The following is a 57671-nucleotide window of genomic DNA, read 5'->3' as shown; positions in this document are numbered from 1 at the left end:
AGTCGCTCGGCGCCGCGTACGAGGAACTGGAGGACTGGCAGCGCGCCGCCGACTGGTACGGCCGGGCGCTGTCCCTGCGGCTCTCCCGCGGGGACCTGGCAGCGGAGACGCGGCTCTACGGGCGTCTGGGCACGGTGCACGGACGCGCCGGTGACTGGGAGGAGTCGCTGCGCGACTGGCGGGCGGCGGCGGCCGGTTGCCGCAGGCTGCGGGACGACGCGGGGCACGCCCGCGCGCTGGGCGAGCTGGCGTGGACGCAGGAGCGGGCGGGCCGGCCCGAGGAGTCGCTGCGGACCGGGGCCGAGGCGCTGGCCGCGGCCCGGCGGGCGGGCGACCGCCGGCTCGCGGCGGGGATCCAGTTGCGGACGGCGGACACCCTGGACCGGCTCGGCGATCCGGTGGCCGCCGGGGTCCAGCGGGCCGCGGCGCAACGGCTGTTGAGCGAAACCCCGGAGCCAGCCTAAGAAACATGTGGCACATCCAGAAGAAATTTGAGGTTTGCAAGGCTAGACAGGGGAACCTCCTTCATTAGACTGGCTGCGCCGCGGAAAGAAGTGTGTGCATCCTGGATGTACCGGTATGTCCCGGCTTGCTGGAAGACCCCCTCATCCAAGGACTGTGATCCCCGTGAAGGTCGGCATCCCCCGCGAGGTCAAGAACAACGAGTACCGGGTGGCGATAACCCCCGCCGGTGTGCACGAACTGGTGCGTGACGGACACCAGGTCTTCGTCGAACGGGAGGCCGGCCACGGCTCCTCCATCCCGGACGAGGAGTACACGGCCGCCGGCGCCACCGTCCTGCAGACGGCCGACGAGGTGTGGGCCGCCGCCGACCTGCTGCTCAAGGTGAAGGAGCCGGTCGCCGAGGAGTACCACCGGCTCCGCAAGGACCAGGTGCTCTTCACCTATCTGCACCTGGCCGCCTCCCGGGAGTGCACCGAGGCGCTCCTGGAGTCCGGCACCACCGCCATCGCCTACGAGACGGTGGAGACCGCCGACCGCCGGCTGCCGCTGCTGGCCCCGATGTCCGAGGTCGCCGGCCGGATCGCGCCCCAGGTGGGCGCCTATCACCTGATGCGCTCGGCCGGCGGGCGCGGAGTGCTGCCCGGTGGGGTGCCGGGCGTGCCGGCGGGCCGGGCCGTGATCATCGGCGCCGGCGTCTCCGGCTGGAACGCCGCCCAGATCGCCATCGGCATGGGCTTCCACGTGACCCTGCTCGACAAGGACGTCAACAAACTGCGCGAGGCGGACAAGGTCTTCGGGACCCGCGTGCAGACCGTGACCTCCAACGCCTTCGAACTGGAGCGGGCCGTGCTCGCCGCCGACCTCGTGATCGGTGCCGTCCTGATCCCCGGCGCCAGGGCGCCCAAGCTGGTGACCAACGAGCTGGTCTCCCGGATGAAGCCGGGAAGTGTCCTTGTCGACATCGCCATCGACCAGGGCGGCTGCTTCGAGGACTCCCGGCCGACCACCCACGCCGAACCGGCCTTCACCGTCCACGACTCGGTCTTCTACTGCGTGGCCAACATGCCCGGGGCGGTGCCGAACACGTCCACCCACGCGCTGACCAACGTCACCCTGCCGTACATCACCGAACTCGCGGGCCGGGGCTGGCGGGAGGCGCTGCGCCGGGACCCCGCGCTGGCCAGGGGCCTCAACACGCATGAGGGACAGGTCGTCTACGGGCCCGTGGCGGAAGCGCACGGCATGGCCGCGGCCGACCCCGGGGCCCTGCTCGGCTGACGTGTCCGGCAACTCCCCGGGGTGTGGCCCCTCTACCCCATGACCGCGCGTCAACCATGCGATTCCGGCCGGACCTCGAAGGGTGAGGTCCGGCCGGACGTGTGTCCGGCTTCTCCCGCGACGGGGTCAACACGCCTCGAACGTCAGTGTTCGACCGGTTTCGTTCCTGCCGGAATGTGCCGTCCGGGGGCGTAAACGCCCTTGACAGCGGGCAGTTCCGCCTTCGACACAGGGTGCCGGGTGCGGCGGATTGTGTTGCTGTGAGGCGTCGACACGCCATAGAGTCGCCAACCGTCGGCATAGCGCCACGCTGACCTGTCGATAAAGTTTTCTGGTCACATCCAAGGAGGTAAGACGACTTGTGAATGAGTCGACATTTACTCCCGGAGGTGGCCGGCCGGATGCGGCTGCGCAGGGCCGGAGCCTTTCGGGGCTCGAATCTGCCGGATCCATAGCTGTCCACACCTTCGCAGCCCAGCAGAGCACGACAGCCCACATGAGCATGGACGGCCATCACGTGAACGACACGGCCGGCGGCCAGGGTGGCGGCGAGCCCGCCCGTTTCGCCGACTACGAGGACCTGCCCGACGGGCACTTCTACGACCCGGACGCGGAGTACGAGCCCGATCCGGAGTACGCGGCCACCCTCGCCCCGGACGCGGCCCGCCAGCGCCGGGAACGGGTCGGTCCCACCGGGCGCCCGCTGCCGTACTTCCCCATCCCGGGCCCGCTCACCGACCACGGCCCCGCCAAGGTCATCGCGATGTGCAACCAGAAGGGCGGGGTCGGCAAGACCACCTCGACCATCAACCTGGGCGCCGCGCTGGCCGAGTACGGGCGCCGGGTGCTGCTGGTCGACTTCGACCCGCAGGGCGCGCTCTCCGTCGGGCTCGGCGTCAACCCGATGGAGCTCGACCTCACCGTCTACAACCTGCTCATGGAGCGGGGCATGGCGGCGGACGAGGTGCTCCTCAAGACCGCGGTCCCCAACATGGACCTGCTGCCGAGCAACATCGACCTGTCGGCCGCCGAGGTCCAGCTCGTCAGCGAGGTCGCCCGCGAGTCGACGCTCCAGCGCGCCCTGAAGCCGCTGCTGGCCGACTACGACTACATCGTCATCGACTGCCAGCCGTCCCTCGGCCTGCTGACCGTCAACGCGCTCACCGCGGCACACAAGGTGATCGTGCCGCTGGAGTGCGAGTTCTTCGCGCTGCGCGGGGTCGCCCTGCTCACCGAGACCATCGAGAAGGTCCAGGAGCGGCTCAACCCCGACCTCGAACTGGACGGCATCCTCGCCACCATGTACGACTCCCGGACCGTCCACAGCCGTGAAGTGCTCGCCCGCGTGGTGGAGGCCTTCGACGACCACGTCTACCACACGGTCATCGGCCGCACGGTCCGCTTCCCGGAGACCACGGTCGCCGGTGAACCGATCACCACCTACGCCTCCAACTCCGTGGGCGCCGCCGCCTACCGTCAGCTCGCCAGGGAGGTGCTCGCCCGGTGCCACGCCGAGTGAGTCTTCCCGGCGCCGACGAACTGTTCCGCACCACCGGGGGGACCGCGCTCCAGGCATCCTCACCGGCCTCCGCCCGCGAGCACGCGGGCGGGGAGCCCTCCGCGGAGACGCCGCGGGTCCCTGCCCCGGCGGCCTCCGGAGAGGGAGGCGAGGGCGCGGCCGGCGGCGACGCCGCCCGGACCGAGGCAGCCCCGGAACACGGGGGCCGGGGAGCCCCGTCGGCCCGTGCCGAGGCGGCGGAGCGGTCCGCGCCGTCCGTCCCGCCGGTCCCGCCCGTACGGCCGGCCGCCGGCCGGCAGCCGGAGACGGGGCCGCTGTCCCGTACCCCCGCCGCCGGCGGAGCGGCCCGCCGCCGCACCCGGGGGACCGGCCGCCGCCCCAGCGGCCGGGAGCGTCACGACGAGAAGATCACGGTCTATGTCTCCGCCGAGGAGCTCATGGACCTCGAACACGCCCGTCTGGTGCTCCGCGGCGAGCACGGGCTGGCCGTCGACCGCGGCCGGATCGTGCGGGAGGCCGTCGCGGTCGTCCTCGCCGACCTGGAGTCCCGGGGGGACGCGAGCATCCTCGTACGGCGCCTGCGCGGCAGCTGAGAGGTAACCTGCCGGTTCCACGGGCGGCATCCCGCCCGGCCCTCCGCACCATGGACCGCGATGCCGCCGACCGACGACCGAGACCCGCCGCCCCGCCGCCCGGGCCGCCGCCCGCTGGGCAACGGGCCGGGAGCGCGCAAGCCCGTCCGCCCGGCGTCGGCTCCCGGCACGGCCGGCGCGCCCCGGGACGCGCCTCCGGCCGCCGCAGCGCCCCTGGACGCCGAGCCCCTCCGGGGCACCGCGCCGCTCCCGGACGCCCCGCCGCGCACCGCGCCGCCGCCGGACGGCCCGCGACCGCGGGACACGCGGCGGCCGGCCGCCGAAGCCACCGCCGCTGCCGCGGACGCCCCGGCACGAACGGGCCCGCCGGCGGCGTCTGTTCCGGAGGAGGAGCGGGCCCGGCCGGCGCGCCGGGAGCCCGCCGGGCAGGACGACGGGGGAGCGGGCCCCGGACCGGCCCGGGCCGCACCGGGGCGGGGCGACGACGGCGGCGGCCCGGCCGCCGGGAACGCCGCCGCGGGGCCCGCCCGGTCCGCGGAGCCCGCCCGGCCCGCAGCGTCCGCGGGGTCCTCCCGGCCCGGCGAACCGGCCGAGCCCACGATGCCCGCAGGCGTTCCCCGGGCCGGGGAGCCCGTCCGGCCCGAGGAGCCCGTCCCGCCCGGGGAGCCCGTCCGGCCCGAGGAGCCGGACCGGTCCCCGGCGTCGGCCGGGCCCGCGGGGCCCGCCCTGAGCCCGCAGGCCGCACCGGCCGCACCGGCCGACGAGGCGGGCGTCGCCGATGAGACCGGCGGGGCCGCCGGTGAAGGTGCTGAGAGCGACGGCCGGTTCACCGTGCGGCTGGCGAACTTCGAGGGCCCCTTCGACCTGCTGCTGCAACTGATCGCCAAGCACAAGCTGGATGTGACCGAGGTCGCCCTCTCCCGGGTCACCGACGAGTTCATGGCGCACATCCGGGCCATGGGCCCGGACTGGGACCTCGACCAGACCACCGAGTTCCTGGTCGTCGCCGCGACCCTCCTCGACCTCAAGGCCGCCCGGCTGCTCCCGGCCGCCGAGGTCGAGGACGAGGCCGACCTCGCGCTGCTGGAGGCCCGCGATCTGCTCTTCGCCCGGCTGCTGCAGTACCGCGCGTACAAGCGGATCGCGGACATCTTCGGCGACCGGCTGGTCACCGAGGCCCGCCGGCACCCGCGTACGGTCGGCCTGGAGCCGCACCACGCCGAGCTGCTGCCCGATGTCGTCATCAGCATCGGAGCCGAAGGGTTCGCCCGGCTCGCGGTCAAGGCCATGCAGCCCCGGGCGAAGCCGCAGGTGTACGTGGACCACATCCACGCCCCGCTGGTCAGCGTGCGCGAGCAGGCGGGGATCGTGATCGCCCGGCTGCGCGCCGCCGGTGCCGCGACGTTCCTGGAGCTGACCGAGGACACCGATGACACCCTCACCGTCGTCGCCCGCTTCCTCGCGCTGCTGGAGCTCTACCGGGAACGCGCGGTGGAACTCGACCAGGAGGAGGCGCTCGGCTCGCTCCTCGTCCGCTGGACCGGCGCGCGGGACGGGGACGGCGAGCGGCCCCTCGTCACGGACGAGTTCGACCAGGAGCCGGGGACACCGGCGGACGAGAAGACCGGCGCGGCCGGGCAGAAGGAGACGGCGTGAGCACGGTGCACGGGACCGGCGGGGCGGACGAGGCGTATGACATCCGGGAGTTGACGGCGGACGGGCCCGGAGCGGAGGAAGGACTCCCGGCCGGGGCCCGGGACGTCGCCGGACTCGACCTCAAACCCGCCCTGGAGGCGGTCCTGATGGTCGTCGACGAGCCCGCGACCGTCGAGCACCTGGCCAAGGTGCTGGAGCGTCCGCGCCGCGCCGTCTCCGACGCCCTGCGCGAACTGGCGGACGAGTACGCGGCGCAGGGCCGCGGCTTCGAGCTGCGCCTGGTCGCCGGCGGCTGGCGCTTCTACACCCGGCCCGAGTACGCCGACGCCGTCGAGTCGTTCGTCCTGGACGGCCGGCAGGCACGGCTCACCCAGGCCGCTCTGGAGACACTGGCCGTGGTCGCGTACCGGCAGCCGGTGAGCAGGTCCCGCGTCTCCGCCGTACGAGGGGTCAACTGTGACGGTGTGATGCGCACCCTCCTCCAGCGGGGTCTGGTGGAGGAGGGGGGCACGGAACCCGAGACAGGTGCGATCCTGTACAGGACGACGCACTACTTCCTGGAGCGGATGGGCCTGCGCGGCCTGGACGAACTGCCGGAGCTCGCCCCCTTCCTCCCGGAGGCGGAGGCGGTCGAGCCGGAATCGCAGGAAGGAGTGCCGTCGTTCGATCCGGACGCTCCGGACACAGACGACAGCGGCCACTCTCAGACGGAACTTTGATGCGAAGCAGCGGCAGGAACAGCAGGGACACCGGTAGGCAGAACTACCGGGGCACGGGAGGGGACTCCCGGCGGCAGGCCGGGGGAGGCCGCGACGAGCGGCCGCGGCGCGACGGCCGCCCCCGTCCCGAGGAGCGCCGCTACGACGTGGGCTTCGACCGGGACCGGGACCGGGACCGGGACCGCGGCCGCGAGAGCGGCCGGGGCCGGGACGAACGCCGTCCCGGCGACCGCGACAGCCGGGGCCGCGGCGAGCGGGGCCGCGACGACCGGCGTCCCGCCGACCGCGACCGGGACAACCGAGGCCGCGCCGGACGGGACGACCGCGACCGCGACCGCGGCGCCCGCACCACCGACCGCGACGGCCGTCCCGGCCGGGGCCCGGCCGGATCCTCCGGCGGCAGCCGGGGCGCGGCGGCCCGCGGCGGGGCCAAGGGCGGCCCGAAGAGCCCGGCGGGAGCCCGTGGCGGCGGCCCGGCCCGTGGCGCGGGCCCGCGCGCGGGCGGCCCGTCCCGCGGCGGCCGTCCGCAGCCCCCGGCCCGCCCCCGCGAGTACGAGGCGCAGATCGAGGAGCGCAACCGCGCCCGGCACCGCACGGACCGGCCCAAGCCGCCGACGACCTTCGGCGAGCCGGAGGGCGAGCGGCTGCAGAAAGTGCTGGCGCGGGCCGGCATGGGCTCCCGGCGGGCCTGCGAAGAGCTGATCGACCAGCGGCGCGTGGAGGTCAACGGCCGCGTCGTCACCGAGCAGGGCCTCCGGGTCGACCCGGAGAAGGACGAGGTCAAGGTCGACGGCCTGACCGTCGCCACCCAGTCGTACCTCTTCTTCGCGCTGAACAAGCCCGCCGGCGTCGTGTCCACCATGGAGGACCCGGACGGCCGCCAGTGCCTCGGCGACTACGTCACCAACCGGGAGACCCGGCTCTTCCACGTCGGCCGGCTCGACACCGAGACGGAGGGCATCATCCTGCTCACCAACCACGGTGAACTGGCCCACCGCCTCACCCACCCCCGCTACGGCGTGCGGAAGACCTACCTCGCCGCGATCCAGGGCCCCATCCCGCGCGACCTGGGCAAGCGCCTCAAGGACGGCATCCAGCTGGAGGACGGCTACGCCCGCGCCGACCACTTCCGGGTGGTGGAGAACACCGGCAAGAACTACCTGGTGGAGGTCAGCCTCCACGAGGGCCGCAAGCACATCGTCCGCCGGATGCTCGCCGAGGCGGGCTTCCCGGTCGACCGGCTCGTCCGCACCGGCTTCGGCCCGATCGCCCTCGGCGACCAGAAGTCCGGCTGGCTGCGGCGCCTCACCAACACCGAGGTCGGCATGCTGATGCGCGAGGTGGAGCTCTAGTCCCGCAACAGGCGGCGTTCGCCCCGTCGCGACGCCCGGCACTCCCCCGAGCTCTCCGAGCAGGGGGCACCCCCACCCCAAGCTCTCCGAGCAGGGGGCACCCCCACCCCAAGCTCTCCGAGCAGGGGGCACCCCCACCCCAAGCTCTCCGAGCAGGGGGCACCCCCACCCCAAGCTCTGCGAGCAGGGGGCACCCCCACCCCAAGCTCTGCGAGCAGGGGGCACCCCCACCCCGAGCTCTCCGAGCAGGGGGCACCCCCACCCCGAGCTCTCCGAGCAGGGGGCACCCCCACCCCGAGCTCTCCGAGCAGGGGGCACCCCCACCCCGAGCTCTGCGAGCAGGGGGCGCCCCCACGCGCCGCACCGGCCGAAAGCCCCCGTGCGATCCGGTACGAAGACCCCCGGCCGGCACGCCGGGAGCACGCACCGGACGCCGCGTCTCAACGGGCGAACGCTGCCTGCTGCGGCACCGGCGGCCGTCCCCGGTGCGCTGCGGCGCACCCCGGTCACGGCCCGCGCCGGTCCAGTGCGGGACCGGGACCGGGGCCGGGGCCGGGGCCGGGGCCCGGCGCGTTCCGGGCCCCGCCGTCTCGCAGGGCGGTCGGTGCCCGGGCCCCGCCGCCCGCGATCGTTACGCTGGACCCGAGCCGGGACGGCGCGGCCCGCCCGCGCGGTCCGGCGGCCGCCGGAGGGCGGCCGCCGCCCGTACCGGCGCCGCAGCCGCACTCCGCAAGGACGTCACCCACGTGAGAACCGCCCTCGTCATCGGGACCGGACTGATCGGCACCTCCGCCGCGCTCGCCCTCTCCGGCCGCGGCGTACGGGTCCATCTCACCGACCACGACCCCTCCCGGGCCCACACCGCGGCCGCGCTCGGCGCCGGCACGGAGGAGGCCCCCGGCGGCCCCGTGGACCTGGCGGTCGTCGCCGTACCGCCCGCCCGGGTCGCGGAGGCGGTCGCCGGCGCCCAGCGCAGCGGCGTGGCCCGCGGCTATCTGGACGTCGCCAGCGTCAAGGGCGGTCCGCGCCGTGAGCTGGAGGCCCTCGGCGGCGACCTCACGTCCTACCTGGGCACCCATCCGATGGCGGGCCGGGAGCGGTCCGGCCCGATGGCGGCCACCGCCGATCTCTTCGAGGGACGGCCCTGGGTTCTCACGCCCACCGCCGCGACCGACACCGAGGTGCTGAACCTGGCCCTGGAGCTGGTCTCGCTCTGCCGCGCCGTGCCCGTCGTCATGGACGCCGATGCCCACGACCGCGCCGTGGCGCTCGTCTCGCACACCCCGCAACTGCTGTCCAGCCTGGTCGCGGCCCGGCTGGAGGACGCCGACGAGACGGCGGTGCGGCTCTGCGGCCAGGGCATCCGGGACGTCACCAGGATCGCCGCCTCCGACCCGGCCATGTGGACCGACATCCTGTCCGCCAACCCCGGCCCGGTCGCCGAGATCCTCTCCGCGGTCGCCTCCGACCTGGAGGAGACGGTGCGGGCCCTGCGCGCCCTGGAGTCGGCCGACGAGGAGAAGCGGCACGGCGGCGCGGCGGGTATCGAGGACGTGCTTCGGCGGGGGAACACCGGCCGTGAGCGGGTACCCGGGAAGCACGGCGCGGCCCCGGCGGCGTACGAGAGCGTGACGGTGCTCATCGGCGACCAGCCCGGGCAGCTGGCGAAGATCTTCGCCGACGCGGGCCGGGCCGGGGTCAACATCGAGGACGTCCGGATCGAGCACGCCACCGGGCAGCAGGCCGGCCTCATCCAGCTCATGGTGGAACCGGCGGCGGCACCGGGCCTCACCGCCGCCCTGCGCGAGAAGGGCTGGTCGATCCGGCAGTAGCCGCGCGGCACCACCCGGGCCGTCCCGCCCCGTGGCCCCTGGGGCCGCCGGGACGCCCGGGGCTGTACGGGGCGCTCCGGGGGGCCGGTAACCTTGTCCGAAGGTTCTCCGGCAGCCTCTCCTGCCGGTCCGCTCCCGCCCGTGCCCACAAGGAAGGTGTTCACCACCGTGGAAACCGCCGCCCGGACCGCTCCGGCAGCAGTGATCGTCGCCATCGACGGCCCCTCCGGCACGGGCAAGTCCAGCACGTCCAAGGCCGTGGCCGCCAAGCTCGGCCTGCGGTACCTGGACACCGGAGCGCAGTACCGCGCGATCACCTGGTGGATGCTGAGCAACGGCGTGGACGTGAACGACGCCGCGGCCGTGGCGACCGCCGCCGCCAAGCCCACGATCGTCTCCGGCACCGACCCGGGCTGCCCGGCCATCACGGTCGACGGCGCCGACGCCACCGGGCCGATCCGCACCCGGGAGGTCACCGCCGCGGTCAGCGCCGTGAGCGCCGTCCCGGAGGTGCGGGCCCGGCTGACGGAACTCCAGCGGCAGATCGCCCGGAGCACCCGGAGCGGCATCGTGGTCGAGGGCCGGGACATCGGCACCACCGTCCTCCCCGACGCCGACCTCAAGGTCTTCCTGACCGCTTCGCCGGAGGCCCGCGCCGCCCGCCGCAGCGGGGAGCTCAAGGGCAAGGAGGCCGCCGGCCTCGCCGCCACGCGGGAAGCACTGATCAAGCGGGACGCCGCCGACTCCGGCCGCAAGGTCTCCCCGCTGGCCAAGGCGGAGGACGCCCACGAGGTGGACACCACCGAACTGACGCTGGAGCAGGTCATCGAGTGCGTGGTCACCCTCGTCGAGAACGCCGCTGCCCAGCACCCCTCCGCCGGGAACACCGCGGACCGTGCGGGGCAGTCGGCGTGAGGACGGCGCGCGCGCAGGCCGGGGCCACGGCCGCCGCGGCCGCGGGCAAGGGCTCGGAGAGCGGTGCGGCGGTCGGCCGCCGCATCGGGGTCGGCCTGATGTACGGGCTGTGGAAACCGCGGGTCCTGGGCGCCTGGAAGATGCCCGCCGCCGGACCGGTGATCCTCGCGGTGAACCACTCCCACCTCATCGACGGCCCGATGCTGATGGGCACCGCGCCCCGGCCGGTGCACTTCTTGATCAAGAAGGAGGCGTTCATCGGTCCGCTGGACCCGTTCCTGCGCGGGATCGGGCAGCTGAAGGTGGACCGTTCGGGCGCCGACCGGGCCGCGATCAGCGGAGCCCTCGGGGTGCTGGAACGCGGCGGTGTCCTCGGGATCTTTCCCGAGGGCACCCGCGGCGAGGGCGACTTCGCCTCCCTGCGCGCCGGGCTGGCCTACTTCGCGGTGCGCTCCGGGGCGCCGATCGTCCCGGTCGCCGTCCTGGGGTCCAACGACCGGCGCGGCCGGGTGATATCCGGCCTGCCGCCGCTGCGCAGCCGGGTCGACGTGGTCTTCGGCGACCCCTTCGACGCGGGGGACGGCACGGGCCGGCGCACCCGCGCCGCCCTGGACGCGGCGACCGAGCGCATCCAGCGGCGGCTGGGCGCCCACCTGTCCGAGGCCCGGCGTATCACCGGCCGCTGAACGACACTGACGGGCGGACCACGTTGGGCCCGCCGACGATGAACGATGAACGAGGAACCCACTTCATGAACGACCAGAACCACGCCGCCGACGAGCACGGTGCGCTCGGCGACGCCGAGTACACGGAGTTCATGGAGCTCGCCGCGGAGGAGGGCTTCGACCCGGAGGAGGTCGAGGGCGATCTCGCCGCGGCCGGCCACGGCCCGCTCCCCGTCCTCGCCGTCGTCGGCCGCCCCAACGTCGGCAAGTCGACTCTGGTGAACCGGATCATCGGCCGCCGCGAGGCGGTCGTCGAGGACAAGCCCGGCGTCACCCGCGACCGCGTCACCTACGAGGCCGAGTGGGCCGGCCGCCGCTTCAAGGTCGTCGACACCGGTGGCTGGGAGCAGGACGTGCTCGGCATCGACGCCGCCGTGGCCGCCCAGGCCGAGTTCGCCATCGACGCCGCCGACGCGGTCGTCTTCGTCGTGGACTCCAAGGTGGGCGCGACCGACACCGACGAGGCCGTGGTCAAGCTGCTGCGCCGGGCGGGCAAGCCCGTCGTGCTCTGCGCCAACAAGGTTGACGGCCCCAGTGGCGAGGCGGACGCCGCCGCGCTCTGGAACCTCGGCCTGGGCGAGCCGTACCCGGTCTCCTCGCTGCACGGCCGCGGCACCGGCGATCTGCTCGACGCGGTGCTGGAGGCGCTGCCGGAGGCGCCGCGGCAGACCTTCGGCGGCGGACTCGGCGGGCCGCGCCGGGTCGCCCTGATCGGCCGCCCCAACGTCGGCAAGTCCTCCCTGCTCAACAAGGTGGCCGGCGAGGAGCGGGTGGTCGTCAACGAGATGGCCGGCACCACCCGTGACCCGGTCGACGAACTGATCGAACTGGGCGGCGTCACCTGGAAGTTCGTGGACACCGCGGGCATCCGCCGCCGGGTCCACCTGCAGGAGGGCGCGGACTACTACGCCTCGCTGCGCACCGCCGCCGCCCTGGAGAAGGCGGAGGTCGCGGTCGTCCTCATCGACGCCAGCGAATCCATCAGCGTCCAGGACACCCGCATCATCAGCATGGCCGTCGACGCGGGCCGCGCCCTGGTGATCGCGTACAACAAGTGGGACACCCTGGACGAGGAGCGCCGCTACTACCTGGAACGGGAGATCGAGCAGGACCTGGTGCAGGTCCAGTGGGCCCCGCGGGTCAACGTCTCCGCGCGCACCGGCCGGCACATGGAGAAGCTCGTCCCGGCGATCGAGACCGCCCTGGAGGGCTGGGAGACCCGGGTGCCGACGGGCCGGCTCAACGCCTTCCTCGGCGAGATCGTGGCCGCGCACCCGCACCCCATCCGGGGCGGCAAGCAGCCGCGGATCCTCTTCGGCACGCAGGCCGGCGTCCGGCCGCCGCGGTTCGTGCTCTTCGCCTCCGGCTTCCTGGAGGCGGGCTACCGCCGGTTCGTGGAGCGGCGGCTGCGCGAGGAGTTCGGCTTCGAGGGCACCCCGATCCACATCTCGGTCCGGGTGCGCGAGAAGCGGGGCCGCAAGAAGTGATCCCGGAGGCGGGGGAGCGGCGGGCGGAGGCCCGGGGCCTCACCCGCCGCTCGGCTCGGCGCCGGTGCCGTGCCGGGTGTCGTGAGCCGGTGAACCTCCCCGGCTACGGCACTTGGCGCGTGCGATTGTCCCGCAGGGCGGGCGGCAGGGCCCGCGGCACGGCCCTCCGGTGCCGCCGCAGCGGTTCGGGGGGCCGTACCCGCTCCCAGGTGTTCTGGGACTCGCGAAGGCCGATGCCGAACGGTTTGAAGCCGAGGTCCTCCTCGCCCAGGCGGTCACCCGGGAGGGCCCGGAACTGGCGCCGGTACTCGGCGTAGAGGGAGTCGTAGATCGGGGTCGGCGACTGCTGGCCGGCCGGGAAGGGCTCGTGCGCCGGGCGCATTCCCGGGATGGGGTGGGGGTACGGCAGCCGGGCCGGCGGTTCGTATGAGTGCACGTACCTGCCAACGACCCGGCCGCCCGGTGGATGCGGTTCCGTGGGGAAAAGCCCGTTTCCGGCGGTGTGTGCCCGGCCGGCGCCCGCCGCCCGGACGGAGGGTGCGGGGCGCCCGCCCCCGGCGGAGGCCGGGCACCCGGAGCCGGTGGAGGTCATGTGCCCGCCAGCGGCAGGACCGCGGCGACGAGCACACCGGCCGCGGCGGCCCGGTCCAGGGCCTCGCGCAGCACGTCCTCGTGGGACTGCCGGCCGATCGCGCCCGCGGGGGCGGCGAAGACCAGGACCTTCGAGGTCCGGGCGGCCGCGGTCCGCCAGCCGTCGGTCACCGTCAGCGGTTCGTGGGCCTGCCACCATGCGACCTGCGGGCCGCCGTTGCCCGGCTGGAGGACCGCGTGCAGCCGCCCCTCCGCCAGCAGCACGGACCAGCCGGCGAGCAGCGGCGGCTTCTGCTCCACGTGGTTCACGGCCTGGAAGCCCTGGTCGAGGAGGATCGGCAGGAACTCGTCCCCGGGGCCGTCGGAGCCGGGCCGGGCGATCGGGCCCGTGGGTTCCACGACCAGCCCCGGCCACAGGGCGCCGTCGGCCAGGACCAGTCCGCTGGTGACACCGATCACCGCCTGCCGGGGCTCCGGCCGGGCGACGGCTCCGGGGGCGTCGGCGAGGGGGGCGGGCGGCACGGCCCGGAGACCGTGCGGAGCCGGGTCGTACAGCGGGTCGCGCGGCGCGGAGCCGCGCGGCGGGCCGAGGTCCGGAGCCGCCGGCGGACCCGGTACGCCGGCGCCGGCCGGCACCGGCGGAGCGGCCGCCGTCTCCCGGCCCTCCCCGCCCGTGATGCTGCGCACGGCGCCCTGCAACTGCTCCTCCGCGACCGGCACCACCTGGGACGGGACGCACGTGGCGTGGGCGAAGGCGAGTACGGCGGTTTCGTCGCCGACGAACAGCACGGTGCTGGTCCGCTCCTGCCCGGTGTCCCCGGGGGTCCGGCAGGAGGTGCAGTCGTAGCTGCCGGGTGCGTTCTCGCCGGTGAGCAACCGGTCGGCTTCTTCATCGCCGATCTCGGCGCGCACGTCATCGCTGACGTCGAGCAAACGCGGCACGGGAGGCTCCTCGGTCTCGGGGCGGGGCCGGGCGTTCCGGCCCACACGGGGGACAACGGGTGACGCGCGGCCGGGGTCACGCCCCGGCCCGGTCGCGGACCGTGGCGGGGAGAGGAAGTGAACTCCTGTACGGGCGCGAGCGGTTGACGGGCTGCCGCGAAGGCCGGGCGTCCCTCGCCGGCCGGGGCCTGCCGGAGCCGGAGGGACCTGCGGGGAAGGACGCCCGGGGGCCGGTGCGGCCCGGCGCCGGTGCTCCGGCACGGGGACCGGGTGTTTCACCCGCGCGAACACGGACAGTCGGGAAATGCCGGGCACCGCGTCCGCCCGCCGGAGGCCCGCCGGGGCCCCGGCACCGCATCGCTCCAGGGGGTGAATCATGTGGTCGACACACCGTCAAACCGTGACGGCAGTACGCGCGATGACGTTTTCCCGGTTCGGATGGTTGCCCGCGCCGGCTACCGATGTCGCATCCCTTGTGCAACAGGATCGTCATGGAGGCCAACCCGAGGCGCCCGGGACGGGTCCAACCATTCGGTAGGCGGAGAACGCGGGACCAGCCGGGCTCTCCGCAGGAACCGTGGAATACGGGGACGCATGCAGATTTCCTTCCTGATTCACAACGCGTACGGCATCGGGGGAACGATCCGTACCACCTACAATCTCGCCCGCTCGCTGGCCGAGCAGCACGACGTGGAGATCGTCTCCGTCTTCCGCCACCGCGACGCGCCGGTCTTCGACCACGGACCGCGCGTCCGGCTGCGGCACCTCGTGGACCTCCGCAAGGACAGCCCGGACTACGAGGGGGACAGTCCCGAACACGCGGCGTCCGCAAAGGTGTTCCCCGCGGCGGAGGGCCGCTACAAGCAGTACAGCCGGCTCACCGACCGCCGGATCGCCGAGCACCTGCGCACCGTCGAGGCGGACGTCGTCGTCGGCACGCGGCCCGGGCTCAACGCGCACATCGCCCGGGAGACCCGGCGCGGCCCGGTCCTCGTGGGCCAGGAGCATCTGACGCTGGACAGCCACTCGGCGGCGCTGCGCGCGCAGTTGGGGCGGCTCTACCCCCGGCTCGACGCGGTCACCACCGTCACCGAGGCCGACGCCGTCTCGTACCGGCGCCGGCTCAAGCTGCCCGGTGTCCATGTGGAGGCGGTGCCGAACAGCGTTCCCGAGCCGCGGGTCGCGCCCGCCGACGGCTCCGGCAAGTGGGTGGTCGCGGCCGGCCGGCTGGCCCGGGTCAAGCGGTACGACCTGCTGATCCGCGCCTTCGGGAAGGTGGTCGCGGTCCGGCCCGACTGGCGGCTGCGGATCTACGGCGGCGGTGCGGAGAAGGAGAAACTGCGGCGCCTGATCGACAAGCTCGGGCTCTACAACCATGTCTATCTGATGGGGCCCGCCAACCCGCTGGACCCCGAGTGGACCAAGGGATCGATCGCCGCGGTCACCTCCAGCCTGGAGTCCTTCGGGATGACCATCGTGGAGGCCATGCGCTGCGGACTCCCGGTGGTCTCCACCGACTGCCCGCACGGTCCCGGCGAGATCATCGACAACGGCGTCGACGGGCGGCTCGTGCCCACCGGCAGCACCGACGCGATCGCCGCCGCCCTTCTCGAACTCATCAACGACGACCCCTTAAGGCACAGGATGGGCCGCGCCGCACTGAACGATTCCGCCCGTTTCGACCCCTCCCGGGTCGCCTGCCGTTACGAGACGCTCTTCCAGGAGCTCGTGGACCGCGGTGGCAGCGGTGCCCGCGGCAGGCTGCGCAGCTCGCTGCACCGCACCCGCGGCGCGCTGCTCGGCGGGGCGTACGCCGCCCGTGCCCACGCCGGTGCCGTACTGAGAGGGGGCCGCACCGCATGACCACCTCCGCCGATCTTCCCCTCCGTCCCGGCATTCCCCGGCCGCTCCCCGCGCCGGACGGTGCGGGGCGTCCGGAAGAGCCCGCCGCCCCCCGCGCGGACTGCATAGCGGACTCCGCCGGAGGTCTCACCTTCGACATCGAGGCCCCGGGGCGCGCCGAGTCCTGGGACGCGGCCCTGCTGCTCCGCCGCCGCGGCGTGGACGGCGACGGCCCGGCCGGTGAACTGCGGCTGCCCCTGGTGCCCGCGGGCGACGGCCGGCTGCGTGCCGTCCTGCCGAGTACCGTGGCGCTGCCGGAGGGGCGCTGGGACGCCTATGAGGCGGCCCCCGGCGCCGAGCCGGTACGGCTGGTACCCGGCGTCAACGATCTGCGCACGATCGTCGAGCGCCACCCGGCCCCGGGCCGCGGCTCGGTGGCCGTCCGCATCCCGTACACCACCAAGCACGGCAACCTCTCGGTCCGCAGCTGGCTGCGGGCACCGCACGCGGAGGCGGGCGACCTCCATGTACGGGACGGCGGACTGGCCGTGGAGGGAAGGCTGTACGGGGCGGTGCCGGGGCCGGGCGCCGTCGTCGAGGCGCGCTGCCGGCGCGATCCGTCCGAGGTCCGCACGGTGCCCGTGGCCGCCGACGGCACCCGTTTCTCCTGCACCCTGCCGTACCCGGAGTTCGCCGGTCCCTGGCAGGGCGGTGACGAGCCGTGGGACCTGTGGCTGCGGCCGTCCGCCGGGGCCGGGGCGGTGCGGATCGCCCGGATCCTGGACGACGTCGCGGACAAGAAGGCGGTCTTCGGCTATCCCGCGCGGCCGCTGTCCACACCACGCGGCCCGGCGCTGATCGGCCCGTACTGCACGGTGGACAACGACCTGTCGGTACGGGTCACGGAGCCGGCGGCCGGAAAGAGCTGAACCGGCGGGCCGGGCCGGCCGTCGCGGACCGCGGTTGTCCGCGACGGCTGGAAGACTTCCCCGCATGCCGGCCACCTCCTCGCGCCTCCTCCGTCTGCTCTCCCTGCTGCAAGCCCACCGTGACTGGTCCGGTGCGGACCTCGCCGACCGCCTCGGCGTCACCCCGCGCACCGTCCGGCGGGACGTCGACCGGCTGCGTGAGCTGGGCTACCCCGTGCACGCGAGCCCCGGCACCGGCGGCGGCTACCGGCTGGGCGCGGGGGCCGCGCTGCCGCCGTTGCTGCTCGACGACGAGGAGGCGGTCGCGGTGGCGGTCGTGCTGCGCACGGCGGCCGGCGGCGGTGTCGAGGGCATCGAGGAGACCTCCGTCCGGGCGCTCGCCAAGCTGGAGCAGGTGCTGCCGGCCCGGCTGCGCCGGCGCGTCGAGGCGTTCACCTCCTTCACCGTGCCGGTGCCGGGCCGGCGGGGCGGCCCGACCGTCGGGGCCGCCGTGCTGACCGAACTGGCCTTCGCGTGCCGGGACCGGGAGCGGGTGCGCTTCGACTACCGCGACCACGCGGGCCGGGAGGGCCGGCGGACCGTGGAGCCGCACCGGCTGGTCTTCACCGAGCGCCGCTGGTACCTCGTCGCCTGGGACGTGGACCGGCGGGACTGGCGGACGTTCCGGGCGGACCGGCTCACCCCCCGGCCGCCGCACGGCCCGCGGTTCGAACCCCGCCGCCCGCCGGCCGAGGACCTCGCCGCCTACGTCGCCCGGGGTGTCTCCACCGCGGCGTACGCCGTCCGGGCCGTCGTCCTGCTGCACGCCCCGCTGGAGGAGGCCGCCGCGCGCGTCACACCCGCGACCGGCACGCTGGAGGCGGTCGACGAGCACCGCTGCCTGCTCCGGACCGGAGCGCCCGGCCCGGAGGCGATGGTGGCCCACCTGGCCATGCTCGGCTTCGACTTCGAAATCCGGGAGCCGGCCGGGCTGAGGGAGCGCCTGGCGCCGATAGCCGCTCGGCTGAACAGGTCATTCGGCGTTTCACCGGACTGAGCGGGGCAACCCGGCGGATTCCCGACGGCAGGGGCGGACGCGCACCGGACACGCAAGGAGAGCTTCGCCATGGCAGCAGAGCAGGACCGGCCCGGGGACCCCAAGCAGCGGCAGCGGGAGGCGTACCGGGCCCCCGATCCCGCGGGCGGGCCGCTCACCACCGACCAGGGCGTCGTCGTCGACCACACCGACGACTCGCTGTCCGCCGGGGAGCGCGGGCCCACGCTGCTGGAGGACTTCCATTTCCGGGAGAAGATCACCCGCTTCGACCACGAGCGGATCCCGGAGCGGGTGGTGCACGCCCGGGGCGCGGGCGCGTACGGCTGGTTCGAGCCGTACCACTCCTGCGCGGAGTTCACGAAGGCGGCCTTCCTCCAGGACCCCTCGGTGCGCACTCCGGTCTTCGTGCGCTTCTCCACCGTCCAGGGGCCGCGGGGGTCCGCCGACACGGTGCGCGACGTGCGGGGCTTCGCCGTGAAGTTCTACACCCCGGAGGGGAACTACGACCTGGTGGGGAACAACTTCCCGGTCTTCTTCATCCAGGACGGCATCAAGTTCCCCGACTTCGTGCACGCGGTGAAGCCGGAGCCGCACCACGACATCCCCACCGGCGCCTCCGCGCACGACACCTTCTGGGACTTCGTCTCGCTGCAGCCGGAGACGCTGCACGCCGTCTTCTGGCTGATGTCGGACCGGGCCATCCCGCGCAGCTACCGCATGATGCAGGGCTTCGGGGTGCACACCTTCCGCTTCGTCGACGCGCGGGGCCGGGGCACGTTCGTGAAGTTCCACTGGAAACCGAAGCTGGGCGTGCACTCGCTGGTCTGGGACGAGGCCCAGGAGATCCAGGGCCGCGACCCGGACTACAACCGCCGCGACCTGTGGGACATGATCGAGGCCGGCCACTACCCGGAGTACGAGCTGGGCGTCCAGCTCGTACCGGAAGAGGACGAACACGCCTTCGACTTCGACCTGCTCGACGCCACGAAGATCATCCCCGAGGAACTGGTGCCCGTACGGCCCATCGGCCGGATGGTGCTGGACCGCAACCCGGACAACTTCTTCGCCGAGACCGAGCAGGTGGCCTTCCACACGGCCAACGTGGTGCCCGGGATCGACTTCACCAACGACCCGCTGCTCCAGGCGCGCAACTTCTCCTACCTGGACACCCAGCTGATCCGGCTGGGCGGGCCCAACTTCGCGCAGATCCCCGTCAACCAGCCCGTCGTGCCGGTGCGCAACCACCAGCGCGACGGCTACCACCAGGGACGCATCCACACCGGGGCGAACTACGGCAAGAACTCCCTGGGCGGCGGCTGCCCCGGCATCGCGGACGCCACGGACCCGCGGGCCTACAGCCATCTCCAGGAACGGGTGGACGGGCGCAAGATCCGCAAGCGCAGTCTCAGCTTCGAGGACTTCTACAGCCAGCCGGCCCTCTTCTGGCACTCGATGGCCGACTGGGAGAAGCGGCACATGGTCGAGGCGTTCCGCTTCGAACTGGGCAAGGTGAACTCGGTGCGGGTCCGCGGCCGCACCGTCGACCAGCTGGCCCTGGTGGACCACGAACTGGCGTCCGCGGTCGCCGAGGGCGTCGGTGTGCCGCTGCCGGAGCAGCCGGCGGGGACCCCGGAGCCCGTGCCCTCCCCGGCGCTCAGCATCGAGAGCCTGCGGGGGCCCGGCACGATCGCCACCCGGCGGATCGCGGTGCTCGTCGCGGACGGGGTGGACGGCGCCCAGCTGGACGCGGTGCGGGACATGCTGGAGGACGCGGGCGGAGCGGTCGTCGAGGAACTGGCGGCGCGCGACGGCACGGTGCGCGCCGCGGAAGGCGACGCGCGGCCCGTCACCCGCGCCCTGCCCACCGTCGCCTCGGTGCTGTACGACGCGGTGCTGGTCCCCGGCGGTCCGGACAGCGCCCTGGCGATCGGGGCGGACCCGGCCGCGGTGCGGTTCGTCCGGGACGCCTTCCGGCACGGCAAGCCCGTCGGGGGACTGGGCGCGGGGGTGGGCGTGCTCGGCGCGCTGGGCCTCGGCGGGGTGGAGCTCGCGCGGAACGGCGGCGGGATGGTCGCCGACCGGGGCGTCGTCACCGATCCCGTGACGGGGCCCCCGGGCGATGACTTCGGCCGCGCCTTCACCGAGGCGGTCGCGGCCCACCGGCACTGGGGGCGCGCTCCGGCGGCGCACTGAGGCCCCCGGGCGCGCGGGCGCCCGGGGGGCGGGTGCGGTCGCGGTCGTGCCGGTCGCGGTCGTGCCGGCACGGAGAAGGGCGCCGCCACCGGACCGGTGTCCGGCGGCGGCGCCCTTCGCGTGGATGCCCCGTGCGGCGTGCGGCCCCGGGGCGGGGCCTTGCCGCGGTGGTCCGGCGGCGAGCGGGCCGGGCGGGGCGGGGCCGGCCTCAGCGGCGGTGGCCGGCGGGCTCGGGTTCCTCGTCCTCGGCGTACTCGGCGTCCTCCCCGGGATCGCCGTCCTCGCCGTCCTCCCCGGGATCGCCGTCCTCGCCGTCCTCGGCGTACTCGGCGTCCTCCTCGCCGTCGTCCGCGTACGCGGCCTCCTCGCCCTCGGTGGTCCCGTCCTCGTCCTCGTCCTCGTCGTAGGCGTCCTCGGGGAGTTCCTCGTCATCGGAGGTCTCCTCGGGGGCCTCCTCGGGGGTCCCGTCCCGCTCCCCGGAGTCGCCGGGGTCTTCGGGAGACGCCCCGCCCCCACCGGACGGCTCTTCGTCCTCGTAGCCTCCGTCCGGCAGCTCCTCGTCCTCCGCCTCGGCCTCCAGGACCTCCTCGTGGCCGCGGACGACTTCCCCGTCGCGGATCTCGCCGCGCCACTCGCCCGTCGCCTCGCCGCGCATCATCACGAACCGGCGGAAGTTCTTGAGGTCCAGGCGGGCCCGGCGGCCCTGGGCGCGCCAGATGTTCCCGGTCTTCTCGAACAGGCCCTTCGGGTAGTACTCGAGGACCATCAGGATCCGGCTGAGGCCGTGGTCCAGCGCGTGGAAGGTCACCACGCCCTTGAGGGTGCCCTTGGCCCCCTCGGAGGTCCAGGCGATCCGCTCGTCGGGTATCTGCTCGGTGGTGCTGGCCTTCCAGCTGCGGGAGGACCAGAAGATCTTCGCTCGCCAGTTGGATGTGGTGTCGTCGGCGGACTCCACGCCCTGCACGCCCTTGGCGAAGGACGAGAACTCCTGGAACTGGGTCCACTGGTTGTACGCCTCGCGCAGCGGGACCCCGACGTCGATGTCCTCGCTGATGGTGACGTACTTGCCCTTGCCACCACCGCCCTTGCGCTTGCCGCCCATGGTGGTGAATGCCTCCTTGACCTTGTCCTTGAGGCCGGAGGCGCCGATCTCCACCGCGGAGCGCACGGGGCCCTTGCCCTCGGCGGACTTCCTGCCGCTCTCGCCGGCCAGCTTGACCAGGCCGGATCCCCCGGAGGCGCGGCCCTCGGCCACATCGGTGAGTCTGGCCGTCGCGCCGCCGAGCTTCTCCCCGGCGGACACCAGCAGACGCTGGGCCTGGGCCGCGGCGAAGGCGGACGCCTCCTGCTTCAGCCGGTCGAGGGCCGGGTTCTCCTTGAGGGACGGCACGGGGCCGCCGCCGTGCTCAGCCACGGTCCTCACCTCCCGCGGTACGCCGCCGGGCCGGGGTCTTCTTCGCGGCCCCTCCGGCCTTGCCCGCCGCCGAAGCCGTCTTCTTCGCCCCGCGCCCGGCGGTGCCGGAGGCCGGGGCCTTCTTCGCGGCGCGCGCGGGCCTGCGTGCGGGGCGGCTCGTCCTTTCCGCGCCGCCCTCCTTTCCGCCGTCGTCCTTTCCGGTGCCGTGCTCCGCGTCCGGCTCGCCGGTGCTCCGCGCCGTGCCGTCCTCGTCCCGCGCCGTGCCGTCCTCGTCCCGGTCCCCGGCGGAGTCCTCCCCGGGACCGCCGGGGACCTTCCCGCCGACCGCGCCGAGCTTGTCCTGCACCCCGAGGGTGCGGTCGTGCAGGCGGTCGGAGAGGGCGTCGAGCCGGCGGGTGACCACGGCGGTCGCCGCGGCCCGGCCCACGCCCTGCAGATCGTTCCGGAGCTGGTCCCGCACCTCGGCGAGCTGCGGGTTGTTCCGGAGCTGCTCGGTGAGCAGCCCGGTGAGCTGCTGCGGGTTCAGATTGAGCCGTTTGCCGAGCACCATGCCGCCGACGCCGAGGGCGAGTTTCGCCTTCTTCGTACGTCCCAGCAGGTAGCCCGCGCCGACGGCCAGCGTCATGGCCAGCCGGTTGTTCATGCGCTCATCTCCTCGTCATCGGGGCGGCGGGGGAGGCCCGCCGCCCGGCGCCGCCCGGCGGCGCTGCACCTCTTCGAGCCGGTCCAGCAGTTCGTCCTCGCGGCGGTCGAACTCGGCCTCGTCGATCAGACCGTTGTCGAGCTGCTCCGCCAGGGCGCTCAGCTCCCGCTGGACGGCCGAGGGGTCGTAGTACTGCCGCTCCGCCTCCGCCACCACCTGCCGCAGGACCCAGCCCGTGCCCCGGACCGGGGCCAGCGGCAGGAGGAGGAGCTCGCCGAGCAGTCCCATCAGGCGTGTGCCGGGACGGCCCGTACGAAGCTGTACGGAGGCAGCGGACCGGTCACCTGGATGTCCAGGTGGGGGTGGTTCCGGCGGAGTTCCTCCACGGACTCCAGGAAGGACGCGGCCCCGTCGCGCTCCATCAGGAAGGACAGGTTGACCAGCCGGCCCGAGGAGTCGGGGCCCGGGCTCTGCTGCTCGGCGGCGGGCGCCAGCGCGGCCTCCACCGCCTTGGCGTCCTGGGCCTCCCGGGCCCGCACGGCGCCCGCGACCAGCTCGCCCAGGCGCAGCCGGTCCTCGTGCGAGCCGCCGCCGGACGCGCGGTTGGACTCCGTGAGGGCCCGGATCTCCGGGTCCTCGGAGACCACCAGCCGGAGCACGTCCTCCTCGCGGTGCACGGCCTTGACGTTGTACTCGACGCGGCCGTCCAGCTCGGCGAGCTGGGCCCGGTAGTGCCCGGCGTGCTCGGCGAGCACGGCGAGGACGGCGTCGTCGTCCGGGGACAGGCTGCCGAACCGCAGCGGCAGCACGGCGCCGCCGGCACCGGCCTCCGCCAGGACGTGCTGGTGGGCCAGCAGGTCGCGGCGCTTGGGCCGGAGTTGCCCGGGACAGTCGCTGACGACGGCGGCCAGCCCGCCCGCGCGGAGTACCCGCACCGGGTGCGGCGGTTCACCGACACCGGTGAGGCCCTCGGGGAGATCCGGGCGGTCGCCGTCCATGACGCCGTAGACGTAGGTGCTCACTCGGTTCCCTCCTTCCTGCGGGGGGCGGTGCGGCGGGGCTTCGGGGCCGGCTCGGCCTGGCGGTCACCGGACGCGCGGTCCTGGCCCTGCTGGAAGGCCTCGGACAGCGTCTCGGCGGCGCCGGACAGGGCGCCCTTGGACTTGCCCCTGGCGCCGGACTCGGTCATCTCGCCGACGAGGTCCGGCAGGCCCGGGTCCTTGCGCGGGCCGGATTCGAGGTCGAGACGGTTGCACGCCTCGGCGAAACGCAGGTAGGTGTCGACGCTCGCGACGACCACCCGGACATCGATCTTGAGAATCTCGATGCCGACGAGGGAGACGCGTACGAAGGCGTCGATCACCAGCCCGCGGTCGAGTATCAGTTCCAGGACGTCGTAGAGGCCGCTGCTGCCGCCGCCCGAACCGCCCTGCTGCTGTGCCGGTACAACCGTCATACCGGGATACACATCCCTTCGTGCCGATGGTGTGGGGTGCGCGGTGGTGTCAGCGGCGGTCCGCCCGGCCGCGCTCGTAGCGCCGGGTGCGCCGGTAACCGGTGAGCTGCCCGTCCCGGTCGGTGCTGACCTCGTAGGACGCCATCAGGCTCATCGTCTCGGGCACCCGCGGGAGTTCGAGGACCTCGATCTCGATCAGCCAGCCCTCACCGGTGCGTTCGAACCGGGTCACCGTCTCCGCGCGCAGGCCGGTCAGCTCGGCGAGCTGAGCACCCGCGGTGCGCAGGACCTCCAGAGCCGCTCGGCTGCCGCTGCGGCTGTCCGCCGCGCTCTTGTCACTGTTCTCGGATTTGTCTGCCATGGCTCCCCTCGGCCAGCGCATACCTCGCCCGGCTCTCCGCAAACGGCAATGCGGAGAGCCGGAGGGAATACGTGTCCGAAGGCCGGTGCGGCCGAATACCCGCCGAATTTCCGGGCAGCCGCGAGAAGTTGTGGAGCGGAAAAATCCCGGGGACTTTGCCGGGGCGGGCAGGGGGTGCGCCGGAACGCGGCGGCGGCGGACGCCCGGCCGCGGCGCTCACGATGCGTCATCCTCACAGACCGGTGACGGCCCCGGCCTGTGCCTGCGGCCCGCCCCGCGCCGGCCCCGGGCACGCGGCCGGGGCGTACGGTGGCCGCCATGAGCGACTCACCGAACCTCCCCCATCCGGAGGACGACGACTGCGACGCCTATGTGGGCCTCGGCACGGCGGAAGCGGAGGAGCGAGCCCGGCAGCGCGGCTGGACCACCGTACGGACCCTGCCGCCCGACGCCATCATCACCATGGAGTACGTGGTGGGGCGGATCAACTTCGCGGTGAAGGACGGCGAGGTGGTCCGCTGCTGGAAGGGGTGAACCGCCCCGGAACGGGTCCGGCGCGACGGGCCGCGGGTGCGCGGGCACGGCAGGGCGAGGGCCCGGTACCCGGCCGGGCACCGGGCCCTCGCCGCGGTGTGGGACGGGGGATGGCGTATGCGTACCGTCCCCGCCGGGTCCTCAGCCGGACGCGTGCCCGCGGCGCCCTCCCGGGGTCACGGGCGCGGGCCGCGGCGGGCGTTCGGCCGGCGGCTGTGGGCGCCGGCTCCCCGTCGGAGTGACCGGGGTCCGTTCCGAGCGGGTGAGGTGGGGCCGCGCCGCGTGGTACGGCCGCGGCTGCTCGGCGTTCCGCCCGGCCGCGGGAGGGCGGCCTCCGGTGCCGGCCGGCACCGGCTCGCGCACCGGGGCGGGATGGGCGGCCGGCACCGGTTCACGGGCGGGCTGCCCCGGTTCACGGGCCCCGGCGGCGCGTCCGGCGCCGGCCGCGGCCCGGGCGGCGGAGGCCCCGGGACTCACCGCGGCCGGCGGGAGGGGGGGTACGGGGAACGGCAGCGGGGCGAGCCCCCGGCCCTCCTTCAGCCGGTCGCGGGAGTCGAGCAGCCAGGCGTTGGCGGCGGCGATCAGCGGTTCGCACCACGGCAGGGCCAGGAGCACCAGCAGGCCGGCGATCCAGCCCAGCAGGACGTCGCTCACCCAGTGGGTTCCCAGGTAGACGGTGGTCGCCCCGACGCCGAGCGCGAAGCCGGCCGCCACCACCGACAGCACCCGGCGTGCCCGCGGCGTGGTCGCCAGATAGGCCAGGATGCCCCAGGTCACCACCGCGTTGGCGGTGTGACCGGAGGGGAATATGTCGCCGCCGGCGAACATCTCGTCCGCCCCGACGGTCGTGGCGTAGTGCGGCCCCAGCCGGCCCAGGCCGTACTTCACCGCGCCGACCGTGCTGTTGAGCAGCAGCAGGGCCGCGCCGAGCGCCAGCAGCGGGCGCAGGGTCCGCTGCCGCCAGGAGCGCCAGCCGAGCCAGGCCGCGACCAGTACGGCCGTCGGTCCACGCTGCCCGAGCACGACGAAGTAGTCGAGTGCGGCGTGCAGCTCCGGCCACTGCTTGTAGGGCCGGAACAGCATGACCTGCCAGTCGAGCAGAATCAGACGGTCACTCACGAATACGGCCAGCACGACGGCCGCGTAACATCCGGCGGCCGAGCCGAACAGCACCTTGCGTGTTCGGCTCATCCGCGGGACATCGCGGTTGCTCGCTCGCTCGGGCTCCTGCTCGAGCCGGGCGAGGATTCGGTCGGTACGCACTCAACGGACGTTACAGGGGGTGAGCGCCCGAACCGCCGCTACGGGCGGGTTCGTGATGACGATGTGATGTGGACTTGCTCTCATTGAGAAGTTTATTCATGGCGTTCCCTCAAAAGCATTACCGGCCTCAAAGAATTCATGAGGCGCCGTTAATCCGAGGATCTTTCAGGGGGCGCGAAAAGTTCACCTGGAAGTGGTCCGGTCTTTTCCGCGGGCCCGGATCCGGGGAGGCCCGGAGAGGCGGGCGGAGCCCCGGGAGCCGACCCGCCGACGGCGATGACCTGCGGTTCCGCGGCACGCCGGGGGAGCCGGGCGGCCGGGCACGCCGATGGGCGGGGGCGGCGGGGCGGACCCGCGGTGGCCGCCGTTCCGGACGGCGGTCCTCCGCCGCACCCCGGAATTCGGCCTTCCGGGCCGCGGGCCGCCCGCCCCGCGCTTGCTGGCCCCCGCGGCCCGCTCCGCGCGGCATGTCGGATTGACAGGAGTGAGCCCGGACACATGGTCCCCCTCCGGGCTCGCGTACCCTGTCGTCTCACTCACTTCTCGGTGCCGGGCACGCCCGGGCCGGAGCCGCCCGTCCGGAGCCCGCCGGGAGCGAGAGCAACACGCGGAGGTGCGCATGTCCGGAACGACCACGGCCCGCGGACGACGGGCGGCGGACGTTCCCCGGCACCGCCGGCAGGCCGGCGGCGGCAGCCGCTGGTCCGTGCTCGTGGTGCTCTGCGTCAGCCTGCTGCTGGTCGCCCTCGACGCCACCGTCCTCCACGTCGCCGTGCCGGCCGTCACCGAGGACCTCCGCCCCGGCGCGGTGGAACTGCTCTGGATCGTCGACGCCTACCCGCTGGTCGCCGCCTCGCTGCTGATCCTCTTCGGCACCCTCGGCGACCGCATCGGCCGCCGCAGGGTGCTGCTGCTGGGGTACGGCATCTTCGGCCTGGCGTCGGCCGTCGCCGCGACGGCGGACGACCCGCAGGTCCTCATCGCCGGCCGCGCCCTGCTCGGCGTCGGCGGCGCCATGATCATGCCCGCCACGCTGTCGATCCTGCGCCAGGTCTTCCCCGACCGCCGGGAACGGGCCCTGGCCATCGGCATCTGGAGCGCGGTCGCGGCGGTCGGGGCGGCCGTCGGCCCGCTGCTCGGGGGGCTGCTGCTGGAGCACTACTGGTGGGGCTCCGTCTTCCTGATCAACATCCCGCTGATGGCCGTCTGCCTGCCGGTCGGCCGCTGGATCCTCCCCGAGTCCACCGGCGACGGCCGGGGCCCCTGGGACGTGCTCGGCGCTCTCATGGCCGCCTTCGGGCTCGCGGGCACCGTCCTCGGGGTGAAGCGGATCGGCGGCGGCGAGGACCCGCTCCATCCGCTCAGCGTCGTCCCCCTGGTGGCGGGTCTCCTGCTGCTCGTGCTCTTCGTCCGCCGGCAGCGGCGGCTCGAGCATCCGCTCATCGATCTGCGGATGTTCTCCCGCCCGGCGTTCGGCACCTCCGTCGGCTGCATCGTGCTGGCGATGCTCGCGCTCGTCGGCCTCCAGCTCATCGCCACCCAGTACCTCCAGCTCGTCCTCGGTCTCAGCCCGCTGCAGACCGGGCTGCGGATGGTGCCGCTGACCTGCGCCGCCATGGCCGCCGGACTGCTGGGCTCCCGGATGCTCCTGTGGCTGGGCCCGCGCACCATGGTGGCGACCGGATTCCTGCTGACCGCGGCGGCCGTCTGTTCGCTGACCGCCATGGGCCAGCAGGACCGGCCCGCCCTGCTCGTCACCGGATTCCTCCTGCTCGGGTTCGGTCTGGAGACCACGCTCTTCGGCGCGTACGAGTCGATGCTCAGCGAGGCGCCCGCCGAGCAGGCCGGGGGCGCCGCGGCCATCGGCGAGACCTCCTACCAGCTCGGCGCCGGCATCGGCATCGCCCTGCTCGGCACCGTGATGAACGCCGTCTACGCGCCCGGGGTCACCCGCCTCCCCGGAGTGCCGGCCGCGGCGGAGCAGGCCGCCGGGCACTCGCTGGGCGAGGCCCGGGAGGTGGCGCGCGGACTCGGCGGCCCGGCGGCGGACGTGCTGCGCACGGCGGCCCGGGAGGCGTTCGTCCGGGGGCTGCACGTCACGCTCGCGGTCAGCGCGGCGCTGCTGCTGCTGGGAGCCGTCGCGGCGCTGCGGCTGCCCCGCCGGATGGAGTGCGCCCGGCCGGACGGGGAGAACCCGGGCGGCGGGGCGGACGGTGCCGGGCGCGGTTCCGCGGACGGTTCCGTCTCCGGCGACGCGGCGGCCGGAGCCGCCCGGGCCGGCGGTGCCGGCCGGAGCTCCCGGGCGGCTGCCACGGCGGCCGGAGGGGGGCGGGGCGGGTCCCCGGGCGGTGCCGCCCCGGCCGCCGGGCGGGCGCCGCGCGGCCGGGACCGGGCCGGGGCGAGTGCCGTCCGCTGAGCCGCCCCGGTGTGGCACGGAGTGCCGTGAACGGGTCTGGACAGGGCGGATGTCCCCGCCGTAGCGTCGATCGATCACCCGGCCGGGCCGGGAACCGCAGCCGTATGGAGGCCGAGACATGTCCGCAGCCGCAGCCGCAGCACCGTCCTTTGACCCGCAGGACCCGCTGGGCATCGACGATCTGCTGAGCGACGAGGAGCGCGCGGTGCGCGACACCGTGCGCCGGTGGGCGGCGGACCGGGTGCTGCCGGAGATCGCGGGCTGGTACGAGCGCGGCGAGCTGCCGGTCATCCGCGAACTCGCCCGGGAGCTCGGGGCCCTGGGGGCGCTCGGCATGTCCCTGGAGGGCTACGGCTGCGCGGGGGCGAGCGCCGTCCAGTACGGCCTCGCCTGCCTCGAACTGGAGGCCGCCGACTCGGGCATCCGCTCCCTGGTGTCCGTCCAGGGTTCGCTGGCGATGTACGCGATCCACCGCTTCGGATCCGAGGAGCAGAAGCGGGAGTGGCTGCCGCGCATGGCGGCGGGCGAGGTCATCGGCTGTTTCGGGCTCACCGAACCGGACGTCGGCTCCGACCCGGCGGGCATGCGGACCCGGGCCAAGCGCGAGGCCGGCGGCGACTGGGTGCTCGACGGCCGCAAGATGTGGATCACCAACGGCTCGGTGGCCGGGGTCGCCGTCGTCTGGGCGCGGACCGACGACGGCGTCCGCGGCTTCGTCGTCCCGACGGACACCCCCGGCTTCTCCGCGCCCGAGATCACGCACAAGTGGTCGCTGCGCGCCTCCGTGACCAGCGAACTCGTCCTGGACGGGGTCCGGCTGCCGGCCGGTGCGGTGCTTCCGGGGACCACCGGGCTGAAGGGCCCGCTCAGCTGCCTCAACCACGCCCGGTACGGGATCGTGTGGGGCGCGATGGGCGCCGCCCGCTCGTCCTTCGAATCGGCGCTCGGCTATGCGAGGACCCGTGAGCAGTTCGGCCGGCCCATCGGCGGCTTCCAGCTCACCCAGGCCAAGCTGGCCGACATGGCCGTCGAACTCCACAAGGGCGTGCTGCTCGCCCACCACCTGGGGCGGAGGATGGACGCCGGGCGGCTCCGCCCGGAGCAGGTCAGCTTCGGCAAGCTCAACAACGTGCGGGAGGCGATCGAGATCTGCCGTACCTCCCGGACGATCCTGGGGGCCAACGGGATCTCGCTGGAGTACCCGGTGATGCGGCACGCCACGAATCTGGAGTCGGTGCTCACCTACGAGGGCACCGTCGAGATGCACCAGCTGGTGCTGGGCAAGGCGCTCACCGGGATCGACGCGTTCCGGTGACCGGCCCGGCCGGTCCCGGCCGGGTGCCCGATCAGCTCTGGTTGAAGAAGCCGTCCGCCGCGCGGCCGGCCGTCTCGCCGGGCATGATCCGGTAATCGGCCGGCGTGAGCAGGAAGACCCGGGTGGCGACGCGCTCGATGCTGCCGCGCAGTCCGAAGACGAGTCCCGCGGCGAAATCGACCACCCGTTTGGCGTCGGAGGGCTCCATGGTCGTAAGGTTCACGATCACCGGGATGCCGTCCCGGAACAGCTCACCGATGGCGCGTGCGTCACGGAAGCCGGTCGGGGTGATCGTGGCGATCCGGTGGCCCTGGTCCTGGGCCGCCTCGTCGGCCACCCGGACCCGCGGGTCGGTCACCCAGGCGTCCGCGTCCCGGGGGTCCTCGGCATAGTCGTCGTCGTAGTAGCGCTCGTCGCTGTCATCGACGAGACCCAGCCATGCGCTCGCCTTGCGCACCGATCCCATGGACGCCTCCTCTCTACCCGCGGTCGCTGCCGTCCGCCCTCCTATGGTCGTCCATGATGCGGATGATGCGCCAAACGGATAGCCCCCGCACGCGCTTTTCGTGACGGTACTGGTGCAGAACGCTAAAAAGACCATCAGTTTTTCCTAACGACCGGCGCAATGACGGACCGTCGGCCCGATCCGCAGCGGTCACCGGATCCATTCGGGTGAACCGGGCGTCCTGATGACGAGAATGATCCTGAAGCGATCGCATCGCGGCATCGGCGGGCCCGGCGGACCGGGCCCGCCGGCAACAGTACGGGGGAACCGTGTTCGGAATCATCAGGCCGTGCCCGCACCGGCTGTCGGGGGAACTGCGCGCGCAGTGGACGGCCCATCTCTGCGGGCTGTGCCTCGCGCTCCGCGGCGACCACGGGCAGCTCGCCCGGGTCGTCACCAACTACGACGGGCTGCTCGTGTCCGTGCTGACCGAGGCACAGTCGGAGCGGCCGGGGCAGGGGAGGCGCACCGCGGGACCGTGCCCGCTGCGCGGTCTGCGCACCGCCTCCGTCGCCCGCGGCGAGGGGGCGCGGCTGGCCGCCGCCGTCTCCCTGGTGCTGGCATCGGCCAAGGTGCGGGACCACATCGCCGACCGGGACGGGCTGCTGGCCCGGCGGCCGGCGGCCGCCGTGGCGCGCCGGCTGGCCGCCTCCTGGGGCCGGGCCGGCGCGCGGACGGGGGCGGAGCTCGGTTTCCCCGCGGACGTCCTTCTCCGCGCCGTGGAACGGCAGCCGGAGGTCGAGGCGGCGGCCGGCCCCGGGACGCCGCTGCGGACGGTCACCGAGCCCACGGAGACGGCCACCGCGGCGGCGTTCGCCCACACGGCCGTCCTCGCCGGGCGGAAGGAGAACGCCGGTCCGCTGGCGGAGGCGGGCCGGCTCTTCGGCCGGCTCGCGCATCTGCTCGACGCGGTGGAGGACCGGGAGGCGGACGCCGCCGCCGGGGTGTGGAACCCGCTGACGGCCACGGGTACGGATCCGGCCGGGGCGCGCCGGGAGTGTGACGAGGCGGTGCGCGGCGTACGGCGGGCGCTGCGGGAGGCCGAGTTCACGGACGGGGCGCTGGCACACCGGTTGCTCGCCCACGAACCGGCGCGCTCCGTCGACCGGGTCTTCGGCGGCGCGTCCTGCGCGCATCTCCCGGACGGCGGGACTCCGTACGGGGATCCGCGGGGGAAGCCGTATGCCGCGGCTCCGGAGGGCGGGGGCCCGGGGCCTTCCGGCGGAGCGCACGGGGGGCGTGGGGGGCCGTCCCGCCATGCCGGCGGCGGTTCCGGCGGTTCCGGCGGTTCCGGCGGATACGGGGGAGCGGGAGGGCCGGGAGGGCCGGGTGGTCCGGGCGGTCCGGGCGGTGCGGGGCAGCCGGGGCCGCGGCAGCCCCGCAAGCGGGGGCCGATCGCCGGCTGCGCGGTGTGGACGGGCCTCTTCTGCACCTGCCGGGTCTGCTGCCGGAAGAGCTACGACGACCCCTGGCGGCACCACAAGAAGCGTGAGGGCTGGTGCCGCAAGTGCGACGGCGACTGCTGCGACTGCTGTGAGTGCTGCTCCTGCGACTGGTCAACTTGACCCGGTCGTGAACGACCGGGCTTGGAGGTAGCGCCCAACTGGCTGCTGGGTTGGCTCCTCCGTCTGGACACCCCGTTATGGGGTGGCAGGGACGCGTGACTCACGCCCCGCATTCCACACGCTCTCGCCACGGGTGGCGATGTTGTGGGAAGAGTTCCGGTCGGCGTGGGCAACGACCCCGCACCCCCGGCAGATGAAAAGCCCCTGGTCGACACGGTTGCGCTTGTCGACGTGGCCGCACTCGGCGCACGTCTGCGACGTGTACGCGGGATCAACGAAGACCAGAGGCACACCGGCCCGCCTGGCCTTGTAGACGATGAAGTCTCCGAGCTGGGCGAAGGCCCAGGAATGGAGTGCGACCCGTTGGGGCTTGCGGAGCCGTACCCTCTGCCGGATTCCCTTGAGTTCTTCCAGGGAGATCCCGGCCGAGGTGCGTTCAGCCTCGGTCACGATCGTCTTGGAGATGATGTGGTTCTGGTTGGCGGCGTGCCGCGCCTCTTTGCGGGCACGGGCCTTGAGCCGCCGCTTGGCGCTCTTGGTGCGCTTCTTCTGGAGCTTGGCCCGCAGGGCAAGCTGTCGCTTGCGGTACCGGTTGAGCCCCCGCCCGGCCGCGAGGTAGCCGGTGGAGGCGGTGGCGATATTCTCGATACCGAGGTCCACGCCGATGAAGCCGTCCGGCTCGTACCTCTCGGCCTCGGGTACCTCGCAGGTGGCGATCAGGTAGAAGACGCCGTCACGTTCGATCAGGTCGGATTCGCCCTTGCGGTACGGCTGGAGCACCTTGAACGCCTCGGCGGAGCAGGTGAACCGCACGCCCTTGAGACGGCCTGCGGTAGTCCAGATCGACACCGTCTGCTGGTCGTACTGCCAGCTCAAACACCGGTCGTCGTACGGCTGCCCAGCCCCGGGCCGGAACGCGACCGGCTTGGACTCCACCTTCCGGCGCCGCTTCGAACCCGGCTTGCCGTAGTTCCCGGCCCGGATGTTGGCGTGCAGCGTCGTGTACGCGTCGCGGACCTTCTTGATGACGTGCTGCGCCGCCTGCGCGCCCAGGCCCTGTTCCCTGAGGTGGGCGTAGGTGTGCCTGCGCAGCTCGTACTCACGCGGCACACCATGGGCGAACGCCACCGCGGAGACCCGGCACGCCAGGTCGTTGACCGTGCGCAGGGTCGCGCCGAGTGCGGCGGCCTGGTCGGCCTCCGGCATCAGCTTCACCTGCGTCACGATCTTCATGTCGGGCATCGTACTACAGTTGGTCCATGTCACCACGCTGGGAGCCAAACCCCGACATCCGCAGGGGCCGCACGGTCGTCTGCACCCTCCATGCTCACTTGGTCTTCACACCCAGGTACCGGCGCGGCCCGTTCACTGACGAGATCCTTACGCGCTGCGAAGAGATCATGCGGGCCGTGTGCGCCGACTTCGAAACCGAACTGGTGGAGTTCAACGGCGAACGCGATCACGTCCACCTGCTCGTGCACTACCCGCCCAAGGTCGCCATCTCCCGGCTGGTCGGCTCCCTCAAGGGCGTCTCCGCCCGCAGGCTCCGCCAGGAGTTCCCCGGCCACATCCGCACGTACCTGTGGGGCGACCACTTCTGGTCCCCGTCCTACCTCGCCGCCTCCTGCGGCGGCGCACCGCCGGCGATCATCAAGGAGTACATCGAGAACCAGAAGCGACCCGGCTGAGGTCAACAGTGCAGACTCGTGCGCCGGTGCGGGTCGCCCCTACCTTGAGAAGCGCTTCCTCCCGGGCGTGAACGCCCGGGGTTCCGCGCTAGATCATGCTGAAGAGCCGTGAACAGGTGGTGGCGCGTTCTCTACCGCTTGGTGTCATGCGGGGATCGATTTTCGGACACTGTTTTCCGTCCGTGATGTGCCTCTCGTGGCCTGAACCGGCCGATGGGGCGCCCCGGGTGTCCGGAGGGCGCCCCACGCGGCCGGGGCGGCGGCGGAGCCGTGTCGCGGGTGGTGGCGGCCGTCCCGCCCGGGCCGGTGATCGCTGCCGTCACCTGGAAGGACTGTGCCCTGTGGGGCGCTTGGGGCGGAACGGGAACCCGGAGTGCCGCAGCCGCGTCCCAATGCCGCCGGAAGGACGGGCCACCCCGGCGGCCGATGCGCCGCCGGGGTGGTCGGCCTGCGCCGAGGCGTGGCCGAAAGGGGCCCTTGTGAACTCATGTTCCACCCCCGAATACTCCCCTCAGTGCTTGTCAGGGGCACGTCGTATCCGGAATCCGGAGTGTTCCTGACTGCGCCTCACGATCCGCCCACCCCAAGCGGATCTTTCGATTCTTCTCTGGAGGAAGCAGTGAGGATCAAGCGCATGACCCCCCACGGCGCGGTGGCGAGACGTACCAGGCTGATCGCCATGGCCTCCGGCCTGGCGGCCGCGGCGGCACTCACCGTCCCGGCGACCGCCAGTGCCGACACCACCGACGCGCTCGGCGCAGCCCAGCTCTCGACCGCGAGCGAGGCCGTCCTCGAGGCCGATGTCCCGGGCACCGCCTGGCACGTCGACAAGGAGACCAACAGCGTCGTCGTCACCGTCGACAGCACCGTCTCCAAGGCCGAGATCGCGAAGATCAAGAAGGAGGCCGGCAAGAACGCCGCTGCCCTCAAGATCGAGCGCACGGAAGGCGTCTTCCAGAAGTACGTCCAGGGCGGCGACGCCATCTACGCCAGCGGCTGGCGCTGCTCCGCCGGCTTCAACGTGCGCTCCGGCAGCACCTACTACATGGTCACCGCCGGCCACTGCACCGACGGTGCGGGCACCTGGTGGGCCAACTCCGGCCGCAGCACCGTCATCGGCCCGACGGTCGGCTCCAGCTTCCCGGTCAACGACTACGGCCTCGTGCGCTACGACGGCTCCGTCAGCCACCCGGGCACCGCCGGCGGTACGGACATCACCGGTGCGGCCAACGCCTCCGTGGGCATGTCGGTCACCCGTCACGGCAGCACCACGGGTACCCACAGCGGCCGGGTCACCGGCCTGAACGCCACGGTCAACTACGGCGGCGGCGACGTCGTCTACGGCATGATCCAGACCAACGTGTGCGCCGAGCCCGGTGACAGCGGCGGCTCGCTGCGCTCCGGCCGCACGGCGATCGGTCTGACCTCCGGCGGCAGCGGCAACTGCTCCTCCGGCGGCACGACCTTCTTCCAGCCGGTGGTCGAGGCGCTCAACGCCTATGGCGTGAGCGTCTACTGAGCCCCTGGCCGGCGCACCACCCCCGCCGGCCGCGAGAGTCCCCGCCCGAGTCGACCGGGCGGGGACTCTCCGTTGTCCGGGGGCCGGGCCCGGGACCCGGGGTGTGCATGCCCCGGCCCCGCACGCGCTCCGTCGCGGCGTGCCCTCCCCGCCGGCCCCGGCCCCGGCCCCGGCCCCGCTCCGGGAAACCCCGTCCCCCGCGCTCCCGTTCACCGGACGCGGGGGTTCCGCGTGGAGGCGCGGGTCTCCCGGTGGCTCAGGAGACGTTCGGAAAGTGACCGTTGGGCGGTGACCGGTGCCGGATTCCGGTACTCAAGGGACCGTTTCGAGACAGGTGTAGTCCTCTCTTTGGGTGGTCATCTGCCGTTCTTCGTCGCCCTGGGTGAAGCGGGATGTCCGCTGAGCGCGCTGATGAGCACGGATAGCGATGAGTGTGCGTGCTGTGATGCAGCTCCGCCTTTTCTGTGCGGGACCGGAAGGTGACCTTGTGTGCCTCGTTCACCCGTCGGAATACTCGGGGTCCCGTTGGCATGAACGCGACTCCGCGTCGCGGCCGTGCCGCGGTGTACGGCATCTTCCCTCCGGGGCCCACGCTCCCCACGGCAGGCCCCATCCCCCCACTGGAGGCCACTCCTTGAAGCACCGACGCATATCCAGGCACCGCATCGCGATCGCCGGAGCCGGCATCGCGGCTCTCGTCGCCGGCGCGTTCACGCTGAACAGTGCCAACGCGACCCCCGCCGGACCGGCCGCCCCCGCCACTCTGTCGGCGGCCTCGGCCGACAAGCTCGCCGGCACCCTCCTCTCCGAACTCGGGGACGGGGCCGCCGGTTCGTACTACGACGCGAAGGAGCGGAAGCTCGTCGTCAACGTCGTGGACGAGGCCGCCGCCGACGGCGTCCGCGAGCGGGGCGCCGTGGCGAGAGTCGTGGAGCACACCCTCGCCGAGCTGAAGTCGGCCCGCGCCACCCTGAAGGCCGAGGCCACCATCCCGGGCACCTCCTGGTCGGTCGACCCGGTGACCAACAAGGTCGTCGTCACGGCCGACAGCACGGTCAAGGGTGCGAAGCTGGAGAAGCTCACCGAGGTCGTCGACGGGCTGGGCGGCCGTGCGGCCGTCGAGCGGGTCGCCGGCGAGTTCAGGCCCTTCGCGGCGGGCGGCGACGCCATCCACAGCGGCGGCGGACGCTGCTCGCTCGGCTTCAACGTGGTCAAGGGCGGCGAGCCGTACTTCATCACCGCGGGCCACTGCGGCAGCCAGGGCAGCACCTGGTCCGACTCCGCCGGCGGCGCCGCGATCGGCACCATGGAGCAGTCCAGCTTCCCGGGCAACGACTACGCCCTGGTGAAGTACGCCTCCGGCGCCGACCACCCGAGTGCGGTGAACCTCTACAACGGCAGCACCCAGCAGATCACCCGGGCCGGCGACGCGACCGTGGGCCAGCAGGTGCAGCGCAGCGGCAGCACCACCCAGGTGCACGGCGGCGAGGTCACCGGCCTCAACGAGACCGTCAACTACCAGGAGGGGTCGGTGTCGGGTCTGATCAAGACCACCGTGTGCGCCGAGCCCGGTGACAGCGGCGGCTCGCTCTTCGCGGGCAGCACGGCGCTGGGTCTGACCTCCGGCGGCAGCGGCGACTGCTCCTCCGGCGGCACGACCTTCTTCCAGCCGGTCCCCGAGGCGCTCTCCGCGTTCGGCGCCTCGATCGGCTGACGCGCGCCCCGCGTCCCGTACGCGTCGCCGCCGCGCCTCCGCGGCGGGCCCCGGCCCCCGGACACCCCTGGTGTCCGGGGGCCGGCGGCGTTTTCCCGGGGCTCGGCGACCCGGGGTCCGCCCGCGGACCCCGACCGCCCACCCGTCGTACGGGTGTTCGAAAATTGGTTTATGGTGGTGCCGGGGGACGGAGAGCAGGGCTGGTCAGGGGGTGTGCGAGCGGCAGGAGGTGCGGATGTCCGGGTTCACCCATCTGCACGCCGTCTCGGGCTTCTCCCTCCGGTACGGGGCCGCGCACCCCGAGCGGCTGGCCGAGCGCGCCGCCGAGCGCGGCATGGACGCCGTCGCCCTCACCGACCGGGACACCCTGGCCGGAGCGGTCCGGTTCGCCCGCGCCTGCGCCGCGGCGGGGGTGCGGCCGGTCTTCGGGGCGGGGCTCGCCGTGGCCGAAAACGTACTGCCGCCCGCCGGCCGTCCGGGCCGTACGGGGCGGGGCGGGCCGCAAGGCGGTCCGGCCGCACCGGGCGGGCCGGACCGGGGCGCGAACCGGGACACCGTCCGCCGGCGCACGCCGGTGCGCGGCGGGGCGTTCATCGACGAATCCGCCCCCCGCGCGGTCTTCCTCGCCCGGGACGGGGCCACCGGCTGGGCCGCCCTGTGCCGTCTGGTCTCCGCCGCCCACACCGGGGAGAGCGGAGGCCCCCTGCTGGACGACCGGAGCGCCCTGGAGCGCGCCGCGTCCTCCGGCGGCCTGACCGTCCTGCTCGGCCCGGACTCCGAGACCGGCCGAGCCCTCGCCGCCGGCCGCCCCGACCGCGCCGCCCGGCTGCTCGCCCCCTGGCGGGAGTTGTACGGCGACGCGCTCCGGCTGGAGATCACGCATCACCGGCGGCCGGACGAGGCCCGGGGCGCCACCGCCCCCGGCTCGCTGCGGCTCGCCGCCCGCACCCTGGGCTTCGCCGCCGAGCAGGGCGTTCCCGCCGTGCTGACCAACGCCGTCCGCTACACCGACCCCGGGCAGGGCCCGGTCGCCGACGTCCTGGACTCCGCCCGCCGGCTCGTCCCCCTCGACCCGCGCCGGCCGGGCTCCCTCGACAGCGGCGAGGGCTGGCTCAAGGGCCCCCGGGAGATGGCGGAGACCGCCCTGCGGGTCGCGGAGGCCGCCGGTTTCCGGCGGGAGGCCGCGCACCGCCTGCTGGCGGAGACCGAGCGGACCGCCGCCGCGTGCCTCGTCGACCCCCAGGACGATCTCGGCCTCGGCAGCGTCCACTTCCCCGAACCGCGCCTGGTGGGCGCCGCCCGGCGCACCGCCGACCGCGTACTGCGCTCCCGCTGCGCCGCCGCCATGGTGCTGCGCGGCCACGACCGCGACCGGCGGCGCTGGGAGCGGCTGGAGGACGAGCTGCGCACCATCGAGCGGCTCGGCTTCGCCTCGTACTTCCTCACCGTTGCCCAGGTCGTGGCCGACACCCGCGCCCTGGGCATCCGGGTGACGGCGCGGGGCTCCGGCGCGGGCTCCCTCGTCAACCATCTGCTCGGCATCGCGCACGCCGACCCGGTGGAGCACGGCCTGCTGATGGAGCGCTTCCTCTCGGAGCGCCGGGCCGCGCTGCCCGACATCGACATCGACGTCGAGTCCGCGCGCCGCCTCGACGTCTACCGCGCGATCTTCGACCGCTTCGGCGCCGACCGGGTGGCCACCGTCGCCATGCCCGAGACCTACCGGGTGCGGCACGCCGTCCGCGACGTCGGGACGGCGCTCGGCATGGACCCGGCCGAGACCGACCGGCTCGCCAAGGCCTTTCCGCACATCCGGGCCCGCGAGGCCCGCGCCGCCCTCCGCGAACTGCCCGAACTGCGCGAGGTGGCGGCCGGGCACGGCGCGGACGAGCGGCTGTGGGGGCTGGTCGAGGCGCTGGACGGGCTGCCGCGCGGCATCGCCATGCACCCGTGCGGGGTGCTGCTCTCGGACGCCTCGATGCGGGACCGCACCCCGGTGGTGGCGAGCGCCGGCCCGGACGGCTTCCCGATGTCCCAGTTCGACAAGGACGACGTCGAGGAGCTCGGGCTGCTGAAGCTCGACGTCCTCGGGGTGCGGATGCAGTCCGCGATGGCGCACGCGGTGACCGAGGTCGAACGGGCGACCGGGGAACGGCTGGACCTGGACGACCCGGAGCGGGTGCCGCCGGGCGACCCGGCCACGTACGAGCTGATCCGGTCCGCCGAGACCCTCGGCTGCTTCCAGATCGAGTCGCCCGGCCAGCGCGACCTGGTCGGCCGGCTGCAGCCCGCCACCTTCCACGACCTGGTGGTCGACATCTCGCTCTTCCGGCCCGGCCCCGTCGCGGCCGACATGGTCCGGCCCTTCATCGAGGCCCGGCACGGGCGGCGGGCGCCGCGCTATCCGCACCCGGACCTGGAGCCGGCGCTGCGCGAGACCCACGGCGTCGTCGTCTTCCACGAGCAGATCATCCAGATCCTCTCGGTGATGACCGGCTGCGACCGGGGGCTGGCCGACGAGGCACGGCGCGCGCTGTCCGTCCCGGAGCGGCAGGGGCGGGTGCGGGCCTGGTTCGCCGGGGAGGCGGCCGCGCGGGGGTACGCGCCGGAGGTGGTGGCCCGCACCTGGGAGATCGTGGAGGCGTTCGGTTCGTACGGCTTCTGCAAGGCGCACGCCGTGGCCTTCGCCGTGCCGACGTACCAGTCCGCCTGGCTCAAGGCGCACCATCCGGCGGCCTTCTACGCGGGCCTGCTCACGCACGACCCCGGGATGTACCCGAAGCGGCTGCTGCTGGCGGACGCGCGGCGGCGCGGGGTGCCGATCCTGCCGCTGGACGTGAACCGGTCGGGGGCCGCCTATCGAATCGAACTGGTGTCTGAGGGAGAGGGGGAGAGGGCGGAGGGACGACCGCCGAAGCGGCGCGGGGAACCGCACGGAGAAGACGCCGGGAGCGCCGGAAGGCCCGCGGGGGCCCGGGCGGTCCACGGCATCCGGCTCGCCCTCTCCGACGTGCACGGCATCAGCGAGGCCGAGACCGAGCGCATCGCCGCCGGACAGCCGTACGCCTCCCTGTCCGACCTGTGGCGCCGGGCCCGGCCGGGACGGCCCGTGGCCGAACGGCTCGCCCGGGTCGGCGCGCTGGACGCCTTCGGCGGCAACCGCCGCGACCTGCTGCTGCACCTCACCGAACTGCACCGCCGGCAGAAGGACCCCGCCGCCCATCCGGGCCAGCTCCCGCTCGACGCCGCCGACGGCGCGGGCACGGGCGGCCCGGGGTTCGTCACCGCCCCGGCCGGGCTGCCCGACCTCGACGCGTCCGAACGCACCGGCGCGGAGCTCGGCGTGCTCGGCATGGACGTCTCCCGGCACCTCATGAGCGAGCACACGGCCTTCCTGGAGGAACTGGGCGTGGTCACGGCCCGGCGGCTGCGCGCCGCCCGGCACGGCGAGACCGTCCTCGTCGCGGGGGCCAAGGCATCCACCCAGACCCCGCCCATCCGCTCCGGCCGCCGCATCATCTTCACCACCCTCGACGACGGCACGGGGCTGGCCGACTGCACCTTCTTCGAGGACAGCCACGCCGACTGCGCGCACACCGTCTTCCACTCCTGGCTGCTGCTCGTCCGCGGCACCGTGGAGCGGCGCGGCGCCCGCAGCCTCACCGTGGTCGGCCGGCGTGCCTGGGACCTCGCCGAACTCGCCGGGCTCCGGAAGGACGGCGGTCTGGAGGCGGTCGGGGCCCGCCTGGCGGCACCGGGCGGCGCCCGGCCGGGGACGCCGGGGGACGCGGGCCCGGCGGGGGACACGGGCCCGGCGGCGGGAGACGGGGGCGGGCCGGACGGCGGTGCGGACGGGGCGGACGGTGCGGACGGGGCGGACGGTGCGGACGGGGCCGCCGGGCCGGTGAACGGCCGCCGCATACGGCTCGCCAACGGCTATGAGATGCACCCGTGGGCGGATCTCCGCCCGGCGGGCGAGGGTGCTGCCACCGGCCGCAAGCTGTGGCACTCCAGCCCGGGGAGCGCGGGCCGGTGAACAGGGGAAGGAAGGCCGGGAACGGTGCGCCCGCCGCGGCGGCGACCGCCGGGGCCGGCGCCGGGAACCGTCCGGCCGGGCAGGACGCCGGCGGGACGGACCCGGCCCGGCCGCATGTGCTGTTCCTGCGGTTCCGGGCCGCCGACGGCGGCGGACCGCCGGACGAGGAGACCTACGAGGGGCTGCGCGGACTGCTCACCGAGTTCACCCCCGTCGTCCAGGCCCTGCCGCCCGACGCCGCGCTCGCCGACGTCCGGGGCGCGCTCCGCTACTTCGGCCGGGACGCCGGGGAACTCGCCGCCCTCGTCCGGGTACGGGCGCTCGCCCGGTACGGCGTCGACTGCACCGTCGGCGTCGCGGCCAACCCGCTGCTCGCCCGGATGGCCGCGCACGACGGTCCGCCCGGCGCGATCCGTACCGTCCCCGGCGAACCGCGGGCGGTCACCGCCTTTCTCGCCCGCAAGCCCGTCGCCGGACTGCACGGCGCCGGGCCGGCGGCCGTGCGCACCCTGGCCGCCTACGGGCTGGACAGCGTCGACCGGATCGCCGCAGCACCGCCCGCCACCCTCCAGCGCATTCTGGGCGCGGCCACCGGGCGCCGCTTGTACGAGCAGGCACACGGCATCGATCCGACCCCCGTCACACCGAACGCCCCCGCCCGCTCCACCGGAGCCGAGCACCGCTTCGACCATGACGAACTGGACCCGGACCGGCGCCGCCGGGCACTGCTCACCCTCGCGCACGAACTGGGGGCACGGCTCCGCGCGGACGGCCGGGTCGCACGGGCCCTCACGCTCACCGTCCGCTACGCCGACCGCTCCACGACCAGCCGCACCCGGACCCTCGCCGAACCCACCCACCACACCCCGGCGCTGACCGGCGCCGCGTACGCCCTGCACGCCGCCCTCGGTCTGCAGCGCGCCCGTGTGCGCGCCGTCGCGCTGCGCGCGGAGGACCTGACACCGGCGGAACACGCCGCGCGCCAGCTGACGTTCGACCCGGCCGACGACAAGTCCCGCCGGATCGAGGCCGTCACCGACCGGGCGCGCGCCCGGTTCGGCGCCGCCGCGGCCCGCCCCGCGGCGGCCCTGGACCGGGGCACGCCCCAGGGCCCGGCCGACGATCCGGGCGGCGGCCCGGGCGGCATCCCGGAGCGCGGCCCGCGCCGCCGCGGCCGCGGCGGCCCGCCCGGCGCCCGGGGACGGCGCGCCGCCTGACGGACGGTGCCGCCCGGCGTGCCGTGCACCGCACGGACGGAACCGCCGCCCCCTCCCGGTGCAGGGGAGAGGGCGGCGGAGGCCCGTGACGGCGGCTCCGGTCCGGCCGGGCGGGGGCCGTCACACCGGAGCGTCCGCCGGGGCCGCAGGAGGGGCCGGGGCGGTCGGCTCAGCCGCGCCGGCGGGCCGCCCGGCGGCGGGCGGAGGCGAGGAGCACGGCGGCGCCGAGCGCCACGACCGCGGAACCGCCGGCGGCGAGCGGGACGGTGGACCTGTCGCCGCCGGTCTGCGCGAGCTCCTCCGTGCCCGTGCCCGTGCCCGTGCCCGTGCCCGTGCCCGCCTGCCCGGCGGCCGCTGCCGGGCCGCCCGCGCCGTCCGTCGTCGGGGCGTTGCCCGCGCCGTCCGCGTCCGCCGCGGTGCCGTCCGCGTCCGTTCCGTTCGCCGGCGCGGCCCGCGTGACGGGTTCGTCCGCGTCTCCGGCCGGGTGCGCGTCACCGCCGTGACCGCCGTGGCTGACGGTCGACTTGCCGGCGGCGGCCTCGATCCGGGCCTCGTCCGGGGCGGCCGCCTCCGGGCCACCGGCCGTGCCCGCACCGGCACCGCTCGCGGCGTTGCCGCCGAAGGTGACGTCCGAACAGGTGTAGAACGCCTCGGGGCTGTCCGAGCGCTGCCAGACGCTGTAGACCAGATGGCGTCCCGAGCGCGCCGGCACCGTGCCGTCGAACACGTACTCCCCGTTCACCAGTTGCGGGTCGGTGACCTCGGCGAACGGCTCGGCCTCCAGGTCCGACCACGCCAGCGGCTTCGCCGGGTCGTAGCCCGCCTTGGTGATGTACAGCGCGAACGAACCCCGGTGCGGAGCCGTGGCCTTGTAGTGGAAGGTGTGCTTCCCGGCGGACAGGGCGGTGGCCGGCCAGTCCGCGCGCGGCAGGTCGAGCCCCTTGTACTTGTCCCGTCCGGCGCTGCACAGCTTGCCGTCCGGGATGATCTCCTTGTGCTTCCCGGCGGCGTCCGGGATGTTGACCTCGTTCCAGTCGTAGAACGCCTGGGTGCCGCCGGCCGCGACAGCCGCCTTGCAGGCCGCCGAGTCCGGGCTCTCCGGGTTCTCGGCCAAGCAGGCGGACACCCGGCTGACCGGGTCGGTCATCGAGCCGTGCGCGGCCGCGGGTACGGCGGCGAGCACGGTCAGTGCCAGCGGTGCGACACCGATGAGGACGGTTCCGGCGGCCTTGCGACGTACGGGCATCGTGGGGATCTCCTTACGCGGTGGAACTGGGGTGCGGCACGGGGGGCCGGGCGGGCACGCGCGCTCCGGTGCGGCCCCCCGAAGTGCGGCACCGGCGGCCGGAATCCGCCCCGGCGCTCAGCACGCTAGCCGCGCGGAAGGCCGGAATCCGCCGCCGGGGCGGGGCCGGGGCGATCCTTATGCCGCCGTTAAGGAACGGCTGAGCGGTCGTTAAGGAGCGCCCGTCCGCGGCGGGCCCGTCCGCGGAGCGCCGCCCCCCGGGGCCGGCCGCCGCCCGCCCCCGCGGGGCTGAAGTGACCACATCCGCAGGGGAATCGGTCATTCGCCTTCACGGTGGTGACAGCGCTTGCTAGTAGTGGACGACACGAGTTGCGCGACGGGGGGAGTGGGGGCCGTGGGCGGGGAGTGGGAAGCCGGGACACCGGGCACGGCCCGCCGGGGCCCCGGCGAAGACGGCGGGCGGGGCGGAAGAGGCGGACGGGGCGGCACCGAGGTGGCGCCCCGGGGGACGGCGGGTCTGATCCGGCTGGTCGCCTTCCTCGTCCGGCGGCCGCGGCCCCGGGACCGCCGGCTGCCGATCGTCTGGCTGGGCGGGGAGGGCGCTCCGGCCGTGCTGAGGCTGCTCCGCGGCCGGCTGGCCGCGCCCCCCAGGGGGCGTGTCCCGCACGCCTGGGCCGAGGCCGGACGGCCGGCCGGTGAGCTCCCCGTGCTGCCCCTGCTGCGTCAGCTGCGCGCGGCACTGTCCGTGCAGACCTTCGGCGCGGACCGGCTGTGGTTCCCCCGCTTCGGGCTGCTCACCTGGCTGCTCGGACAGGACGTGTCCGGCGTGGACTCCGACGCGGTTCCCGGCGAACTCGTCCGCCGGCTGCGGCAGCGCCGGCGGTCGGCGGGGGAGCCCGCCGCCGCGCACGAGACCGCCGGGCAGTTCGGAGCGCTCTACCACCTCGTATGGCAGCTTCTGCGGAAGGCGGTGCCCGCGGCGCTGTTCCGGGCCGCCGTCTCCGGGCGCATCCCGGGCATCGGCCGCCAGTACCGCTGGTTCATGCGCCAGCACTACCTGGCCCCGGCGCAGTCGGGCACGTTCCCCGCCTTCGCCGAGCGGCTCACCGCGGGCGCGCGGCAGGGCGAGGACCCCGACCAGCTCAACCGGCTGCTCGTGCACGCCTTCCTGGAGGACCTGCGCCGGGCGTACGCCCGGCCGCCCTGGCGGGTGCGCGGCTGGCGGCGCACCGCCTGCCCGGTGGCGCTGATCCTCGGTGGCCCGCCCGGCGACGCGGGAGCCATGCTGCTCGGTCTCCTCAACGACGTACGGAACGAGACCGGACGCTGGGACCCGCTGCTGGCCGTCTACGCGACCGAACGGCCGGCCGAGCCCCCCGGCACCGGTCCGCTCACCACCGTCGGGCTCGCCGGCCTCGACTCCGGTGCCGCGGAGGAGGAGTGGAGCGAGTGGGAGGCCGAGCTGGACCGCAGGCGCCAGGCCCGGGCGGACCGGGCCTGGTTCCTGCTGGTCCGGGTGGAGCGGGGCGGCGGCGCGGCGCAGGAGGCGGCCGGCGTCCCGTCCGGGATCACGGTGCCGGGACCGCCCTGGTTCGCGCGCCGCACCCTCGCCGTCGCGGTGTGCCTGGTCCTGCTGGCGCCGGGCGCCGTCTGGGCGGGCCGGTGGCTGGGCGGTCCGGACTGCCTGCACGCCCCGTTCTCCGGGGAGGTCTCGGTCCGCAGCATGGGCGGCGAGTGTGTCGGCTACAGCGACGACAGCGGCTTCAAGTTCAACGACCAGCCGGGACAGGAGAACCTCCGCCGGGTGCAGGAGCGCATCTTCGAACAGAACCGGGAGGCACGGGACATCTGGGAGCGCAGCGGCCGGCGCCGCCCCTACGTCACCCTCGTCTATCTCGGGACGCTCACCGGCCGCTCCACCAAGCCGAACGAGGAGGCGTACGCGGCCGAGCGGGAGGAGCTGGAAGGGCTCGCGGTCGCCCAGTACGAGGGGGTGCTGCAGACGCCGAGCGCCTACAGCACCCCGCTGGTGCGCGTCGTCGTCGCCAACGCCGGTTTCCAGATGCGGTACGCCGACGCGGCCGTGAGCATGATCGCGGACCTGGCGCGCGAGGGGTCCGACGCCCCCGTGGTCGGCGTCATCGGCCTGGTCGAGAGCCGCCGGAGCACCGCGGAGGCCCTGGAACGGCTCCACCGGGCGGGACTTCCCGCGATCGCCCCCACCCTCTCCGCGGACCGCATGGGCGACTATTCCGACCTCTATCTCCAGCTGGCCGCGCCCAACCGCGACCAGGCCCGGTTGATCGCCGCGTACGCGCGTCGGGAGAAGGTGCGGAAGGTTCGCGTGTATTACACCACCGGGGAACGCTCCTCCCTGCGGGACGACTACTACGTCTCGACCCTTCTCGACGGCCTCGGGGACAGCCTCGGCCCCCTGCTGGACGGCAAACCCCGCCCCTTCCGCAGCGGTGGCAGCCTGAGAGCGGTGTGCGACTACCAGGGCATGCTGTTCTTCGCCGGGCGGTGGTCGGAGTTCAACGAGTTCCTGGGGTCGCTGAGCAGGTCCTGCGTCAACGAGCTGCCGCACCGGCTGGTCGCCAACGACTCCGTCAACCGCTACATGGCCAACCCCGAACTGCGGAAGAGCGCGCCGGGCACCGTCTCGCTCATCTACGTGTCCAAGGCCGCGCTGTCCACCTGCGGGGCACTGGAGACCCGGGCCGAGGAGGAGCACGACGAGGTGGCCAAGCGCTTCCTGCTCTCGGTCCGGGAGGAAGGGGTGCTCAGCCCGCCGCGGTGCCGCGGCCGGGGCGAGACGGAGGACCGGGTCGGTGAACGGGTCGGACTGGCGTACGACTCGGCCAGGATGCTCCTCCGGGCGGTGGGAAGCCTGGTGGCGCGGGTCCGGGCGGACGAGCAGCCCTGGGACCCGCGGGCGGTCAACCCGGCGGGCGTCCACGCCGAGGTGCTGCACCAGAACTACGTCAACCCCTACTACGGGGTCACGGGCAGCACCGTGTACGACACCGCGGGGAACAGCGAGGCCGTGGGGCAGGGGGAGCCGGTCGGGAAGAGGATCTCCCTGCTGAAGGTCGAGAGCATCCCCGATGCGTCCACCCCGCCGAAGGAGGTGTTCCGCTGCGGCGCGGTCCGGAAGGGCGGCGGCACGGCGTGCGTGCCCGTGCCCGGCTGACGAGGCCGCGCGCCGTGGGAACCGCCGGGCGGAAGGGCGCGGGAGCCGGGTGTGAGCGGGGGTGTCCGGGAGGCCGGGGTCGTGAGCGGGGGTGTCCGGGAGCACGGTGGTCCGTGCGATTCCGGGACCCGGGCCGGGGGAGGAGCGGGAGGCGAAGGGGCGAGGGGCGGGCAGGAGCGGCCGGCGCCGCTCACGGACGCGGAACACCGCTGCGCGGAAAGGCCGTTCGGGGAGTGGCCGCACGCATCGCGGGTTCCGGGACCGGCACGGCGAACGCGGCCGTACCCCCGTGACGGCGGTACGGCCGCGTTCCTCCTCCGCCCCCGGACCCGGTGGCCGTCGGGCCCGGACGCCACCGGGCCTCAGTCGCGCAGCCGGATCTCGACCCGGCCGTTGACCACCCTCGTATCGAACGCGTGCTCGGGCGCGGTCGCCGGGCCGCGCACGTTCCAGCCGTCGGAGAGCCGGAAGACGCTGCCGTGCCAGGGGCAGGTGATGCAGCCGTCCGCGACCTCGCCCTCGGACAGCGGGCCGCCCATGTGCGTGCACCGGTCGGCCAGGACGTGCACGGCGCCGCCCGGCTCCCGGACGACGACCACGTCCACCTCGCCGACCCGGCGCCGTACCGGCCGCTCCACCGGGAACTGCGCCATGTCGCCCACCGGATGCCAGCCGGACGGCATCCGGTGCGGCACGTCCTCGGCGTGGTTCGCCCCGGACGCCTGCCGGTACGCCATGTGGCCGCCCAGCGCCCCGCCGACGCCGACCACCGTGAACCCGGCGAAGCCCAGCGCGCGCCCCAGACCGCGCAGGCCCGCCCGGCGGGCGGCGAACGAACCGGCGTAGAGCAGCACGCCCACCGCGTTGGCGGCGGAGTGCGGGAGCCCCACCCGCATCTGCGGTTTCTGCAGTTCGGCCCAGTCCACCCAGCCGGCCACCGCGGCGGGACCGGCACCGGACAGTCCGACGAGGACCAGCACGTCGGCCTCGCGCCGCTCGCCGGGCAGCAGGTCGAGCACGGCGGCGGACAGCCAGGCGCCGATCGGCACCTGCACCAGCGCCGGATGGAGCGGGTGCCCCAGCCACCGGCCGTGCAGTGCGTCGCGGAGGGGGCCGAGCGGCAGGCGGTGGATCCGCCCCCGCAGCCAGTCGATCGCGGGGTCGAGCCGTTCCGCCCGCTCCAGCCGGTCGACGGCGGACAGCACCCGGCCGGGGCCGGAGTTGTCCGGGAAGACGCGGCGGGCGGCGACGGCGGCGCCGTTCATGCGGCGGTCTTTGCGCTGCGAAATGGCCATACCGCCCGGTTCCCGGAGCAATGCCCCTTAAACGTCGGTGCCGGCGTCGGCGCCGCGCCGGCCGCCGGCGGTCTCCTGGACGGAGCGGCCGTCCGCGCCGTCGTGGCCGCGCCCCCGGCGGCTCCGGCTACCGCCCCGCCCGTCGGACGCGCCCGGCTGGGCACCCCCGGGTGCGCCCGCCCGTGAGAGACACCGCCGTGGAGGTCACCCGCCCCCACCCCCGTACTCCCGCGGCCGGGAGGCGGACGGGCCCGGCGGTCCGCCCCGCCGCCTCGGCGCCCGCCCCGGAGCCGCCTCACGGCCCGGGACCGGAAGGGCCCCGGCCGGGGCCCTTCCGGTCCCGGGCCGTGACGGCGGGGAACGCGGGAGCGCACCGGAGGCCGGCGTCCGGCTGGTGAACCGGAGGCCACGGCGCCGTGGCAGGGTGTCCCCATGACCGGACCGAGCGACCGCGAGCCCGTGCTCCAGCTGATCGAGGCCGTCCTGGACGGCGGCAGCTGGCGGAGCTGGGACGAGCCCGTACCCGTCACGACCCGGGACCCCGGCTACCGCGCCGACCTCGAACGGGCGCGCGAGCGCACCGGACTGGACGAGTCCGTCATCACCGGTGAGGGCCGGATCCGGGGCCGCCGGGCGGCCGTGGTCGCCTGCGAGTTCCGCTTCCTGGCCGGATCGATCGGGGTGGCGGCGGGGGAGCGGCTGGTCCGCGCGGTGGAACGGGCGACGGCGGAACGGCTGCCGCTGCTCGCCGCCCCCGCCTCCGGGGGCACGCGGATGCAGGAGGGCACGGTCGCGTTCGTCCAGATGATCAAGGTGACCGCCGCCATCGCCGGGCACAAGGCGGCCGGCCTGCCGTACCTGGTGTACCTGCGCCATCCGACGACCGGCGGCGTCCTCGCCTCCTGGGGTTCGCTCGGGCATCTCACCGCCGCCGAACCGGGCGCGCTCATCGGATTCCTCGGGCCGCGCGTCCACGAGGCCCTGTACGGCGAGGAGTTCCCGCCGGGCGTGCAGACGGCGGAGAACCTGCTCGCCCACGGCCTGGTCGACGCGGTGCTGCCCGCCCGGGACCTGCCCGCGGTCGTCGCGGACGCCCTGGACGTCCTCTGCGACGACGCCTCCGGCACCGTCCCGCCGGACACGGTGAGCGGAGGCGCCGCGGCGGCACCGGCGGACCCCCGGCCGGCGGCCGGCCCGGAGGCACCGGGCACGCGAGCGCCCGCGGGCGGAGCGGGCGGACCGGACGGCGGGGCGGGGGCGGCTCCCGGCGGTACGGCACGGACGTCCGCGGCGGACCCGGAGCCGCGTCGGACACCGCCGGACACGGACGGCGCGCCCAGCTCCGCCCGGACGGAGAGCCCGGCGGCGGACGGGCCGGGAGCGGAGACCCCCGGTCCGGCACCGGAGACCGTCGGCACGCCCGGCGGCGCCGCCGGAGCGGGGACCGCCGCCGCGCCGGGCGGGCAGAAGGCCGGTGACGGGGCCGGGGGCCGGGCCGGCCACCAGCCCGCGGCGGGGTCCGGCGGCCCCGCCACCGCCCTGTCCGCGGCCGATGTCTCCGCCACCGCCGCGTCGATCCGCCGCTCACGGCGCCCCGGACGGCCCGGGGTGCGGGCCCTGCTCAGGGCGGCCGGCCGGCAGGTCACGCCCCTCAGCGGGACCGGCGCCGGCGAGCACGACCCCGGGCTGCTGCTCGCGCTCGCCCGTATCGGCGGCACCCCGTGCGTCGTCCTCGGCCACGACCGGCACGACGGCGCGGCGCCCCCGCTCGGGCCGGGCGGGCTGCGCGAGGCCCGGCGCGGCATGCGCATCGCCGCCGAACTCGGACTGCCGCTGCTGACCGTCGTCGACACGGCCGGTGCGGCGCTCTCCCGGGAGGCCGAGGAGGGCGGTCTGGCCGCCGAGATCGCCCGCAGTCTGGCCGATCTGGTCACCCTGCCCGCGCCGACGCTGTGCCTGCTGCTCGGCCAGGGGGCGGGCGGTGGAGCGCTGGCCCTGCTGCCGGCCGACCGGGTGCTGGCCGCGGAGCACGCCTGGCTCTCCCCGCTGCCCCCGGAGGGCGCCTCGGCGATTCTGCACCGGACGACGGAGCGGGCCGACGAGGTTGCGGCCCAGCAGGGCGTGCGCTCCGCCGACCTGCTGGCGCACGGCATCGTGGACCGCGTGGTCACCGAATCCGGCCCGGCCGGGCGGGATGCACCCCCCGGCGGCCCGGGGCCCGCCGCCGGCTCCGGCGCGGACTCCGGATCCGGCGCGGACTCCGACTCCGGCGCGGACTCCGGACGGGACGCCGCCGACGACCCCGGCCGTTTCCTCACCCGCCTCGGCGAGGTGCTCGGCCGTGAACTCGCCCTGCTCCGGGCCGAGCGGCCGGAGGCCCGCCTGGCCGCCCGCCGCCTGCGCCACCGCACACTGGGCGTCCGGTACCTCCCGCCGCGCTGACGTGGCCGCCGCGCGTCCGGTCCCTCCGGCGGCACCGCTCGTCGACGCCTCCCCGTCCCGGCAGGGTGCCCTCGGGCCGGACGCCGTTCGGGCGCGGCCCCGCCGGCCGATGCCCCGAGCGCGAGCTCGTGACCGGGCGGAACGACGCGGGAACGGCCCGGCCGCCCCGTCGGTGACGAGGCCGGAACCGTCAGGCCGGAGCTTCCGGGACCGTCAGGCCGGAGCTTCCGGGCCGGAACCTCAGGGCCAGGTCCGGGCCACGCCCCCCCGTGATCCGCTCGGCGGTAGCCGTGTCAGTGGCCGCTGCCAGGATCTCACCGTGACCGATGACAGCATCGCGCCGTCCACACCGGCGCCCCCACCGCCCCCCGCCCGCCCGTCCCCGTGGAGTGCGGCCGGATCCGCTGCCGCGGATACCGGCTACTGGGACGCCGCCGCCCCGGAGTTCGACGAGGAGCCCGACCACGGGCTGCGCGACCCGGCCGTACGGGCCGCGTGGTCCGCGCGGCTGGCGGACTGGCTGCCCGGCGAACCGTCCGACGTCCTCGACCTGGGCTGCGGCACCGGCAGCCTGGCACTGCTCGCCGCCGGGCAGGGACACCGGGTGACCGGCGTCGACAGCTCCCTCCGCATGGCGGAGCTGGCCCGCGCCAAGCTCGCCGGCACCGGCGCCGGGGTGCTGACCGGCGACGCCGCCGCCCCGCCGGTGGGCACCCGCCGCTACGACGTCGTCCTGGCCCGCCATGTGCTCTGGCTGATGCCCGACCCCGCCGCCGTGCTGCGGCACTGGGCCGGGCTGCTCCGTCCCGGCGGCCGGCTGGTGCTGATCGAGGGGGTGTGGGGCACGGCGAGCCCCGCCGGGCTGCCGGTGTCCGAACTGGAGGCGGCCGTCGCCCCGCTCGCGGACCGGACCCGGCTCGAACGGCTGTCGGGAGACCCGGCGTTGTGGGGCCGGCCGGTCGACGACGAGCGGTACGCCCTGGTGGCCCGGCTCGCACCGGCCCGCCGGCACACGGAGGTGGTCGACGTCCACCTCGTCCTCCGCCGGGGTGACGAAGTGCTGCTCGCCCGGCGGTCCGGCACGGGATACGGCGACGGCCTCCTCGGCGTGCCGTCCGGGCACGCCGAGGACGGCGAGGACGTACGCGAGGCGGTGATCCGCGAGGCCCGGGAGGAGGCCGGGCTCGACCTCGCGCCGGAGGACCTGCGCGCCGCACTGGTCATGCAGCACCGCGGGCCCGGCGGAGAGCCGCGCATCGGCTGGTTCTTCGAGGCCGTGTACGGGGCGGGCGGCGAGCCCGTCAACCGGGAGCCGGAGAAGTGCTCGGAGTTCCGCTGGTGCCCGCTGGCCCGGCTGCCGGACGACATGGTCGCCTACTGCCGGGCCGGCCTGGAGGCGTACCGGGCGGGCGACCGCTTCGTCCTCCACTGGCAGCTGCCGGACGACCCCGTCGCGCACGACCCGGCGGGCCCCGTCCGCGCCGTGTCCCTCCCGGTCACGGACCGCGGGTCCGGCTGACCCGGCCCTTCCGGCCGTCCCGGCCCGCCGCTTCCGGCCCCGTCCGGCCGTCCGCGCGCTCCACCCCGGCGCCCGTCCGGCCCCCGGCCCGGCGGAGCGGCGCGCACGGCCGGTGCCGGTGGCCGACAATGGAGCCCCGACCGGCGCACCGTGAGGAGAGTCACCTGTGAGTCTGAAGGTCACCGTCGATCCCGGCTCGTCCGACGCACCGTACGAGCAACTGCGCTCGCAAGTCGCGGACCAGGCCCGGTCGGGGCGGCTCCCGGCCGGCTACCGGCTGCCGACGGTGCGGGCCCTCGCCGGCCAACTGGGGCTCGCCGCCAACACGGTGGCCAAGGCGTACCGCGCGCTGGAGACCGACGGGGTGATCGAGACCCGCGGCCGCAACGGCACCTTCGTGGCCGCCGCGGGCGAGGGCGCGGCACGCGAGGCCGCCGCCGCGGCGCAGGCGTACGCGCGGCGCGTCCGCCGGCTCGGGCTCGACCGCGCGGCGGCCCTGGCGGCCGCCGAGGAGGCCCTGCGCGCCGCCTACGGCGCGGACTGACCAGGGGGCCGGACCGCGCGGGGCCGGACACACGGGGCGGCAGGACGTACGGGCAGCCGGGCCCCGCCCGGGGCGCCGGGGCTCCCGGCGGCGCGCCCCCCGGCCGGGGCGGTGGTGGTCGCGTCAGTCACCGGCGCGGGTCGCCTTCCGGAGAGCTTGCCGTGATCGGCGGACGAGGGCGTATCCCTGTGTCAGGGTCCGGTCCCGGGCGAAGACCCGGCCGAGCGCCCGCCCCTCGACGAGCCGTTCGGACTCCTCGATGCCGGTGGTCCGGCGGACGGTGACCCGCCGCAGGGCGTACGGGCCGTGGCGCCGCTCCGCCGGCGCGTTGCCCACCGCGAGCGACTGCCGGAACCCCGCCGCCCGTACGAGCGGTCCGCCCCCGTCTGCTGGAGTAGCCGTACGGAGGGGCGAACGTCACCGGGCACCGTCCCGGTTCCCCGGCGAGGAGGTCCCGACGGCGCGTCAGTCCGGACCGGAGCCGCGGCGCGGTGAGCGTGTCCGGCTGCGGACGGGTGTGGTGGTGTCCGCCGGTCTCCAGCCCGGCCGCGGCCGGATCGCGCAGCTGGTTCCGGTCGAGCACGAGGTCGAGGGCGCCCGGTGTCTCCTGCGGGCCGCGCGGCCGGTCCGGTTCGGCGGCCGCGTCCTCGTCGAGGAAGGCCGGGATGCCGCCGCCGGCCGCGGCGACACCGGTGTTGCGGCCGGCGGAGAGACCGCGCCCGCGCCCGTCAAGGCGGGACGGTCCGCGGGGGGCTGCTGGGGCCGGTGACCGGAAAGTCGTGATTGGTGCCTTCACGCCGTCAGATCCGCCCCCGAGGGGAAACTTTCACCCCGGCACGCGCGTAGACCGGATGTTTCAGGGGGATGTCATATCCAGGCCACGCAGCCGCCCCCACGGCCGGTCGCGGGGTCCGTACTGACATGCAGGATTGACATGCCCTCGTCAAAAATTTGGCATGGCCACGACAGAACAGCGCCACCCACCACCCCGTTCCCCACAGAGATCCTGCTCCCCGGAGGTTCCGTGAGACTCTTCCGCCGTGCGGCCACCCTGGCCGCACTCCTTCTCTCCGCCGCACTCACCCTGACCGGCGCCGGCGCCGCCCACGCCGCCGAACAGGCCGCCACCGGCTACGTCGCGCTGGGCGACTCGTACGCCTCCGGCCTCGGGGCCGGCAGCTACGACAGCGCGAGCGGCGACTGCAAGCGCAGCAGCAAGGCCTTCGGCCCGCTGTGGGCCGCCGCCAACTCGCCCTCCTCGTTCCACTTCACCGCCTGCTCGGGTGCCAAGACCGGTGATGTGCTGAACAACCAGCTCGGCCCGCTCAACTCCTCGACCGGCCTGGTCAGCATCAGCGTCGGCGGCAACGACGCCGGATTCGCCGATGTGATGACCACCTGCGTCCTCAGCTCCAAGAGCACCTGCCTCGACGCGGTCGCGGACGCGCGCGCCTACATGAACAACACGCTTCCCGGCAAGCTCGACCAGGTGTACTCGGCGATCAAGGCCAAGGCCCCCGCGGCCCGCGTCGTCGTGCTCGGCTACCCGCGTCTCTACCAGCTCAACGGCAGCTGCATCGTCGGGCTGAGCGAGGCGGAGCGCTCCGCGCTCAACGCCGCGTCCGACAACCTCAACGACGTGACGGCCAAGCGTGCCGCCGACCACGGCTACGCCTTCGGCGACGTACGGCCCACCTTCGCCGGGCACGAGATCTGCTCGGGAAGCTCCTGGATCCACAGCGTGACCTGGCCCATCAACCACTCCTACCACCCCACCGCCGCCGGGCAGTCGGGTGGCTACCTCCCGGTGCTCCGCTCGCTCGCCTGACGGCCGGCCGGATCACCTGAACCGGCCCGCCGGCGGGACCCCGCTCGGGAGGGTCCCGCCGGCGGGCGCCGTCCGGTGCCGAGGGCCGCTCCTTCCGGGGCGCGCGCCCGGCACCCGGGCGGCGGAGCGGTGCGCCCGTCGCGCCCGCCCCGTGCCGCGACACGCCGGGCGCGCACCGTCCGCGGCACACCGCGGCGGAGTGCCGCGGCGCAGGGCGGGTAGCGATCCGGGTACGTCAACCGCCTTACCGGACAGCCGAGTCGGGATACGCGGATGCGCGGGTGACGTGCCGGGGCGGTAGGGTTAACCTGCCCGGGCCGGGTGCCCTCGTTTGGGTGGGGAGAATCATGGAACAGATAACGACGCGGAGCAGGCCCCGAGTGCCTGCCATCAACTGCGGGAACAGCGCGAGCAGTTCGCGCCTCGACCGCCATCTCGCCGTGCTGGCCGGCCCCGCCGTGCCGCAGCGCGAGACGGAGGAGGCCACCCTGCTGATGCGGGAACTCACCGCGCGGGACGTGCGGCACGCCCCGTCGAGCCGGCGCGCGCGGGTGTCGCGGGTCTCGCTCTTCGCACCGCTGCGGCGGCTGCGGCGGTCCCTCTTCGGCAACCACGGCTAGCCCTTCCGGCCACCACGGCCGGCCTCCCTCGGCCACCACGGCCGGACCCCGCCCGCGCCCAGCCCCCGGTCCGTCCCGCATCCGGCCCCGCCCCGCGCACCCTCCGGCCCGGGGGCTCAGCGGATCACACCCTCCCGGCGCAGCGCCGTGACGCGCCCCTCCGGCAGCCCGAGCTCGCCCAGCAGCGCGTCGGTGTGCTCGCCGAGCGCCGGCACCGGACCCAGCCGCGGTGGCTCCCCGCCCGGCAGCCCGATGGGTGGCAGCAGCGTCCGCAGGGCGCCCACGGGCGAACCCACCTCCCGCCACCGGTCCCGGGCGGCCAGCTGTGGATGTCCGGCCAGCTCGTCCACCCCGTTGAGCCGGGCGCAGGCGATGCCCGCCCCCTCCAGCAGTGCCACGGCCTCCCGCGCCGTCAGCGCGGCGAGCGCCCGGGCGACCACCGCGTCGGTCCGGGCCCGGTTCTCCGTACGGGCCACATTGGTGGCGTACGCCGGGTCGTCCGCCAACTCCGGTCTTCCGAGCACCTGTTCGGCGAGCCGGCGCCATTCCCGGTCGTTCTGCACCGAGAGCAGCACCGGTGTGCCGTCGGCGGTCGGATAGGCGTCGTACGGGGCGATGACCGCGTGTGCCAGGCCGGTACGGGCCGGGGCCGGGCCGCCGTGCATCCCGTGGTGCAGCGGATGCCCCATCCACTCGGCCAGCGCGTCGAACATCGACACCTCCACCGGTCCGCCGCGCCCCGTGGTGCCGCGCCGCAGCAGGGCGGCCAGCACGCCGGAGAAGGCGTACATGGCGGCGGCGATGTCGGCCGCCGGAATCCCCGCCTTGACCGGCTGTTCCGGGGTGCCGGTGACCGAGACGAGTCCCGCCTCGCACTGGACGAGCATGTCGTAGGCACGCTTGTGCGCGTACGGGCCCCCGGGGCCGTAGCCGGAGATGTCCACGGCCACCAGCCGGGGGTGGCGCGCGCACAGTGCCGCCGCGTCCAGGCCCAGCCGGGCGGCGGCGCCCTGGGCGAGGTTCTGCACGAAGACGTCCGCGTCCCGGACCAGTTCCTCCAGCAGCTCCCGGCCGCGCGGGTCCTTGAGGTCGAGGGCCAGGGACTCCTTGCCGCGGTTGGCCCAGACGAAGTGCGAGGCCAGGCCGCGGGCCGCGGTGTCGTAGCCGCGGGCGAAGTCACCGCCGTCGGGCCGCTCCACCTTGATGACGCGGGCGCCGAGGTCGGCCAGCTGACGGGTGGCGAACGGCGCGGAGACGGCCTGCTCGACGGCGACGACGGTGATGCCCTCCAGCGGCTGCGGCTGCGGCTGCGGCTGCGGCTGCCGCTCGCTTCGCGGTGGCTCGGGGCGGTCCTGGGCGTTGTCCATGCCCCCAGGTCCTACCCTGTGCCCCGCCGCCCGCGCCAGAGGAGGTGATCTTGCTCACCGCACCGTGCCGCACCGCACCGCACGGGACCGGCCGCCGGGTCCGGGCCGGCCCTTCGCGGCGGACCGGCCCCGGTCCGCGGCCGTTCGCCGGACGGCGGCCCTTCCCCGGACGGCCGAGGGCCGTCGGCGGCCCGGGCGCGCGGGGGCGCCGGACGGCGCGGTGAGGGTGCCGGGGCCGTGCGCCGCGGACCGGGCGGGAGCGGCCGGACGGGATTCTAGAGCAGGGCGAACTGACCGTTCGGGCCCTCCTCCGGGCGGTCCAGTACGGAGGCGGGACGGCGGGCGGCGGCGGGCGGCGGCAGGATGCCGCCGCGGCGCAGTCCGGCGGCGGTGAGACGCGGGCCCGCGGCCAGCCGCTCCGCCAGCCGCTGCCGCTCCGTGCGGAGTTCGCCGAGCAGGGCCAGCACGGTGATCAGTTCCAGCAGCTCGGAGGTCAGGGCCGGCGGCCAGCCCGCCGGGCGGACCGCGTTCAGGGTGCCGGGCTCCGCCGGGGCCGTGCGCCGCTCGTACCACTGGGCGAGCACCGGGACCCCCGAGGCCTCGAACCGCCAGGCGTCCGGGGGCACCGGCGCGATCCGGCCCTCCCCGAGCAGCAGCGCCCGCTCCTCCGCGTCGTACAGCGGTTCGGCGGGCAGGGCGTGCGGACCGGTGGGGAGCGCGGCGCGGACGTACGGGCGCCGGCCGCCCGGGAGCTTCGGGCGGGCGTCCGGCGTCTCCCCGCAGCGCGCGCCGAAGGTGTGCAGCCAGAGGACCCGGCGGCCCAGGGCGACACCGTCCCGCCAGACCTCCGCCGAGAGCGGCAGCGGCACGGAGTGGCCCCCGCCCCGGGGCCGGGCCGCGGCCGCCGTCCAGGACAGGACGTCCACTGCGTCCACCGGGACGCCGAGCCGCTCCGTCAGCAGCTCCGTCAGCCCGGGGGCGAGGTTCGGCTCCCGGCCGCCGGGGCGGCGGAACAGCGGCCGGATGCGACCGGGCCGGCCCGCCGGGGAACGGCCCTCGGGGAGCAGCGCGGAGAAGACCAGCGGCTCCTCCGCCGGGGCGCCGGGACCGCCGGAGCCGTCGGCGCGGGCGGACCCGGCGGAGCGGGGCGCGGGGCCCGGCTCGACGGCGAACAGCTGGTGCTCGTCGGCGACCCGCCAGAGCTCCGGCCGGGCCGCGTCCAGCAGGCGCTGGTCGGGGATCAGCCACTGCCGGTCGAAGGGCGCGTGGAGGATGCGCACCGGCTCCGGGCAGGGCCCGGCCTCCTCCGCGAGGGGGCCGGTGCCGGCGCCGTGGCCGGGGAGCTGGGGAAGGGCCGTGCGCAGGCCCCGCGCCCGGGAGGGCCGGAACAGCCGCTCCCGCTCGGCCGGGCCGTCACCGCGCAGCAGGCGGTCCCAGCGCGCCGTGAGCGTGCCGGGGTCCGGGGCGAGCACCCAGGAGCGCCCGGTGCGCAGGGGCGGGACCGACCAGGGCATGAGGTCGGCGAGCAGCGGATCGTCACCGGGAGCGGCACCGGGGCCGGGCGCGGTGGAGTGCTCCGGCGCCGGGGAGGCGGCGCGCGCCGGGCCGGTGCGGCGGCGGGCCCGGGCGGCCGTGGTGTCCTGTCGCGCCGTCACGCAGCAGCCCTCCCGTACGGTTTCCCCGGCCCCCGCCGGGCCGTCGGTGGAAGCCCCTCCCCGGGCCGGACCCGGCCGCACCGGTGCCGGGCCCCGGGCCGGTGCGCGAGGGCCCGTCTGGTCGGCCATCGTAGTCGCGGCCGCCGACATCGCGGGGGCCCGGGGAGCCGCGCTCCGGCGGTGGAGGCCCCGTGACGCGACGGTGCGGCCGGGCGGTCCCTCGCCCCCCCCCCCCCCGGGGG

Annotated in this window: 46 protein-coding genes and 1 pseudogene (1 of these 47 running past the window's edge); 31 read left to right on the top strand and 16 right to left on the bottom strand. The window is 75.1% G+C overall.

What is annotated here, in order from left to right; genetic code table 11:
* The 11 genes from KBZ10_RS24490 to der all read left to right on the top strand — a co-directional run.
* Window positions 1–464, top strand: partial view of a tetratricopeptide repeat protein gene (locus KBZ10_RS24490; RefSeq protein ID WP_210989883.1) — the end only. 1630 nt of this gene lie to the left of the window's left edge; the window shows 464 of its 2094 coding nt (coding positions 1631–2094); its start codon lies off the left edge, out of view; the stop codon is at window positions 462–464.
* Window positions 465–627: 163 nt separating this feature from the next.
* On the top strand, window positions 628–1743 hold the full coding sequence (ald, locus tag KBZ10_RS24485; protein WP_210989902.1) for an alanine dehydrogenase: 1116 nt from the start codon (window positions 628–630) through the stop codon (window positions 1741–1743).
* A gap of 361 nt (window positions 1744–2104) precedes the next feature.
* Window positions 2105–3262 carry a ParA family protein gene (locus tag KBZ10_RS24480; RefSeq protein ID WP_210989882.1) on the top strand — a complete coding sequence of 386 codons (1158 nt, stop codon included), beginning with the start codon at window positions 2105–2107 and terminating at the stop codon, window positions 3260–3262.
* Window positions 3247–3855, top strand: coding sequence for a hypothetical protein (locus KBZ10_RS24475; RefSeq protein WP_307847588.1), 609 nt, complete (start codon window positions 3247–3249; stop codon window positions 3853–3855). The genes KBZ10_RS24480 and KBZ10_RS24475 overlap by 16 nt, the downstream gene beginning before the upstream one ends.
* A 600-nt stretch (window positions 3856–4455) precedes the next feature.
* Window positions 4456–5511 carry a segregation/condensation protein A gene (locus tag KBZ10_RS24470; RefSeq protein WP_307847587.1) on the top strand — a complete coding sequence of 352 codons (1056 nt, stop codon included), beginning with the start codon at window positions 4456–4458 and terminating at the stop codon, window positions 5509–5511.
* Between the two features lie 50 nt (window positions 5512–5561).
* The gene (gene scpB, locus KBZ10_RS24465) at window positions 5562–6230 is read left to right on the top strand and encodes an SMC-Scp complex subunit ScpB (RefSeq protein WP_210989900.1); all 669 of its coding nucleotides are present in this window, start codon (window positions 5562–5564) and stop codon (window positions 6228–6230) included.
* Window positions 6230–7582 (top strand): pseudouridine synthase, encoded by a 1353-nt coding sequence (locus KBZ10_RS24460; RefSeq protein WP_210989880.1) that lies wholly within the window; start codon window positions 6230–6232, stop codon window positions 7580–7582. Before scpB ends, KBZ10_RS24460 begins: the two co-directional genes overlap by 1 nt.
* A gap of 746 nt (window positions 7583–8328) precedes the next feature.
* On the top strand, window positions 8329–9414 hold the full coding sequence (locus tag KBZ10_RS24455) for a prephenate dehydrogenase (protein WP_210989879.1): 1086 nt from the start codon (window positions 8329–8331) through the stop codon (window positions 9412–9414).
* A 156-nt stretch (window positions 9415–9570) separates the two neighbouring features.
* Entirely contained in the window at window positions 9571–10329 is a 759-nt protein-coding gene (gene cmk, locus KBZ10_RS24450) for a (d)CMP kinase (protein ID WP_210989899.1), read from the top strand.
* A gap of 98 nt (window positions 10330–10427) precedes the next feature.
* Window positions 10428–11015, top strand: a complete 588-nt coding sequence (locus tag KBZ10_RS24445) for a 1-acyl-sn-glycerol-3-phosphate acyltransferase (protein ID WP_210989898.1) — start codon at window positions 10428–10430, stop codon at window positions 11013–11015.
* A 65-nt stretch (window positions 11016–11080) separates the two neighbouring features.
* Complete coding sequence (gene der, locus KBZ10_RS24440; protein ID WP_210989878.1) at window positions 11081–12541, top strand: ribosome biogenesis GTPase Der; 1461 nt, start codon at window positions 11081–11083, stop codon at window positions 12539–12541.
* A 103-nt stretch (window positions 12542–12644) separates the two neighbouring features.
* On the opposite strand, the gene KBZ10_RS24435 is transcribed toward der, so the two are convergent.
* Entirely contained in the window at window positions 12645–12923 is a 279-nt protein-coding gene (locus tag KBZ10_RS24435) for a hypothetical protein (protein ID WP_210989877.1), read from the bottom strand.
* Window positions 12924–13129: 206 nt separating this feature from the next.
* A complete protein-coding gene (locus KBZ10_RS24430; protein WP_210989876.1) occupies window positions 13130–14074 on the bottom strand; it encodes a hypothetical protein in 945 nt (314 codons plus the stop codon).
* A 594-nt stretch (window positions 14075–14668) separates the two neighbouring features.
* Between KBZ10_RS24430 and KBZ10_RS24425 the strand changes: the two genes are divergently transcribed.
* The 4 genes from KBZ10_RS24425 to KBZ10_RS24410 all read left to right on the top strand — a co-directional run bounded on the left by KBZ10_RS24425 (window position 14669) and on the right by KBZ10_RS24410 (window position 20074).
* The gene (locus KBZ10_RS24425) at window positions 14669–15937 is read left to right on the top strand and encodes a glycosyltransferase family 4 protein (protein ID WP_210989875.1); all 1269 of its coding nucleotides are present in this window, start codon (window positions 14669–14671) and stop codon (window positions 15935–15937) included.
* Entirely contained in the window at window positions 15934–16845 is a 912-nt protein-coding gene (locus tag KBZ10_RS24420) for a hypothetical protein (protein ID WP_247702905.1), read from the top strand. Before KBZ10_RS24425 ends, KBZ10_RS24420 begins: the two co-directional genes overlap by 4 nt.
* Before the next feature lie 64 nt (window positions 16846–16909).
* Window positions 16910–17881 (top strand): YafY family protein, encoded by a 972-nt coding sequence (locus tag KBZ10_RS24415; RefSeq protein WP_210989874.1) that lies wholly within the window; start codon window positions 16910–16912, stop codon window positions 17879–17881.
* A 69-nt stretch (window positions 17882–17950) separates the two neighbouring features.
* Window positions 17951–20074: a catalase gene (locus KBZ10_RS24410; RefSeq protein ID WP_210989873.1), complete on the top strand. Its 2124-nt coding sequence runs from the start codon at window positions 17951–17953 to the stop codon at window positions 20072–20074.
* A 208-nt stretch (window positions 20075–20282) separates the two neighbouring features.
* Here KBZ10_RS24410 and KBZ10_RS24405 read toward each other — a convergent pair whose 3' ends face one another.
* Genes KBZ10_RS24405 through gvpO form a run of 6 tightly spaced genes read right to left on the bottom strand, consistent with a single transcriptional unit; the run spans window position 20283 to window position 23948 of the window.
* Window positions 20283–21488: an SRPBCC family protein gene (locus tag KBZ10_RS24405; protein ID WP_210989872.1), complete on the bottom strand. Its 1206-nt coding sequence runs from the start codon at window positions 21486–21488 to the stop codon at window positions 20283–20285.
* Window positions 21481–22131, bottom strand: a complete 651-nt coding sequence (locus KBZ10_RS24400; RefSeq protein WP_210989871.1) for a DNA primase — start codon at window positions 22129–22131, stop codon at window positions 21481–21483. The genes KBZ10_RS24405 and KBZ10_RS24400 overlap by 8 nt, the downstream gene beginning before the upstream one ends.
* A gap of 15 nt (window positions 22132–22146) precedes the next feature.
* The gene (locus tag KBZ10_RS24395; protein ID WP_210989870.1) at window positions 22147–22419 is read right to left on the bottom strand and encodes a gas vesicle protein GvpG; all 273 of its coding nucleotides are present in this window, start codon (window positions 22417–22419) and stop codon (window positions 22147–22149) included.
* A complete protein-coding gene (locus tag KBZ10_RS24390; protein ID WP_210989869.1) occupies window positions 22419–23153 on the bottom strand; it encodes a GvpL/GvpF family gas vesicle protein in 735 nt (244 codons plus the stop codon). Before KBZ10_RS24390 ends, KBZ10_RS24395 begins: the two co-directional genes overlap by 1 nt.
* A complete protein-coding gene (locus KBZ10_RS24385; protein WP_210989868.1) occupies window positions 23150–23587 on the bottom strand; it encodes a gas vesicle structural protein GvpA in 438 nt (145 codons plus the stop codon). Before KBZ10_RS24385 ends, KBZ10_RS24390 begins: the two co-directional genes overlap by 4 nt.
* Before the next feature lie 49 nt (window positions 23588–23636).
* Window positions 23637–23948, bottom strand: coding sequence for a gas vesicle protein GvpO (gene gvpO / locus KBZ10_RS24380; protein WP_210989867.1), 312 nt, complete (start codon window positions 23946–23948; stop codon window positions 23637–23639).
* Between the two features lie 318 nt (window positions 23949–24266).
* On the opposite strand from gvpO, the gene KBZ10_RS24375 reads away from it, so the two are divergent.
* On the top strand, window positions 24267–24482 hold the full coding sequence (locus tag KBZ10_RS24375) for a proteinase inhibitor I78 (protein ID WP_210989866.1): 216 nt from the start codon (window positions 24267–24269) through the stop codon (window positions 24480–24482).
* A 141-nt stretch (window positions 24483–24623) separates the two neighbouring features.
* Here the strand turns inward: KBZ10_RS24375 and KBZ10_RS24370 are convergent, their stop codons facing one another.
* A complete protein-coding gene (locus KBZ10_RS24370; RefSeq protein WP_210989865.1) occupies window positions 24624–25745 on the bottom strand; it encodes a phosphatase PAP2 family protein in 1122 nt (373 codons plus the stop codon).
* A gap of 619 nt (window positions 25746–26364) precedes the next feature.
* Here KBZ10_RS24370 and KBZ10_RS24365 point away from each other — a divergent pair.
* Together KBZ10_RS24365 and KBZ10_RS24360 are read left to right on the top strand one after the other, a co-directional pair.
* On the top strand, window positions 26365–28161 hold the full coding sequence (locus KBZ10_RS24365) for an MFS transporter (protein ID WP_210989864.1): 1797 nt from the start codon (window positions 26365–26367) through the stop codon (window positions 28159–28161).
* Window positions 28162–28279: 118 nt separating this feature from the next.
* The gene (locus KBZ10_RS24360) at window positions 28280–29476 is read left to right on the top strand and encodes an acyl-CoA dehydrogenase family protein (protein WP_210989863.1); all 1197 of its coding nucleotides are present in this window, start codon (window positions 28280–28282) and stop codon (window positions 29474–29476) included.
* Window positions 29477–29507: 31 nt separating this feature from the next.
* On the opposite strand, the gene KBZ10_RS24355 is transcribed toward KBZ10_RS24360, so the two are convergent.
* Window positions 29508–29942 carry a cell division protein SepF gene (locus KBZ10_RS24355; protein WP_210989862.1) on the bottom strand — a complete coding sequence of 145 codons (435 nt, stop codon included), beginning with the start codon at window positions 29940–29942 and terminating at the stop codon, window positions 29508–29510.
* 308 nt (window positions 29943–30250) lie between these two features.
* Between KBZ10_RS24355 and KBZ10_RS24350 the strand changes: the two genes are divergently transcribed.
* A complete protein-coding gene (locus KBZ10_RS24350) occupies window positions 30251–31546 on the top strand; it encodes a DUF5685 family protein (RefSeq protein ID WP_210989861.1) in 1296 nt (431 codons plus the stop codon).
* Window positions 31547–31621: 75 nt separating this feature from the next.
* On the opposite strand, the gene KBZ10_RS24345 is transcribed toward KBZ10_RS24350, so the two are convergent.
* The gene (locus KBZ10_RS24345; RefSeq protein ID WP_247702904.1) at window positions 31622–32779 is read right to left on the bottom strand and encodes a transposase; all 1158 of its coding nucleotides are present in this window, start codon (window positions 32777–32779) and stop codon (window positions 31622–31624) included.
* A 26-nt stretch (window positions 32780–32805) separates the two neighbouring features.
* Between KBZ10_RS24345 and tnpA the strand changes: the two genes are divergently transcribed.
* The 5 genes from tnpA (at window position 32806) to KBZ10_RS24320 (ending at window position 41720) form a co-directional block, all read left to right on the top strand.
* Window positions 32806–33234, top strand: coding sequence for an IS200/IS605 family transposase (tnpA, locus tag KBZ10_RS24340; protein WP_210989859.1), 429 nt, complete (start codon window positions 32806–32808; stop codon window positions 33232–33234).
* A gap of 619 nt (window positions 33235–33853) precedes the next feature.
* A complete protein-coding gene (locus KBZ10_RS24335) occupies window positions 33854–34753 on the top strand; it encodes a S1 family peptidase (protein WP_210989858.1) in 900 nt (299 codons plus the stop codon).
* Window positions 34754–35387: 634 nt separating this feature from the next.
* A complete protein-coding gene (locus KBZ10_RS24330) occupies window positions 35388–36467 on the top strand; it encodes a S1 family peptidase (RefSeq protein WP_247702902.1) in 1080 nt (359 codons plus the stop codon).
* A 235-nt stretch (window positions 36468–36702) separates the two neighbouring features.
* The gene (locus tag KBZ10_RS24325; RefSeq protein ID WP_210989857.1) at window positions 36703–40503 is read left to right on the top strand and encodes a DNA polymerase III subunit alpha; all 3801 of its coding nucleotides are present in this window, start codon (window positions 36703–36705) and stop codon (window positions 40501–40503) included.
* Between the two features lie 125 nt (window positions 40504–40628).
* Entirely contained in the window at window positions 40629–41720 is a 1092-nt protein-coding gene (locus KBZ10_RS24320) for a hypothetical protein (protein ID WP_210989895.1), read from the top strand.
* A 169-nt stretch (window positions 41721–41889) separates the two neighbouring features.
* Here KBZ10_RS24320 and KBZ10_RS24315 read toward each other — a convergent pair whose 3' ends face one another.
* Window positions 41890–42966 carry a lytic polysaccharide monooxygenase gene (locus tag KBZ10_RS24315; protein WP_210989856.1) on the bottom strand — a complete coding sequence of 359 codons (1077 nt, stop codon included), beginning with the start codon at window positions 42964–42966 and terminating at the stop codon, window positions 41890–41892.
* 394 nt (window positions 42967–43360) lie between these two features.
* Here KBZ10_RS24315 and KBZ10_RS24310 point away from each other — a divergent pair, with 394 nt between their 5' ends.
* Window positions 43361–46159: a hypothetical protein gene (locus tag KBZ10_RS24310; protein ID WP_210989855.1), complete on the top strand. Its 2799-nt coding sequence runs from the start codon at window positions 43361–43363 to the stop codon at window positions 46157–46159.
* Between the two features lie 362 nt (window positions 46160–46521).
* Here KBZ10_RS24310 and KBZ10_RS24305 read toward each other — a convergent pair whose 3' ends face one another.
* The gene (locus KBZ10_RS24305; RefSeq protein ID WP_210989894.1) at window positions 46522–47424 is read right to left on the bottom strand and encodes a Rieske (2Fe-2S) protein; all 903 of its coding nucleotides are present in this window, start codon (window positions 47422–47424) and stop codon (window positions 46522–46524) included.
* A gap of 462 nt (window positions 47425–47886) precedes the next feature.
* Between KBZ10_RS24305 and KBZ10_RS24300 the strand changes: the two genes are divergently transcribed.
* The 3 genes from KBZ10_RS24300 (at window position 47887) to KBZ10_RS24290 (ending at window position 51959) form a co-directional block, all read left to right on the top strand.
* Window positions 47887–49896, top strand: a complete 2010-nt coding sequence (locus KBZ10_RS24300) for a carboxyl transferase domain-containing protein (protein ID WP_210989854.1) — start codon at window positions 47887–47889, stop codon at window positions 49894–49896.
* 319 nt (window positions 49897–50215) lie between these two features.
* Window positions 50216–51415 carry a methyltransferase domain-containing protein gene (locus tag KBZ10_RS24295; RefSeq protein ID WP_374223409.1) on the top strand — a complete coding sequence of 400 codons (1200 nt, stop codon included), beginning with the start codon at window positions 50216–50218 and terminating at the stop codon, window positions 51413–51415.
* Window positions 51416–51581: 166 nt separating this feature from the next.
* Entirely contained in the window at window positions 51582–51959 is a 378-nt protein-coding gene (locus tag KBZ10_RS24290) for a GntR family transcriptional regulator (protein WP_210989852.1), read from the top strand.
* 123 nt (window positions 51960–52082) lie between these two features.
* Here the strand turns inward: KBZ10_RS24290 and KBZ10_RS24285 are convergent.
* Window positions 52083–52578 (bottom strand): annotated as a pseudogene (locus tag KBZ10_RS24285) (polysaccharide deacetylase family protein); the annotation flags it as partial.
* Between KBZ10_RS24285 and KBZ10_RS29755 the strand changes: the two are divergent.
* The 3 genes from KBZ10_RS29755 (at window position 52483) to KBZ10_RS24275 (ending at window position 54407) form a co-directional block, all read left to right on the top strand.
* Window positions 52483–52728 carry a hypothetical protein gene (locus KBZ10_RS29755; RefSeq protein ID WP_247702926.1) on the top strand — a complete coding sequence of 82 codons (246 nt, stop codon included), beginning with the start codon at window positions 52483–52485 and terminating at the stop codon, window positions 52726–52728. The pseudogene KBZ10_RS24285 and the gene KBZ10_RS29755 sit on opposite strands and share 96 nt — an antisense overlap.
* Window positions 52729–52983: 255 nt before the next feature.
* Complete coding sequence (locus KBZ10_RS24280; RefSeq protein WP_307847586.1) at window positions 52984–53787, top strand: SGNH/GDSL hydrolase family protein; 804 nt, start codon at window positions 52984–52986, stop codon at window positions 53785–53787.
* Window positions 53788–54134: 347 nt separating this feature from the next.
* Window positions 54135–54407 carry a hypothetical protein gene (locus KBZ10_RS24275; protein ID WP_210989850.1) on the top strand — a complete coding sequence of 91 codons (273 nt, stop codon included), beginning with the start codon at window positions 54135–54137 and terminating at the stop codon, window positions 54405–54407.
* A gap of 116 nt (window positions 54408–54523) precedes the next feature.
* On the opposite strand, the gene KBZ10_RS24270 is transcribed toward KBZ10_RS24275, so the two are convergent.
* Window positions 54524–55774: a CaiB/BaiF CoA-transferase family protein gene (locus KBZ10_RS24270; protein ID WP_210989849.1), complete on the bottom strand. Its 1251-nt coding sequence runs from the start codon at window positions 55772–55774 to the stop codon at window positions 54524–54526.
* 275 nt (window positions 55775–56049) lie between these two features.
* Window positions 56050–57288 carry a type ISP restriction/modification enzyme gene (locus KBZ10_RS24265; protein ID WP_210989893.1) on the bottom strand — a complete coding sequence of 413 codons (1239 nt, stop codon included), beginning with the start codon at window positions 57286–57288 and terminating at the stop codon, window positions 56050–56052.
* Between the last annotated feature and the right edge of the window lie 383 nt (window positions 57289–57671).

Source organism: Streptomyces sp. F63 (assembly GCF_018070345.1).
GTDB lineage: Bacteria > Actinomycetota > Actinomycetes > Streptomycetales > Streptomycetaceae > Streptomyces.
The sequence above is the reverse complement of the archived record's forward strand: the minus strand, read 5'-3'. Positions and strand labels throughout refer to the sequence as shown.

Bases quoted from the DNA above. Each gene is read 5' to 3' on its own strand.
- KBZ10_RS24275 (WP_210989850.1), top strand. From the start codon at position 54,135: ATGGAACAGATAACGACGCGGAGCAGGCCCCGAGTGCCTGCCATCAAC.
- KBZ10_RS24420 (WP_247702905.1), top strand. From the start codon at position 15,934: ATGACCACCTCCGCCGATCTTCCCCTCCGTCCCGGCATTCCCCGGCCG.
- KBZ10_RS24365 (WP_210989864.1), top strand. From the start codon at position 26,365: ATGTCCGGAACGACCACGGCCCGCGGACGACGGGCGGCGGACGTTCCC.
- KBZ10_RS24270 (WP_210989849.1), bottom strand. From the start codon at position 55,774: ATGGACAACGCCCAGGACCGCCCCGAGCCACCGCGAAGCGAGCGGCAG.
- KBZ10_RS24355 (WP_210989862.1), bottom strand. From the start codon at position 29,942: ATGGGATCGGTGCGCAAGGCGAGCGCATGGCTGGGTCTCGTCGATGAC.
- KBZ10_RS24410 (WP_210989873.1), top strand. From the start codon at position 17,951: ATGGCAGCAGAGCAGGACCGGCCCGGGGACCCCAAGCAGCGGCAGCGG.
- gvpO (WP_210989867.1), bottom strand. From the start codon at position 23,948: ATGGCAGACAAATCCGAGAACAGTGACAAGAGCGCGGCGGACAGCCGC.
- KBZ10_RS24375 (WP_210989866.1), top strand. From the start codon at position 24,267: ATGAGCGACTCACCGAACCTCCCCCATCCGGAGGACGACGACTGCGAC.
- KBZ10_RS24400 (WP_210989871.1), bottom strand. From the start codon at position 22,131: ATGAACAACCGGCTGGCCATGACGCTGGCCGTCGGCGCGGGCTACCTG.
- KBZ10_RS24435 (WP_210989877.1), bottom strand. From the start codon at position 12,923: ATGCGCCCGGCGCACGAGCCCTTCCCGGCCGGCCAGCAGTCGCCGACC.
- KBZ10_RS24315 (WP_210989856.1), bottom strand. From the start codon at position 42,966: ATGCCCGTACGTCGCAAGGCCGCCGGAACCGTCCTCATCGGTGTCGCA.
- KBZ10_RS24360 (WP_210989863.1), top strand. From the start codon at position 28,280: ATGTCCGCAGCCGCAGCCGCAGCACCGTCCTTTGACCCGCAGGACCCG.
- KBZ10_RS24325 (WP_210989857.1), top strand. From the start codon at position 36,703: ATGTCCGGGTTCACCCATCTGCACGCCGTCTCGGGCTTCTCCCTCCGG.
- KBZ10_RS24300 (WP_210989854.1), top strand. From the start codon at position 47,887: ATGACCGGACCGAGCGACCGCGAGCCCGTGCTCCAGCTGATCGAGGCC.
- KBZ10_RS24415 (WP_210989874.1), top strand. From the start codon at position 16,910: ATGCCGGCCACCTCCTCGCGCCTCCTCCGTCTGCTCTCCCTGCTGCAA.
- KBZ10_RS24305 (WP_210989894.1), bottom strand. From the start codon at position 47,424: ATGAACGGCGCCGCCGTCGCCGCCCGCCGCGTCTTCCCGGACAACTCC.
- KBZ10_RS24265 (WP_210989893.1), bottom strand. From the start codon at position 57,288: ATGCCCTGGTCGGTCCCGCCCCTGCGCACCGGGCGCTCCTGGGTGCTC.
- KBZ10_RS24470 (WP_307847587.1), top strand. From the start codon at position 4,456: ATGCCCGCAGGCGTTCCCCGGGCCGGGGAGCCCGTCCGGCCCGAGGAG.
- KBZ10_RS24345 (WP_247702904.1), bottom strand. From the start codon at position 32,779: ATGAAGATCGTGACGCAGGTGAAGCTGATGCCGGAGGCCGACCAGGCC.
- KBZ10_RS24445 (WP_210989898.1), top strand. From the start codon at position 10,428: ATGTACGGGCTGTGGAAACCGCGGGTCCTGGGCGCCTGGAAGATGCCC.
- KBZ10_RS24425 (WP_210989875.1), top strand. From the start codon at position 14,669: ATGCAGATTTCCTTCCTGATTCACAACGCGTACGGCATCGGGGGAACG.
- tnpA (WP_210989859.1), top strand. From the start codon at position 32,806: ATGTCACCACGCTGGGAGCCAAACCCCGACATCCGCAGGGGCCGCACG.
- der (WP_210989878.1), top strand. From the start codon at position 11,081: ATGAACGACCAGAACCACGCCGCCGACGAGCACGGTGCGCTCGGCGAC.
- KBZ10_RS24385 (WP_210989868.1), bottom strand. From the start codon at position 23,587: ATGACGGTTGTACCGGCACAGCAGCAGGGCGGTTCGGGCGGCGGCAGC.
- KBZ10_RS24395 (WP_210989870.1), bottom strand. From the start codon at position 22,419: ATGGGACTGCTCGGCGAGCTCCTCCTCCTGCCGCTGGCCCCGGTCCGG.
- KBZ10_RS24460 (WP_210989880.1), top strand. From the start codon at position 6,230: ATGCGAAGCAGCGGCAGGAACAGCAGGGACACCGGTAGGCAGAACTAC.